Origin of the sequence: Actinokineospora iranica (assembly GCF_900101685.1) — a bacterium.
Taxonomy (GTDB): domain Bacteria; phylum Actinomycetota; class Actinomycetes; order Mycobacteriales; family Pseudonocardiaceae; genus Actinokineospora; species Actinokineospora iranica.
In genome coordinates this window covers 56,328-112,326 of sequence record NZ_FMZZ01000018.1, presented here as the reverse complement: position 1 = coordinate 112,326, position 55,999 = coordinate 56,328, and the positions used below count along the sequence as shown (strand labels likewise).

42 protein-coding genes, 4 tRNA genes and 4 pseudogenes (1 of these 50 running past the window's edge) are annotated in these 55,999 nt (G+C 71.8%); 24 read left to right on the top strand and 26 right to left on the bottom strand.

Annotated elements, in window-relative coordinates; all coding sequences use genetic code 11:
* On the bottom strand, positions 1–256 hold a 256-nt coding region (locus tag BLS56_RS27090), incomplete at its 3' end, for a helix-turn-helix domain-containing protein (protein WP_228771977.1).
* Between the two features lie 41 nt (positions 257–297).
* On the bottom strand, positions 298–966 hold the full coding sequence (locus BLS56_RS27085; protein ID WP_091456506.1) for a DNA polymerase subunit beta: 669 nt from the start codon (positions 964–966) through the stop codon (positions 298–300).
* A gap of 76 nt (positions 967–1,042) precedes the next feature.
* On the opposite strand from BLS56_RS27085, the gene BLS56_RS27080 reads away from it, so the two are divergent.
* The 5 genes and pseudogenes from BLS56_RS27080 (at position 1,043) to BLS56_RS27065 (ending at position 4,656) form a co-directional block, all read left to right on the top strand.
* A complete protein-coding gene (locus BLS56_RS27080; protein WP_091456503.1) occupies positions 1,043–1,354 on the top strand; it encodes a hypothetical protein in 312 nt (103 codons plus the stop codon).
* 12 nt (positions 1,355–1,366) lie between these two features.
* Positions 1,367–2,146 (top strand): annotated as a pseudogene (locus BLS56_RS33135) (DNA-methyltransferase); the annotation flags it as partial.
* Positions 2,125–2,772 carry a DNA methyltransferase gene (locus BLS56_RS33130; protein WP_139191020.1) on the top strand — a complete coding sequence of 216 codons (648 nt, stop codon included), beginning with the start codon at positions 2,125–2,127 and terminating at the stop codon, positions 2,770–2,772. The pseudogene BLS56_RS33135 and the gene BLS56_RS33130, both read left to right, overlap by 22 nt.
* Before the next feature lie 209 nt (positions 2,773–2,981).
* Positions 2,982–3,308: a helix-turn-helix domain-containing protein gene (locus BLS56_RS27070; RefSeq protein WP_228771973.1), complete on the top strand. Its 327-nt coding sequence runs from the start codon at positions 2,982–2,984 to the stop codon at positions 3,306–3,308.
* Positions 3,309–3,360: 52 nt separating this feature from the next.
* Positions 3,361–4,656 (top strand): tyrosine-type recombinase/integrase, encoded by a 1,296-nt coding sequence (locus BLS56_RS27065; protein WP_139191019.1) that lies wholly within the window; start codon positions 3,361–3,363, stop codon positions 4,654–4,656.
* Between the two features lie 99 nt (positions 4,657–4,755).
* On the opposite strand, the gene BLS56_RS27060 is transcribed toward BLS56_RS27065, so the two are convergent.
* The 4 genes from BLS56_RS27060 to BLS56_RS27045 form a co-directional block, all read right to left on the bottom strand.
* A tRNA-Val gene (locus tag BLS56_RS27060) sits at positions 4,756–4,830 on the bottom strand.
* A gap of 1 nt (position 4,831) precedes the next feature.
* Positions 4,832–4,903, bottom strand: a tRNA-Cys gene (locus BLS56_RS27055).
* A 54-nt stretch (positions 4,904–4,957) separates the two neighbouring features.
* Positions 4,958–5,030: transfer RNA gene (locus tag BLS56_RS27050), tRNA-Gly, on the bottom strand.
* A gap of 111 nt (positions 5,031–5,141) precedes the next feature.
* Positions 5,142–5,567 carry an SsgA family sporulation/cell division regulator gene (locus BLS56_RS27045; RefSeq protein WP_018687187.1) on the bottom strand — a complete coding sequence of 142 codons (426 nt, stop codon included), beginning with the start codon at positions 5,565–5,567 and terminating at the stop codon, positions 5,142–5,144.
* A 396-nt stretch (positions 5,568–5,963) separates the two neighbouring features.
* Between BLS56_RS27045 and BLS56_RS27040 the strand changes: the two genes are divergently transcribed.
* Together BLS56_RS27040 and BLS56_RS27035 are read left to right on the top strand one after the other, a co-directional pair.
* Positions 5,964–6,383, top strand: coding sequence for a TIGR02611 family protein (locus BLS56_RS27040; protein WP_175483069.1), 420 nt, complete (start codon positions 5,964–5,966; stop codon positions 6,381–6,383).
* Positions 6,384–6,423: 40 nt separating this feature from the next.
* Positions 6,424–6,495, top strand: a tRNA-Val gene (locus BLS56_RS27035).
* Between the two features lie 76 nt (positions 6,496–6,571).
* Here BLS56_RS27035 and BLS56_RS32610 read toward each other — a convergent pair.
* The 5 genes and pseudogenes from BLS56_RS32610 to BLS56_RS27015 form a co-directional block, all read right to left on the bottom strand.
* On the bottom strand, positions 6,572–7,015 hold the full coding sequence (locus BLS56_RS32610) for a tyrosine-type recombinase/integrase (RefSeq protein WP_228771972.1): 444 nt from the start codon (positions 7,013–7,015) through the stop codon (positions 6,572–6,574).
* A gap of 283 nt (positions 7,016–7,298) precedes the next feature.
* Positions 7,299–7,604, bottom strand: coding sequence for a tyrosine-type recombinase/integrase (locus tag BLS56_RS32605; protein WP_228771971.1), 306 nt, complete (start codon positions 7,602–7,604; stop codon positions 7,299–7,301).
* A 272-nt stretch (positions 7,605–7,876) separates the two neighbouring features.
* Positions 7,877–8,973, bottom strand: a pseudogene (locus tag BLS56_RS27025) (IS256 family transposase); the annotation flags it as partial.
* 86 nt (positions 8,974–9,059) lie between these two features.
* A complete protein-coding gene (locus BLS56_RS27020; RefSeq protein ID WP_091456498.1) occupies positions 9,060–9,482 on the bottom strand; it encodes a hypothetical protein in 423 nt (140 codons plus the stop codon).
* The gene (locus tag BLS56_RS27015) at positions 9,479–9,781 is read right to left on the bottom strand and encodes a dihydrofolate reductase family protein (RefSeq protein ID WP_228771970.1); all 303 of its coding nucleotides are present in this window, start codon (positions 9,779–9,781) and stop codon (positions 9,479–9,481) included. Before BLS56_RS27015 ends, BLS56_RS27020 begins: the two co-directional genes overlap by 4 nt.
* Between BLS56_RS27015 and BLS56_RS31820 the strand changes: the two genes are divergently transcribed.
* Positions 9,762–9,923, top strand: a complete 162-nt coding sequence (locus tag BLS56_RS31820; protein WP_175483061.1) for a hypothetical protein — start codon at positions 9,762–9,764, stop codon at positions 9,921–9,923. The genes BLS56_RS27015 and BLS56_RS31820 overlap by 20 nt on opposite strands.
* 70 nt (positions 9,924–9,993) lie before the next feature.
* A complete protein-coding gene (locus tag BLS56_RS27010; protein WP_091456493.1) occupies positions 9,994–10,278 on the top strand; it encodes a DUF4342 domain-containing protein in 285 nt (94 codons plus the stop codon).
* A 964-nt stretch (positions 10,279–11,242) separates the two neighbouring features.
* Here the strand turns inward: BLS56_RS27010 and BLS56_RS27005 are convergent.
* Positions 11,243–11,758, bottom strand: a complete 516-nt coding sequence (locus BLS56_RS27005; RefSeq protein WP_139191018.1) for a hypothetical protein — start codon at positions 11,756–11,758, stop codon at positions 11,243–11,245.
* Between the two features lie 334 nt (positions 11,759–12,092).
* On the opposite strand from BLS56_RS27005, the gene BLS56_RS27000 reads away from it, so the two are divergent.
* Positions 12,093–12,539: a hypothetical protein gene (locus tag BLS56_RS27000; protein ID WP_091456488.1), complete on the top strand. Its 447-nt coding sequence runs from the start codon at positions 12,093–12,095 to the stop codon at positions 12,537–12,539.
* A gap of 69 nt (positions 12,540–12,608) precedes the next feature.
* On the opposite strand, the gene BLS56_RS26995 is transcribed toward BLS56_RS27000, so the two are convergent.
* Positions 12,609–14,327, bottom strand: coding sequence for a serine/threonine-protein kinase (locus BLS56_RS26995; RefSeq protein ID WP_175483068.1), 1,719 nt, complete (start codon positions 14,325–14,327; stop codon positions 12,609–12,611).
* 88 nt (positions 14,328–14,415) lie between these two features.
* On the bottom strand, positions 14,416–15,210 hold the full coding sequence (locus tag BLS56_RS26990) for a polysaccharide lyase family 7 protein (RefSeq protein ID WP_091456484.1): 795 nt from the start codon (positions 15,208–15,210) through the stop codon (positions 14,416–14,418).
* A 226-nt stretch (positions 15,211–15,436) separates the two neighbouring features.
* Here BLS56_RS26990 and BLS56_RS26985 point away from each other — a divergent pair, with 226 nt between their 5' ends.
* The 4 genes and pseudogenes from BLS56_RS26985 to BLS56_RS26970 form a co-directional block, all read left to right on the top strand.
* Positions 15,437–16,192 (top strand): FHA domain-containing protein, encoded by a 756-nt coding sequence (locus tag BLS56_RS26985; RefSeq protein WP_091456481.1) that lies wholly within the window; start codon positions 15,437–15,439, stop codon positions 16,190–16,192.
* A 357-nt stretch (positions 16,193–16,549) separates the two neighbouring features.
* Positions 16,550–16,924, top strand: coding sequence for a hypothetical protein (locus BLS56_RS26980; protein ID WP_091456479.1), 375 nt, complete (start codon positions 16,550–16,552; stop codon positions 16,922–16,924).
* Positions 16,925–17,087: 163 nt separating this feature from the next.
* The gene (locus tag BLS56_RS26975; protein ID WP_091456477.1) at positions 17,088–18,329 is read left to right on the top strand and encodes a hypothetical protein; all 1,242 of its coding nucleotides are present in this window, start codon (positions 17,088–17,090) and stop codon (positions 18,327–18,329) included.
* A 213-nt stretch (positions 18,330–18,542) separates the two neighbouring features.
* Positions 18,543–19,100, top strand: a pseudogene (locus tag BLS56_RS26970) (sensor histidine kinase); the annotation flags it as partial.
* A gap of 89 nt (positions 19,101–19,189) precedes the next feature.
* On the opposite strand, the gene BLS56_RS26965 reads toward BLS56_RS26970, so the two are convergent.
* A complete protein-coding gene (locus tag BLS56_RS26965) occupies positions 19,190–20,758 on the bottom strand; it encodes an aspartate aminotransferase family protein (RefSeq protein ID WP_228771969.1) in 1,569 nt (522 codons plus the stop codon).
* Between the two features lie 271 nt (positions 20,759–21,029).
* Here BLS56_RS26965 and BLS56_RS26960 point away from each other — a divergent pair, with 271 nt between their 5' ends.
* Entirely contained in the window at positions 21,030–34,454 is a 13,425-nt protein-coding gene (locus BLS56_RS26960; protein WP_091456475.1) for a type I polyketide synthase, read from the top strand.
* 203 nt (positions 34,455–34,657) lie between these two features.
* Here the strand turns inward: BLS56_RS26960 and BLS56_RS26955 are convergent, their stop codons facing one another.
* Positions 34,658–35,674, bottom strand: coding sequence for a GlxA family transcriptional regulator (locus BLS56_RS26955; RefSeq protein ID WP_091456532.1), 1,017 nt, complete (start codon positions 35,672–35,674; stop codon positions 34,658–34,660).
* 141 nt (positions 35,675–35,815) lie between these two features.
* Here BLS56_RS26955 and BLS56_RS26950 point away from each other — a divergent pair, with 141 nt between their 5' ends.
* The gene (locus BLS56_RS26950; protein ID WP_091456529.1) at positions 35,816–36,712 is read left to right on the top strand and encodes an NAD(P)-dependent oxidoreductase; all 897 of its coding nucleotides are present in this window, start codon (positions 35,816–35,818) and stop codon (positions 36,710–36,712) included.
* Positions 36,713–36,947: 235 nt separating this feature from the next.
* Here BLS56_RS26950 and BLS56_RS26945 read toward each other — a convergent pair whose 3' ends face one another.
* Entirely contained in the window at positions 36,948–37,400 is a 453-nt protein-coding gene (locus BLS56_RS26945) for a VOC family protein (RefSeq protein ID WP_091456473.1), read from the bottom strand.
* A gap of 912 nt (positions 37,401–38,312) precedes the next feature.
* On the opposite strand from BLS56_RS26945, the gene BLS56_RS26940 reads away from it, so the two are divergent.
* Positions 38,313–39,053 (top strand): DJ-1/PfpI family protein, encoded by a 741-nt coding sequence (locus BLS56_RS26940; RefSeq protein ID WP_091456470.1) that lies wholly within the window; start codon positions 38,313–38,315, stop codon positions 39,051–39,053.
* A 30-nt stretch (positions 39,054–39,083) separates the two neighbouring features.
* Here BLS56_RS26940 and BLS56_RS26935 read toward each other — a convergent pair whose 3' ends face one another.
* From BLS56_RS26935 to BLS56_RS26910, 6 genes and pseudogenes are all read right to left on the bottom strand, one after another.
* The gene (locus tag BLS56_RS26935) at positions 39,084–39,719 is read right to left on the bottom strand and encodes a class I SAM-dependent methyltransferase (RefSeq protein WP_228771968.1); all 636 of its coding nucleotides are present in this window, start codon (positions 39,717–39,719) and stop codon (positions 39,084–39,086) included.
* Positions 39,720–39,793: 74 nt separating this feature from the next.
* A complete protein-coding gene (locus BLS56_RS26930) occupies positions 39,794–42,175 on the bottom strand; it encodes an ATP-binding cassette domain-containing protein (RefSeq protein ID WP_091456468.1) in 2,382 nt (793 codons plus the stop codon).
* A gap of 100 nt (positions 42,176–42,275) precedes the next feature.
* Positions 42,276–42,686, bottom strand: a complete 411-nt coding sequence (locus BLS56_RS26925) for a VOC family protein (RefSeq protein ID WP_091456466.1) — start codon at positions 42,684–42,686, stop codon at positions 42,276–42,278.
* A gap of 10 nt (positions 42,687–42,696) precedes the next feature.
* Positions 42,697–43,170 (bottom strand): helix-turn-helix transcriptional regulator, encoded by a 474-nt coding sequence (locus tag BLS56_RS26920; protein WP_407640555.1) that lies wholly within the window; start codon positions 43,168–43,170, stop codon positions 42,697–42,699.
* Between the two features lie 686 nt (positions 43,171–43,856).
* Positions 43,857–43,997, bottom strand: a pseudogene (locus tag BLS56_RS32600) (TrpB-like pyridoxal phosphate-dependent enzyme); the annotation flags it as partial.
* Between the two features lie 143 nt (positions 43,998–44,140).
* Complete coding sequence (locus BLS56_RS26910) at positions 44,141–45,106, bottom strand: hypothetical protein (protein ID WP_091456462.1); 966 nt, start codon at positions 45,104–45,106, stop codon at positions 44,141–44,143.
* Positions 45,107–45,269: 163 nt separating this feature from the next.
* Here BLS56_RS26910 and BLS56_RS26905 point away from each other — a divergent pair, with 163 nt between their 5' ends.
* Positions 45,270–46,682, top strand: a complete 1,413-nt coding sequence (locus tag BLS56_RS26905) for a protein kinase domain-containing protein (protein WP_175483067.1) — start codon at positions 45,270–45,272, stop codon at positions 46,680–46,682.
* A 7-nt stretch (positions 46,683–46,689) separates the two neighbouring features.
* On the opposite strand, the gene BLS56_RS26900 is transcribed toward BLS56_RS26905, so the two are convergent.
* The 3 genes from BLS56_RS26900 to BLS56_RS26890 all read right to left on the bottom strand — a co-directional run bounded on the left by BLS56_RS26900 (position 46,690) and on the right by BLS56_RS26890 (position 49,023).
* Positions 46,690–47,346, bottom strand: coding sequence for a response regulator transcription factor (locus BLS56_RS26900; protein ID WP_091456458.1), 657 nt, complete (start codon positions 47,344–47,346; stop codon positions 46,690–46,692).
* Positions 47,347–47,501: 155 nt separating this feature from the next.
* A complete protein-coding gene (locus tag BLS56_RS26895) occupies positions 47,502–48,257 on the bottom strand; it encodes a helix-turn-helix transcriptional regulator (RefSeq protein ID WP_228771967.1) in 756 nt (251 codons plus the stop codon).
* Complete coding sequence (locus BLS56_RS26890; protein WP_175483066.1) at positions 48,244–49,023, bottom strand: AfsR/SARP family transcriptional regulator; 780 nt, start codon at positions 49,021–49,023, stop codon at positions 48,244–48,246. The genes BLS56_RS26895 and BLS56_RS26890 overlap by 14 nt, the downstream gene beginning before the upstream one ends.
* A gap of 142 nt (positions 49,024–49,165) precedes the next feature.
* Here BLS56_RS26890 and BLS56_RS26885 point away from each other — a divergent pair, with 142 nt between their 5' ends.
* From BLS56_RS26885 to BLS56_RS26860, 6 genes are all read left to right on the top strand, one after another.
* Positions 49,166–49,849 (top strand): response regulator transcription factor, encoded by a 684-nt coding sequence (locus BLS56_RS26885; protein ID WP_175483065.1) that lies wholly within the window; start codon positions 49,166–49,168, stop codon positions 49,847–49,849.
* Positions 49,846–51,108, top strand: a complete 1,263-nt coding sequence (locus BLS56_RS26880) for a sensor histidine kinase (RefSeq protein ID WP_228771966.1) — start codon at positions 49,846–49,848, stop codon at positions 51,106–51,108. Before BLS56_RS26885 ends, BLS56_RS26880 begins: the two co-directional genes overlap by 4 nt.
* Before the next feature lie 56 nt (positions 51,109–51,164).
* Positions 51,165–53,075: a fibronectin type III domain-containing protein gene (locus tag BLS56_RS26875; protein WP_139191017.1), complete on the top strand. Its 1,911-nt coding sequence runs from the start codon at positions 51,165–51,167 to the stop codon at positions 53,073–53,075.
* A complete protein-coding gene (locus BLS56_RS26870) occupies positions 53,075–54,028 on the top strand; it encodes an AAA family ATPase (RefSeq protein ID WP_091456451.1) in 954 nt (317 codons plus the stop codon). Before BLS56_RS26875 ends, BLS56_RS26870 begins: the two co-directional genes overlap by 1 nt.
* Positions 54,028–55,155, top strand: a complete 1,128-nt coding sequence (locus BLS56_RS26865; RefSeq protein WP_091456448.1) for a DUF58 domain-containing protein — start codon at positions 54,028–54,030, stop codon at positions 55,153–55,155. The genes BLS56_RS26870 and BLS56_RS26865 overlap by 1 nt, the downstream gene beginning before the upstream one ends.
* A gap of 71 nt (positions 55,156–55,226) precedes the next feature.
* Positions 55,227–55,999 carry the 5' portion of a transglutaminase family protein gene (locus tag BLS56_RS26860; RefSeq protein WP_091456446.1) on the top strand. Its footprint extends 1,321 nt past the window's final position, so 773 of the gene's 2,094 nt are visible here — the first part of the coding sequence; its start codon is at positions 55,227–55,229; its stop codon lies off the right edge, out of view.

The window sequence follows — 55,999 nt, the reverse complement described above, 5'->3', positions numbered from 1 at the left end:
ACCCCAAACGCAACAACCCCAGCACGAGCGACCGCAAACCCGGCGACCGGTCCACCGCCATCACCCTCGGCCGCGACCGCGCCGCCGCCGCGACCCGCTCGGCCACCACCGCCCGATACCCCCGCCGCCCCCCATGACGGGCAACCTCACGCGAGACGATCGAGGGATCACGCCCGATCAGGACAGCGATCTCCTTGTACTCCAACGACTCCGCCAGACCACGGGAGATCTCCTCCCGATCAGCCAACGTCAACATCCTGCGCACGACAGGGAATCCTTCCCCACCGAACACCAAGATCACATGCTACGACCGTCTGAGGCTGCCCAGGCGACCTGATGCAACACCTTCGCATCGCCCTCGCCGACCAGTTGTCGGTAGCCGAGAATGAGGTCTTCACAGGTCTGGCGATCGGCGTCGCGGAGGCGACGCAACAGCCACTTGCCGTGCGATTGCCAGCATCGCTGCATGGCGAGGATCAGTTCGCCAACCGCGGTCAGCAACCGATTGGCGATGAAGATCGACTCCTCGTGGTCGGACGATCCGACAAGGTCGTCGAGCAGGTCAGTGATCAGGTAGCGGCGGTCCTCCAACTCGTTCGTGGACAGCGGAGGTGGCCCTGCCTGCAGCCGTGCAGACGCTTCCTCCTGGGTTCGTCGTCCAAGGCCGTCCCGGTCGAGCAGCAGCACGCCCTCACCGCACATGTGCAGCAACGGGGAGCGGCGGGCCTCGGTCTCACGCTCGACGAAGGCCGCATACGACTCGACGGTGCGGCAGAACAGTTCGACCACCCATCCATCGTGTTCGGTCGTTTCGCGAAACGGGGCGGGCGGCCCGCTGACGAATACCACGACGTCGAGATCCGACAACGGGGTTCGACGCTCGGTGCACGCGCTGCCACCCCAGGACAGCGGCCAGCGCGTCGGGAAACCGATCAACGACGAAATCGCGGGCAGTGCGGACAGCATCCATCCACACAGCTTCCTCCACGACGCCGTCAGTCGTTACCGAATATTCGCAATAACTTGCCCTTTCCACGGCCGCGTGGGCTGGAAATGGCTGCGCGACAACGACCCCGACGGCTGGGCCGACGCGGTCGCCTTTGACAAAGCCATCCGCCACGGCCACCCGCACGCCACCGCCCAGGGCCAACCCCTACGCGGGCAATACTTCCTGCACCGCTCCTGTGTCCCACTCGACCAAGCCGACCTCGACACACCCACCAAAACCACACGACATCTCCGATTGATCACCTCCCCGACAGTGACCAACGAGGACGGCGGCTCCGACGGCTGCTCACCCTGGTCCTGCCGCTCCGGCGAACCGGCCACCGCCTCAGAGGAACGTGCGGCATGAGCCCCGAGATTCATCGCGGGCCGATGCCGGTGCTTCTACGCGGACGCCCGATCCCTGCCCCTGGCCGACAACAGCGTCGATCTCGTTGTCACGAGCCCGCCGTACTACGGGCTCAGGTCCTGTACAGATGGTGGTCGGCCGTACGAAGCGCAGATCGGAGCCGAGTCGACCGTGGGCGAGTATCTCGACGCGCTGCTGGAGGTCACACGGGAGTGCGTACGGGTGCTCAAGCCGACGGGATCGATCTGGGTCAACCTGGGCGACAAGTACGCGACCAGCGCGCCGGGGCCGACCGGCGCCAGCGGCAGCAAGACCGCGTATACCCGCACCGGCTACCGCGACACCACCAAAGCCGGACGCCCCAAGTCGCTCCTGGGCATCCCCTGGCGCTACGCGATCCGGTGCACCGACGAACTCGGGCTCATTCTCCGCGCGGAAGTGGTGTGGTCCAAGCCGAACGGGTTGCCCGAGTCGGTGACCGACCGGGTGCGACGCAGCCACGAGACGTGGTTCCACTTCACCGTCTCACCGCGCTACTACTCCGCCGTCGACGAGATCCGCCAACCGCACGCGCCCTCGCCACCGGCCAGATCCAGGCGCGCGTACAAGGCGGGCGACGGCTTTTCCCCGGGCGCACCGCAGCCCCTGAACCCCGCGCAGTTCGCGCACCCGGTGGGAAAGTTGCCCGGCTCGGTGTGGAAGATCCCCACTCAACCACTGCGAGTTCCCCCTGAACTCGGCCTGGACCACTACGCAGCCTTTCCCATGGAATGGCCCCGCCGAGTGATCCTCGGCTGGTCACCCCGCGAGGTCTGCACTGCCTGCGGCCAAGGCCGTCACCCGGTCGTGGAGACCCGGCGAACCGTCGACAACCAGCCTGCCTCCGGCGGGTGGAAACGAGGCGGCATCCAAGGCGAGACGACCGGTGTCGGAAACTGGCGGTACGACACGGTCCGACACATCACGGCCACGGCTGCCGCCGCCCGGACACCACCGCGCCCACCCCTGGGGTCGTGCTCGATCCCTTCGGGGGCACCGGAACCACCGCCCTGGTCGCCGTCATGCACGGCCGCACCGGCATCAGCGCCGATGCCTCCGCCGACTACTGCCACCTGGCCCACTGGCGCGCCAACGACCCCCGACAGCGGGCCAAGGCTGCCACGCCCCTGTCCACCCGCGGCCAGTCCCCACTCATCGTCACCCCCGCCACGACACGACAACGGAGCGTGCAGCATGAAACTCGGGGGATCGCGGTCCGGGCTTGCCTGTGTCGCCGCTGTGGCAACCGCGGGGGTGTGCCCTGTCGCCCGCCCCGCTGGGTGTGTGGCCGCCGAACCTGGTGGGGATGGGGAAACAAGCGGGTCGGGGTGTCAGGCGCGGTGTCGTGTGACGGCGAGGCTTCGGTCCGTCGGGCTTGACCGTCTGGGGTCCTCCGAGCGTGGATACAGCGGTGCGGATCGATCCGGACGGCGCGCGAACCCAAGTCCTGAAACAAGAACCGGATGCGGACGGCGTGATGTTCCGGAGTTCGCCGATCCGCGCCCGGTGTCAAACGGCACGAGAGCCGGTGCCGAGACGACCGCCGCGCGAGCGGGCGTCTGACCGAGTCAAGGGAGGTGACGACGCGATGACCGACCGAACGCCCGGCCAGCCCGCCGCCGACGGGACCGTTCTCGCGGCCTTGCTCGACCACGCGGTGATGATCAGCTCGATTCTTCGGGAGATCTCCCGCCTGCTGCCTGCCGATCCCGACGCGTTGCTGACCGCTGAGCAGTTGGCGGAGTTGTTCCAGTTGTCGGCCAGGACGTTGAAGGACCAGGCGGGAGCGGGAGTGATTCCACATCACCGCTTCGGCAAGCACTACCGGTTCACCCGGGACGACGTCAGAGAAATCCTGCGCCTGTCCCGACACGAGCCACCCACACGGCGATCACGTCCACGCCTGGTGGCGTGACCGCGCGACACCGGGACCCAATCCACAAGACAGCAGATAGAAAGGACGGAAGATGGCCTACGCGCAGAAAGACCACGACGGCGAGGACCCATGGCGGGCCAGGTTCAAACGACCTGACGGGACCTATGGAAGCCGCTCCGGGTTCTCCTCGGAGACAGCAGCCGAGAACTGGGGCAACGAACAGGAGGCCCTGATCCGCCGGAACATGTGGATCGACCCACGCGACGCCGAGACACCCTTCGGTGACTTCGCCGAGGAGTGGATGTCCGCGGTCACACCACGGCACTCCCCCGGGACAACGGTGAAGTACCGCTCGCATCTGGACACTCACCTGCTGCCGCAGTGGCGGGACTGGCCGGTGATCGGGATCTTCAACAGCTATGTCGAGATCGAGAAGTGGGTCTCGGAACTGCACGAGGACCTGGCCGACTCGACGGTGGCGTCGGTGTTCGCCACGTTCTCCACGATCATGAACGCCGTGGTGCGGGCCCGCATGATCCCGGCCAACCCGTGTTACGGCATCCGGGTGACCGGCGGCGCGTATGAGGTCGAGCACCTCATCGCGACTCCGGTGCAGGGGTTGCGCGCGGCGATGCGCCTGCACGAGTCACTGGGCCTGGGCGGGTTCGTGCTCTGCTTGGCGGACCTGTTCACCGGCGCCCGCTGGAGCGAGTTGGCCGGACAACAACGACACGAGTACGACCGCGATCGGCGGGCGATCGGCATCCGCGCACCGCTGCAGGAGGTCAACGGCGCGCTCCTCAAAGCGGGCAGAAGCATCGACCACGTGCAGGCCCAAGAATCCCCGACCGCGGAACGGGCAGGCCGGGCCCGGGGGCGGCAGCGCGGGCGGACGAAGACCCCGGCGGGCACCCGGATGGTCGACCTGCCGCCGACTCTCGCGACGTTCTACGAAATGCTGCTCGACAGCCACTCCGATGTGTTCGTGTTCACCACACCCGAGGGCAAACCGTGGCGACGCTCGAACTTCCGACAGCGCTTCTGGCGCCCGGCCTGGGATGGAGTCGCCCCCGAACGCCCCTGGGCGGAAAACCACCGACCGGCGATCCTGCCCTGGTTCACCTTCCATGAGGGGCGTCACACCCACTCCACCTGGCTCGCCGAGGACGGCATCCCCGAAGTCGCCCGCCGAGCGCGACTGGGCCAGAAGATGAAAGGCATCGCCCGTGTCTACGATCACGTCACCCCGGAGATGCGCACGAAGATCACCACCGTGCTCGAACGCCGCTGGCAGGACGCCCTGCACGGGTTGACCGCTGCGGAACAAGAGCGCCTACGGACCTGGTTCCCCCACATCGAGGTGGCCGGCCACTCACCCAGTGGGTGAACCAGACCCCATCGCCATTTCACCGCCGCCTGATCATGGTCCAACAGAAAAACCCGCCGGTGAAGATCACCGACGGGTCGTCTGACCAGCCTATATAACTGGTGGGCGATACTGGGATTGAACCAGTGACCCCTACCGTGTCAAGGTAGTGCTCTCCCACTGAGCTAATCGCCCGAGGCGGAGGCGGGAATCGAACCCGCGTACAGGGCTTTGCAGGCCCTTGCCTAAGCCACTCGGCCACTCCGCCGGATCCCGAAGGGTTGGCCCCCGGGGGGCCGGCGCAGAGGCCGAACCGCTTCCGAGCGGACGACGGGATTCGAACCCGCGACCCTCACCTTGGCAAGGTGATGCGCTACCAGCTGCGCTACGTCCGCAAGCCACCGGTTTGGGGGCTTGCGGGGCGGTTTCCCGTCCGGCCCTTCCTCCGTGGTGCGAGCAGAACTCTATCGGACGCCGGTTCGCCGCTCCAAATCGGGGGGTGGTGATCAGGTGAGGTCGGTGGAGATCAGGTGCGTGAGCGCCTCGTCGACGTCGACCCACAGGTGCTCGTTACCAGGGACGACGACGTCGTAGGTGCGGTCGAGGAAGTCGGCGAGTTCCTGGGCCGACGCCTCGAACACGGCGTGGCCCGACGGCGAGCTGAGTTCGATCACGACGACCTCCGGGTCGTCCACCGCGGGGCGGATCCGGACGTCGCCGTCGCCCGCTTCTGCGATGAGGCCGTCGGCGAGGAGGTCGCGGGCGAACACCCACTCGACCCAGCCTGCGCGGCCGGTGCGGAACGCCGCAACCACCGCGTACGGATCACGCGTGTCGTACCGCAGTTCGACCTTCACCGGGACCGCTGGGGTCCTCGGCGCCAAGAGGTCGAACACCGCGGTCGACCGCAGCGTGACGTGATCGTTTCGCATCGTCGCTACCCTTCTTCTCCCCTCCCAGCCAAAACGACTGAGCCCCTACTATGTGACGCTCCAGCGCCCCGATCTGAACGCCGAACGAGCCGACATCACCCATCCGGGCCACTGCCGCGCACCCGAGGCAGCCGTGCCGCTTCGCAAAGTGACAAACCCGCTCCGAGGCGCTTCCCATACTGGCTGGTTTTTCTCCCGGTTGGTAGCGCCTCAGGCACGAATATTCGCAGGCGTTTATGTGCCTGGCGCACCAATCTCGCGCTGACCTGGGCCGCCGGGTCGCCGTTGTGGCCAGAGCCACCTTCCCGCAGGTCACAGCCAGGCCTGATCGTTCCCGCTGCCATCTGGGTACTCCAAGAGCACAATGGGCCAGATGGGTGGAAGGTGCGTGATCTAGTGGCAGGCGAGGCTCGCCAGAAAGGTCTGGCACGTCCGGACTGGGCGGACAAGAACCCGACGACCCGCGCCGTATGGCGCACGGGCATCGCCGTGGTCGGCGGCCTCGTTCTCGCGGGCGGAATCCTGATGATCCCCTACCCCGGCCCGGGGTGGCTCGTCGTCTTCGCGGGCCTGGCGATCCTCGCCGTCGAGTTCACTTGGGCCCACCGCGTCCTCACCTACGGCCGCGGCAAATACGACGCCTGGACCGACTGGCTCAAGCGCCAGAGCCTCGCCGTCCGCCTGCTCGTGCTGGCCCTCACCGGCGTCATCGTGGTCGCCACCATCTGGCTGCTGAACGGATTCGCCCTGGTCGGCGGCTGGTTCGGCATCGAGTGGCCCTGGTTGGGGTCCCCACTTTTCACCTCAGCCGGGTGATCCTGTACTCTCTTCCACGTCGACGCGGCCTAGCCGAGCCGGGCGATTAGCTCAGCGGGAGAGCACTTCGTTCACACCGAAGGGGTCACTGGTTCGATCCCAGTATCGCCCACGCAGGTCAGAGGCCCACTCTCAACCATGAGGGTGGGCCTCTGGCGTTGGGTACAGCAGTGAAGTACAGCAGCGGGTCAGTCCAGGTCGTCGCCGAGCTTCCTCAGGGCCTCCCGTACCTGCTCGTCGGAGACCTCGGTGTAGATCTCCACCGTGACCTTCATGTTCGTGTGCCGCAGGATGCGCATCATGACGCTCGGGGGGACTTCCAAATCGGCGAGCATTGTGACGCAGGACCGCGGTCCGTCATGGACTGTGATTTTCGGCACTCTCGCTTTGGCGCATCGCGCGTCCCACGAGCGGTTGAAGTTCCGGGGCTCGATCGGCCTGCCATATCGCGTGGTCATCAGCAGGCCGCTCTCCTGCCAGGCCGCTCCGGCACGGCTCTCGTCCTCGGCCCGCTTCGTCAGCCGGTCGAGGATCGCCGCCGTCACCACCGGGAGCAACGGGAGCGTGCCGTCGGACGCCTCGGTCTTAGTCTCCCTGTGCAGCAGCCGCCCCCGACCCGCTGGAGCTGCCACCCCACGTCCAACACGTTGTCGGTGGCGTCGACAGGGACTCCCAGCGCCTCCCCCTTGCGCATGGCCAGGAGAATGACCAGGAGGTAGGCGACGTACATTGGGTCCCCGTCGTCGCGGGCAGAGGACAGGAAGCGTCGGGCCTGCTCATTCGACCAGCGGCGCGACTTCCGGGGCGGGCGGCGCTTCGGCTTGGGCACCTTGGTCAGACCGACCACGTTCCTGGTCAGCAACTCCTCCATCATCGCGTGATTGACCAGGTTCCGCAGAGTCGTTCGGATATCGGTCAACGAGCGCTTACCCAGGTAATCCCGCAGCATTCGCCGACCGCGCAGCACTTCCGGCGACCGACCTTGCGGCGAGCGTCCTTGCCCTGCGAGCAGCACTGGCACGTCGCCGCGACCTTGTTCGACCACGCCTGCGTGTTGGCCACGGTCAACTTCGTCAACGCCAAGTGCCCCAGACCCGGGACGATGTACAGCCGGACCAGGGTCTGCGTGGTCGAATACGTCATCGGGGCGCAGTTCGGCCTGACGACCCGCTCCAGCCAGGACAACGCATAAGCGCCCACTTTCGGCACCTTCGTCGCCACCGGCCCCACCTTTGCGGCCTGGTGTAGCTTGAGCCATTTCTCGTGCACGATCTCGCGCGTCTTGCCATAGACGTATTTCCGCTTCCGCTCACCGCTCGGTGTCTCCACCCACACGTAAGCGGCGAACCCATTTCGGTACGAGTAAATTGAGCCCTCGCCGTTGGCACGTGCCCGGCCCGACATCAGGACGCCGCCGCAACGCGGTCATTGATGTACTCGTCCACCCGCTCAGGGTCTGTCAAACGAGCGGTGTAACTTCGGGTTGAAGGGGTTTACTTGCGGCTGGCGGCGAGGCGGCCGTCGAAGGCGAGGTCGAAGGCGTTCAGCGCTGGTTTCCAGCGCATGGGCCAGCGGCGTCGTCCGGTGCGGGTCGGGTCCAGACTCGTCACCGCCAGGTAGACGCACTTGAGGGCTGCTTGGTCGTTGGGGAAGTGTCCGCGGGCCTTGACCGCTCGGCGGATGCGGGCGTTGACGGATTCGATGGCGTTGGTCGTGCAGATGGCCTTCCGGATCTCGATGTCGAAGGCCAGGAAGGGGACGAACTCGGCCCAGGCGGTGTCCCACAACCTGATGATGGCGGGATAGCGGGTGCCCCAGGTGGTGGTGAACTCGGTGAACCGTTCGCTGGCGGCTGCTTCGGTGGGGGCGGTGTAGACGGGTTTGAGGGCCTTCGCCACCTGGGCCCAGTCCTGGCGGGGGGCGTAGCGGAAACTGTTGAGCAGCAGGTGCACCACGCAGGTCTGCACCACGGTGCGCGGCCAGACCGTCGTCGCCGCGTCGGGCAGCCCGGTGAGCCCGTCGCAGACGAGCATCAACACATCCGCGACACCGCGGTTGCACAGCTCGGTGAGCACGTGCAGCCAGTACTTCGCGCCCTCACCACCGTCACCGACCCACAACCCGAGGATGTCGCGGTGGCCCTCGGTGATGACACCCAGCGCCACGCAGACCGGCCTGTTCGCGACCTGCCCATCGCGGATCTTGACGTGCACGGCGTCGATGAACACGACCGGGTAGACCGGGTCCAAGGGCCGGTTCTGCCATTCGACCATGCACTCGACCACCTTGTCGGTGATCGTCGAGATCGTCTGCCATGACACCTCGGTCCCGTAGACCTCGGCCAGGTGCGCGGAGATCTCACCGGTGGTCAATGCCTCGGCCGACAACGAGATCACCATCTCATCGACACCGGTCTACCGCTTCTACCGCTTGCCGACGATCCTCGGTGAGAACTCCGCGTTGCGGTCACGCGGGACATCGATCTCCACCGGGCCCACGTCGGTGAGCACGGTCTTCGACCGGGTCCCATTGCGGAAGTTCCCCGTCCCGTGGCCTGCCGGTCGTGCTAGTCATAACCCAGGTGATCGCTCGTTTTACAGTCCCCCTCGTAGCCCGGCCTGCTGCCAATCGCTGCGAGGGTCGCGGTATCTCGGGGGGTAGCCGGCCTCAGACTCATCATGAGGTCCGCGTGCTCCTGGCTGCTGTGCAGGAGGAGGCGAGCGGGGCGCCGAAGTCGGCCAACGAGGGATGGAAGTAGGTGAGGTCGGTGACGATGTCGGAGCAATAGGTGCTCATCGCCAATATGGCTCGTGGTGCGATGTGGAACGAGTTTACCGCGTAGGCATCCTGCGCAGTCTTCGACAGGGAGCGGAAGACGTCGAAGGCGTCGTAGGCGGCCAGAGATTCGTAGGTGAATAGCAGAGGGCGCCTGAGTGCAGCTACAAGTGCTCGGGGAGTGGATGATGCGACGATCGCGCGGGCTGGCATGACGTCCGCGTCGATCAAGGGGCGGACGGCGGGCAGGTGCGCGACGGAGGTGTCGATCATCATGTCGTCCGGCGGGGTGCGTAGCCGCTTGATGAGTCCGGCGTGGCTCACTGTCCGTCCTGTTCCCTCTTCGCGGCGAAAGTCAGGATGACGACTCCGCTCGGCAGCGTTGTCGACTCCACCAGCGTGAACGATCCCGACGAACCCGGGAGATAGAGCAGATCATCAGAAGTGCCGGCGCCCAGGAGGAACGGGTGCACCCACAGGCGCAGCTCGTCGAGGAGTCCTTCTGCCATCAGCGCACGGGACAGCGGCCCGACTCCATACCGCAGGATGTCGGCGCCCGGCTGCTCCTTGAGGCTGCTGATGGCACGGATGGGATCGCGGTCGATGACGGTGGTGTTGTTCACCGCCACGACTGCCCGCGACGTGCGCGTCGACGTCGCCACACCCACACAAGGCGCCGACACCTACGCGGGGATCTACGAGCTCGAATTCGGCATGTTGGTGGCTGCCGGGGCGAATCAGGGGGACACCCCGGGGAAACCCTGATGGCGCGCCGCTGCGGAACCGGCAGCATCAAGGTCGTCAGGGGATCCGTTCCACAGCACGAGGAGAGTTCATGAACGAGGCCAAGCCTGAGTCGACCCGCTCCGCCGCCGACTCCGTAGTCGACGCGGTGCGAGGGTTGTTCCACGAGGGCATCAACCGCCGCGTGGTCGTCCGTGACAGTAAGGACGACGTGGTACTGGACGTGCCGTTGGCCGTCGGCATGGTGGCCGCGCTGGCCGCGCCAGTGGCGACGACGATCGGAGCCGGGGTGGCGCTGGTCGGCAAGTGCGGCATCAAGGTCGAGAACCGGGAATCGCAGGCCGCGTCGCCCGCGACAGTCGCCGACGCCGAGTGATCCGCCGCAGGTGACGCCCGGGTGTCCTGCCCCGGAGCCGGACCGCGGATCATCGAGACGCACCTGCCCGGGCAGGTGAATCGTGTTGTGCAGCGGCGGATCGACGTGGAGACGTCTAGCGAAGAGGTGACAGTCTGCTGGGTCGCCGGATCTCTTGGCCAGCGGGTTCGGGTTTCAGAGGTCAAAAGCGAGACGTGAGTAGCCTCAGCTGATCATCAGCACCCCGGCCCACTGCTGATCCCTCGGTAGCACCAATTCAGCCTGCAATGACAGCTCCAGCCGTCGGCGGACGGAAAAAGCGACGGCCGTCCCCAGGGCCGCCGTGGTCTTGTGGAAGATTGTGGAGCGCCACTTGGCGCGGAAGCGTTTCTGCCGGGCTGATCAGCTAGAGACCGTTTGGCGAGCGGAGCGACCAGAACCGATCAAAGGGTCGTAACCGTCCAGAGAATGTCGGAGGTCACGAGTAGGGTTGGCACTGGTGGAGGCAGTCCGCCTTCATCGGAGGAATACCTCGGCCAGGAGCCAGGGGCGCACTTGCAACCTACCGCAGTCGCGTTGACCCGGCTCGGCCGGCTAGCGGCTGTTACGCCGTCGAGATGTTCTTTCTGAGTCCTGACGTCAGGAAGGATGAGAAACGTGGGTGTGCCGACGGTTCCTTCGCCGGGTGGCGGAGAGCAGGAGCGCGACAGGCGCAAGGATGGGGCCTGGCGTAAGAAGCGCAGCGACGCGGGTAAGAAGCGCAGGAAATAGGTAAGTCGGGGGGCCCGAGGCCCTGTTGCCCCGGGCCCCCCGCCCAAGTGGGGCACATAGGAGAACCAGGCCGCTGTGCAGCAACCAGGGTGACCAAACGCAGCCCGCGCCGACCGCTGACACCCGCGTCACATCCTGGGCAACCAGCGGTGATCCGCTTGCCTGGAGTTCACACCGAAGGGGTCACTGGTTCGATCCCAGTATCGCCAACTGATTATACATGCAGGTCAACGCCCTGCCAGCGGATCTTGCCGGCAGGGCGTTGATCGTTTTGGGAAGCAGCGTGATCTGACCAATCGCCATACCGGAGGGGTCGGGCCGCTTTCGTTGGCACTGCGTCGGTTTCGGGCCATGTCCAGCCTCCATCCTGCTCCCAGCGGGTTTGCAGCCTGATCAACATGCGTTCGACCATGGCATCCGTGACGTGGCTGTAGTCGTCGTCGACGTCTTTGCGGCGGTGGCCCAGTCGGGTCAGGCGCAGGACGCGGGGGGCGCTGTCTTCGATCAGCCGGGTCTGATGGATGTGATGTAGGTCATGGAAGTGCATGTCTTCCTGGAGGGGTGCCGAGCCCAGTTTCGGGTTGCCTGCCAGTGCGGGCAGCCAGATCCTGCGGCGGAAGTTGGACCACCGCCAGAGGGCGCCGTGGGCTCCGGTGGACACGAACCTGGCATCGGGGTTGCGGTCGCGGTGCTCGCGCAGCAGGTCGGCCAGCAACGGCGGCAGGTGCACCACGCGGGCGCTGGCCGGTGTCTTGGCGACCCTAGCTCCAGGCACCCGTTGGAGTTGACTGCGAAGTGGCGTTTGGGGTGGCCGCGCCCTCGGCGATGCCGCGCACGAGGTAGCGGTCGATCAGCTCGTAGTCCTGGGCCTCGGTCACCCGGCCTGGATGGTGACCGACCACACCGGCAGCAACAGCGCGAAGATCCGGATCGGGGTCACGTCGCGGGCGAACGCGGCGTCCTCCAGGACGCGCTGCTCCGGGTAGCCAAACAACCTGGTCGCACTGCCTCCAGCCGCGCGTCGATCTCAGCGTGCCCACCTCCTCGGATCACAGGAAAGGAATATGGCCACAGTCACCGGCGAAATGACCGTGCTGCTGGACGTGCTGGGGCGCGGACAGGGCGACAGCCGAATCCTCGAAGCGATCATCCTGGTAGGCCCCCGCATGGACGTCGAGGAATTCGACTTCGATGGCGAGAAGTCGACGTATTTCACCTTCAAGCCCGCCGGAACGGACCTGCTCTTCGAAAACGGCGTCTTGGTATCGGTCATGGTGCGGACCCAGCCAGACAGCCAGGATGAAACCTACGGCCGGTATCCGCGGCCTGCGGCGCTGATAGACGGCCTGTCCCCCACCGCTACCCGCGCCGAAGTCACGGCTCTCCTGGGCGATCCGGAACGTGTCGGGCCGAATTTCGACCGGTACGAGGTCTACGACCGTTATCTGCACTTCGAGTTCGATTCGCACAGCCGAGTCGCCAGAATCTCCGCACTGCTTGAGCCGGTCTGAATGAACCGCATGGGTAAATGAAGCCTGACGAGGAGACGACTCCCCCAAGGCCCCGGCCGGTGCTTTCGGTCACCGGTTCATGTTGTCCGCGGCCACTTTCGTCAACTGCTCGGCCGTGGCGCACCTCTGGTCCTCGGGCTGGTCGTTCTCGACGGTCACCAGCAGGACGTCCACCAGGGCGCGCTCAGGCCGGTTCGATGGCGGGTAGGGCACCCTGAAGGTGCACTCTCCGTCCTTCTTCTCAAGGTAGGCCGGACGGCCGCCGACCGGCTTCAGCGTCCCCGTGATCTCGGCTCTGGCGGCGTGCTGGTCGTAGCGCACGTGGACGCCGGTCTTGGTGATCGCCGTGTACCACTTGCACGACCAGCCACCGAACACGTTCACCCCGGCGGTCAATCCGGGCAGCGCGTCGTCCGGCAGGAGTTCACAGGTGTTGATGTGCGCCGCCGATCCCGGTGGGAATTCCTCGGTGCGCCGGGGAATCGGGCCTGCGCGGAGCACCTCCCGCACGGTCTCCACCGCGATGTCGGCGATCCGGCACAGGTCCTTCGGGGAGTCCTCCATCGTCGCGGTCACCCGGACCCCGTACGTGTCGTCGACCAGCACGATGCGGTTGCATTCGGAGTCGGGCAACGGAATGGCGAGCACCTCGAACGGCGGAGCCGAGATGGTGCGCCATGTCGCGTCCCGCCGCTGGGAAGCCAGAGTCGCCAACTGCACCTCGACATCGAGCTTCTCGTTCCGCCCCACGTCGATCAGCACGTCGCAGCGGTTGAAGTTGGCCCAGTCTGGCTTCAGCTCCGGTGGGCCGAACTCGCGGAAGTCGCTCGCGCGGAGCAGCGCGCACGGGTCGGCCGTGTGCTCATCGCCGATGAGGCCGTCCCCGGTTTCCGGCAGCGCCACGGCGAGCACCGCCGCCGTCAGGCCCGCGACGGCCAGGCCCGCGCCGGTCACCTGGACGAGCCCGCGCCGCCAGAGCGGTGTGCGGGCGGGTGGCAGCGAGGGCGGCTCCCAGTCGCCGACGATCTCCCGCAGCCGCAGCCGCACCTGCTCCGCGGTCGGCCGCCGCTTGGGCTTGCGGTCCAGCATCTCGGTCATCAGCGGCGCGAGCGGCCCGTCCGGCACCGTGATCTCGCTGTCGCGAGCGCGGGCCAGCACCTCGACCGCGTCGCCCGTGCCGAACGGCGGAGCGCCGACCAGTGCCGCGTACAGCGTCGCGCCGAGGGAGAACACGTCCGACGCCGCACCCGCGGCCAACCCGCCCGCGACCTCGGGCGCGGTGTAGCCAGGCGTGCCGCTGATCCGGCCGTCGTCGGTCCCGGTGACCTCGCGCCAGATTGAGATGCCGAAGTCGGTGAGCTTCGCGAGGTCGTTGTCGCCGACCAGGATGTTGCCCGGCTTCACATCGCGGTGCACGATCCGCTGGGCGTGCAGTGCCGCGAGCGCGCCCGCGATCTGCACCCCGATCCGCGCGACCCGGTCAGGCGGCAGCGGCCCGGTCGCGATGATCTTGTCGAGGCTGTCCGCGGCCATGTTCTCCATGACCAGCCAGCCGTCGTCCACGCAGTCGTGCACCGCGATCAGGTTCGGGTGGTGCACCTGGGCCGCGATCTCAGCTTCGCGCCGGAACTGCCTGCGTTCCGCCGAGTTCGCGACCCCGTGCGGGCGCTTGAGCGCGACCACGCGCTTGAGCTTCGTGTCGAACGCGGTCCAGACCGTGCCGCCCGAACCCGAGCCCCGCGCGTCTTCGAGCCGGTAACGCCCGTCGACGACATCCCCTGTACGCACTCTACGTAGTCTATCCACTCCGGGGAGTGCCCGCTATGGCCGGTCGCGCGCGGGGATCGGCGACCATTCACCTTCCACTATTCGGAAATCAGCTGTGCGTGACGGCGAGGCCGTAGATGGTGACCTGGCCGAAGTTGTCGCCGTCGCACGGTTTCGAGTTGCCGCAGTTGGCCTGGGTGTAGGCCCCGGCTTTGAAATAGCCGCCGGTGAAGTCCGCGTCGATCGTGTCGACCAGCCGCCCGTTGTAGAACGCGCGGACCTCGCCGCCGCTCACCTCGAACTTCGCCACGAACCGGGTGCCGAGCACGTAGTCGTCGGTGATCAGCCTGTGGTTGGTCGTGTCACCGTTGGTCAGCCACAGCTTCCGGCCTTCGAGCCGGAACACCGCGACGTCGTCGCTGGCGTCGTGGATCTGACCGGCCACCACGTGCGGGCGTCGCTTCGGCAGCTCGGTGATCGCCTGGTCGATCACCATGGTGTGCTTGCCGGACGTGGCGGACCAGCTCGCGAGCCTCGACCCCTTCATCTCCCGCAGCTCGGAACGGGGGTTCCTGCTGTTCCGCGTCGTCACACCGTTGACCGGGGCTCGAAACCGGACACCGTCGCAGTTCTCACCGGTGACGAACCACGGGTCGAGCGTGTAGTCGTCCAATTGGGGCTGGGTGATCTCCAGCGGCTGGACGTCCTCCTTGTCGGGGTTGTCGACCGGCAGCGTGACCTTCCAGTTCGCCAGGTCCAGCACCTGCGCGGGCGCCTCGCACCCCGCGGCGGGCACGGCGCCGTCGGCACCGCTCGCGGTCGCCTCGGGCGCGGACGGCTCGGCCGCCGCCGATCCGGCAGGCGACAGCGCGAGCGCCACAGCGATCGCCAGGGTCTTCCTCATCGTTCGGCCTCCCATCGGTTTCGGCGAACCCTAAGAAGGCGCAACCGGGAGGGGTCTCCCACACTTTCGGGTAAAGCATTCCGCGGGCGTGCTTTCGTGACTCTTCCTGGCGATAATCGGACGAGTTCCCGCATGGCCCCCATCGAGCGCGGACACGGACGGGCATGTTCCAGGGGACCGGTCCCCGACGGCGTTGACACACTGTCGGCGGACCTGAGGGAGCCTGATGAACCACGACAGCCTGGCCCGCGGCGTGCCGCACGCCACACCAGGGGCCATCGTCGCCCGTGCGCTGACCGGGCGCCTCCACGTCGACCCCGTCGAAGGGCGCACTGTCCGGTTCGGACGCAACCGCCCGAACGTCGACCTGTGCGTCGGCGAGACCGACCTGCGGGTCAGCCGCCAGCACGGCCTGCTCACCCGCCGCGACGGCCACTGGTGGGTCGCCAACACCGGGCAGTCACCGATCCGGCTGCCCGGAACCCGGTGGCTGTTCCGCGACGAGGAAGCGGTGCCGTTGGCCAACGGCTACACACCGCTGTTCGTGCGCGGCTCCCGCGACCGCGAGCACCTGCTGGAGCTGTACGTCGCCGACGGCACGGCCAAACAGCTGGTCCCCCAGCACGAGTCGGTCATCCAGCCCCCGACCCGATGGCGGCTCACCCCCGACGAACGCCTCCTGCTCGTCGCCCTGGGCCAGCGCTACCTGCTGCACGAGGCCAATCCCCAACCCGTGTCCCGCCAACAGGTCGCGGAAGTGATGGCGGAACTGCGGCCGGACGCCAACTGGAGCGTCAAGCGCGTCGAGCACATGGTCGCCGAGGTCCGCGCCCGGCTGTCCGCCGGTGGCGTGCCTGGCCTGCTCCGCGAGGAGGTCGGCGAACCCGTCGGCAACACGCTCAACGACAACCTGCTGCGCGAGCTGATGCTGTCCACCAGCCTCGTGCCACCGGACCTGGCCTTGCTCGACCCGTTGTCCTGAGCGGAACCGGTCCCGCCCAGCCCGCTCCTGTCACCGACGGTCGGGGCGCTCGGCGTCGACCACGCGACTCAGAAGGCGCGAACTCGAAAGTGCCACCTGGGTCGCGAGCGATTTCGCGCGGGAAACCAATCCGACGGGCATTTCAAGATCGGCACAGGTCGGCCGCCCAAACCGGCAACCGGGCGCACACGGCGCGATAGTCGCTCGCAATATCAATTCGGGAGCGGTCCCCACGAGCGCGACTAAAGTCACATCTGGATGTTCGAACAGTCGGCGGACGCCACGCCACTCGTGAAATCGCGATGGCGATTTCCGAGAAGTTCGCATCCGACCATGACAACCCGAAAGGAACCAATCATGAATCTGCGGAAGACAGCGGGAGTGCTGGTGTTGTCGGCGGCGGCGTTGACCGCGACGGTGGCGACCGCGTCCCCGTCCTGGGCGGCGGAGGCCGCCCCCCAGGCCTGTGGCCTTGGCGCCAACGTGCCCAACAGCAACCTGGACGGCACCGGCAGCCGTTCGGGCTGCGCCAACAACGTCACCCTGACGGTGCGGGTGTACAAGGAGGTCTCCCTGGCCTGGGACGAACTGGTGGGACAGACGTCGCGGACGAATTTCGGCAACGGCAGCCTCACCGCGGACGGCGGGTGCGCGGGCCGGGGCTCCTATTACACCTACGTCCTGAGTTCGACGGGCAACGACTACTCGTCGGGCCGCGTCACCCGATGCTGACCCGCTGACACACCGGCAGCCGCGCCCCGCCAAGGCGCGGCTGCCGGGCCGACGCGCGAAAAACGATTCCCCGCACATCGCCGTCAGGAACTTGTATTCCGGTTGTTTCCCTGGCCAGTGAGATGACACCCGAAGCTCCGGCCATTCCGGGGAGGGAGTGACCATGACCAGATACCGCGCGCCGCGCTGGCCCGCGACGCCGCTGGCGGTGGGCGTGCCCGCCGGGGTGGTGTTCGTGGTGACGCTGTTGTCGACGACCGACATGCTGCGCTGGCGCTTTCCGGAATGGGTGACCGTCTCCGCCCAGTTCCACCAGCTCACCGCGTTCACCGCGCCGGTCGCCGGGGCGGCCGCGACCTACTGGTCCGGGCGGCTGCCTGCCCCCGACCGCGGCGACACCACGGCGCACGCGGTGGTCCGGCGTCATCTGCTGTTGCTGACCGCGGGGTTCGTCACCGCCTACCTGCTCGGTCTGGCGCCGCTGACCGTGGTCGCCGCACTGCGCGCCGAAACCGGGCACGCCGAGCCGCTGGTGATGCTCAGCGGCGTGCTGGCCCTGGTGGCCGCCACCGTCGTCGGCTACCTGATCGGACTGCTCGGCAGGACCGCCTGGTTCGCTCCGGTGACGTTCCTGCTGTTGCTCGCGGTCGCGGTAGCGGGCTGGTCGGGTGACACCTTCGCGGGCCTGGCGCCGGTGCTGCACGTCGTCCCCGCGTTGGGGCAACGGGAGAGCACTCCGCTGGTGCTCTACCGGGTGACGTTCCTGGCGCTGGTGGCCGCGGTGGGAACGCTGCTGGCGGCCAGGGCGGCGCGCGAGCGCCGGGCACGGCGTTCGGCGCCCTCGGTCCAGGCCGTCGGCTTGTGCGCCCTGCTGCTCGCGGTGGCCTCGGTGTCCCTGCTCAACCAGCCCGCGTTGTTCGTCCTGGAGCGGCATCCGCCCGTCGCCTGCTCGGACGTGGCCCGAGTCCAGCTCTGCGTCCACACCGGCCACCGCGGCCGACTCGACGACCTGGCCGACTCCCTGGCGCCGGTGCTCACCGCCCACGGCGCGGCCGACCGGCGGCTGGGCCGCATCTACGATCGCGCGCTGCTGGGTCTGCGCCAAGACCTGCCCGACGACCAACGGACCTTGTGGTACGAGGTGCACCCCGCTGTCCCGCTGCGGGCCGACCTGCCCGCGGTCAGCGCCGCGCTGGCAGGCGTCCACGCCTGCACGGGCGGCGGCCCGGAGGATCAGCACAGGGAGTCCCACCTGCTCGCCCTGGCGTTGCAACAGTGGTTGGAGGGCGCCGCCGACGACCACAATCCGTTCGCACAGCTGCCGCGCGAGAGCGTGCAACACTTCATCGCTCGGCACGACAAGGCGATCGCCGACTGCTCCTTGCGCATCGAGTACCTGCCGTAAGCCGAAAACGGTTGGACGGGATGCTGCTCGGGCTTGTAGCTTGCGGTGGACCGCGACACCGCCCGGGGAGGTGCGACCCATGAACGTTTCAACGATGTGGGTGCTCCCCCTTCCCGTCACGGTCGGGCGATTGGCGTAGGTGTCGCCGGGAGTGCCTTGGCAACAGGGAACTCCCGAAAGGCAACACCATGGACCGGCGACGCGGTGGCCGCGGCCGGTGCGACGATCGACCGCGAGGCGACCCGGCTCGACCGGCTGGTCGCCCACCTGCTCGACCTGGCCCGGCTGGGAGCCGACGACTTCCGCCTGGACGTGCTGGCCGTCGACCTGACAGCGCTGGTCGCCGAGGCCGCGACGGTGTGGTCAGCCCGCTGCGCCGCGGCGGGTGTGCGTTTCTCGGTGGAGTCACCAAGTGAGCCGGTCGTCGCGCACGCCGATCCGCGGCGGCTGCGGCAAGTGCTCGACGGGTTGGCGGAGAACGCGTCGCGGGTCACCCCGGCGGGCAGGCCGATCGTCCTGGCGCTGTCCCGCTCCCCCTGAGCCGCCGTGCTGCGGGTGCGCGGCGGCGGCCCCGGGCTGGCGCCGGAGGAATACGCGATGGCCTTCGAGCGCGGGATGCTGAACGCGCGCTACAGCGGGAGTCGGCCGGTGGGCACCGGGATCGGATTGGCGCTGGCGCACGGGTTGGTGACCAGAATGGGCGCAACGATCGAGGCGGGTCCCGCGGCTGAGGGCGGCGCCGCCTTCACTGTCCGCATTCCGACCGGCTGACTCAGCAGGTCGAGCCACCGGGGCGGGCCGCGACCGGCGGACCGCCAGGATCGGCTTCGTCCTTCGCCGAGAACACACCTGGCCCGCGGTCAGCCGAGCAGGGTTTTGCCGTCCTCGGCGCGGACGACCTCGATGAGGGCGCGCAGCCCGGTGGCGGTGCGGGCGATCTCCTCGTCGGTGATGTGGATCGACGGCTCGAAGCGGAGGGTGTTGGTGGCGCTGGCGGTCGGGAACACGCGGAGGTTGTGTTCACGCAGGAGGTAACCGGAGAACAAGTAGCCGATGAGGCCGCCTGCGGCCTGTTCGCTGATGACCTCGGAGCCGGAGCCGGTCAGGTCGTGGAATTCCAGGCCCGCCATCAGGCCCTTGCCGCGGACCTCCTTGACCACGTCGCTGAACTCGTCGCGGAGGGAGCGCAGAGCCGCCAGGAGTTTTTCGCCCTGTCGGGTGGCGAGGCGGTAGGCCTCGCCGCCGTCGGCCTCCAGGAGTTCGACCACGCGGATGGCGATCTGGGTGGAGAAGCTGTCCTTGGCGTAGGTGGAGCTGTGCACCAGCTCGAAGTCGTCGCGGTAGCGGGAGGCGCGGATGAGCGTGATGGCCGCCTTGGCGATGCCGCCGCCCAGGCTCTTGGCCAGCGTGATGTAGTCGCCCCGCACACCGAGGTGGGAGCTGGCGAAAAACGCCCCGGAACGGCCCATGCCGCTCTGCACCTCGTCCACGATGACCGGGATGTCCTCGGCGTCGAGCAGGTCGCGCAGCCGGGCCACGGCGTCGCGGTCGAGGACGCGGATGCCCGCCTCGCCCTGGATGGGCTCCAGGATGAACGCGCTGACCGCCGGTATCGGGCGCTCGACAACGTGGACGACGCCGCCGTCGACGGCCAGGTCGAGCAGGGTCTTGCGCTCGGCTTCGATGGTCTTGGCGATGACGTCGGTCCGCTCAAGCGGGACGAACCGGGCCTGGGCGGCCATCGCGCTGAACGGGGTGCGGTAGCCGGGGTTGTGCGTCAACTGGACGCTGGCCGCGAGCTTGCCGTGGAAGGAGCCCTCCGGCGCGAGGTAGACCGGCGGGGTGGCTGCGCGTTCGGCGTTGGCGGCGCGGACGGCGGCGACCAGCTCATCGATGCCCCCTGCTGCGGCGGGCAGCGGGGCGGTTGCCCCGATCGCCGCGCCGGTCGCGGCGACGGCGTCGAGGTTCGCCTCGACGGCGGCCAGCGCCGCGCCGATCTTGAGCACGCGGTCCATCTCGGCGTGCTTGATGGCGACCTCGTTGGCCTCGGCGCCGCTGTTGGCGAAGACCGCCGAGTAGTGCTCGGTGACGCCGAACTCGCGGTGCAGGATCGTGTTCAGCTTCCAGGCGAGGTCATTGGCGTACGGGTGTTTGGAGAACTGGGCGTGCACCGGGGTGCCGCCGTCGAGCAGCGATTTCGCGTAGTCGACGATATCGGGGTTGTTGTGCCCGAGAATGGTCGAACCGTATCCGCCGACCAGGTCGAGCACCTCGACCTCGGCCCCTTCCGCGTCGCGGTAGTAGAGCGAGTTCCCCGCCGACCGGGTGTATTCGACACCGAGCCCGAGGGAGGCCAGCCACCCGCCGATGTGCGGCTCGGCGAGCTCGGGTTTGTCCGCCACCGGGTTCATCATCGTCGGGTTCATCATCGTCCCCTATCCACTCCGGTCTCATCCGCCCTGACACTGCGAAAGCCCAGGTGAGCCTTCCCCCTGGCACTGGACCGACAATACCGGCGTCCGGCGGAAATCCACCTCTCCGTGGTATCGCTGCGGTAATCGAACACACTTGGCATGGGTGAGCCCGCCGCTTACCGGGCATTGACCGCAGCGGGGACGGCACGCTCGTTTTTCTGGTTAGTGTCGACTGGGCTTGACAAATCCCATCCGGTTTCCGGCGATCGAAGGGCAGCCGAGTTCCATGACGAGTGGCCAGCATTCCCCCGGCACCGACGCGCACGAGCCGATCGCGGTCATCGGCATGTCCTGCCTGCTCCCCGGGGCGCCGGACACCGCGGCGTTCTGGGACCTGCTGCGCTCGGGCCGCGACGCGCTGACCGACATGCCCGCGCACCGCTGGGAGCGGATCTCCGCCGACGCGGGCGACCCGGTGCGCCGCGGCGGGTTCATCGACGGCGTCGCCGACTTCGACGCCGCCTTCTTCGGCGTGTCCCCGCGCGAGGCCGCCGCGATGGACCCGCAGCAGCGGCTGCTGCTGGAACTGGCCTGGTCGGCGCTGGAGGACGCCGGGATTCCCGCCGCCGACCTCGCGGGCAGCCCGACCTCGGTGTACGTCGGCACGGCGCGGGAGGACTACGCGAGCCTGGTCTACCGGCAGGGCTCGGCCGCGATCACCCAGCACACCAACACGGGCGTGCACCGGGGCGTCATCGCCAACCGCGTCTCCTACGCGCTCGGCCTGCGCGGGGCGAGCCTGACGGTGGACACCAGCCAGTCCTCGTCGCTGGTCGCGGTGCACCTGGCGAGCGAGAGCCTGCGCTCCGGCGAGTCCGGGCTGGCGCTGGCCGCTGGCGTGAACCTGAACATCCTGGCCGAGACCGTGCTGGGCGCGGAGCGGTTCGGCGGCCTGTCCCCCGACGGCCGCTGCTTCACCTTCGACGCCAGGGCCAACGGCTACGCCCGCGGCGAGGGCGCCGCCGTCGTCGTGCTCAAGCCGCTGCGGCGGGCGCTCGCCGACGGCGACCGGGTGCACGGCGTGCTGCTGGGCAGCGCGGTGAACAACGACGGCGCGACCCCCGGGCTGACGGTGCCGAGCGCCGCCGCCCAAGAGCAGGTGGTGCGGCTGGCGCACCGCCGCGCGGGGGTGTCCCCGGACGAGGTGCAGTACGTCGAGTTGCACGGCACCGGCACCCCGGTCGGCGACCCGGTCGAGGCCGCGGCGCTGGGGGCGGCGGTCGGCGCGCTCAAGCGGCGGGGCGACCCGCTGGTGGTCGGCTCTGTGAAGACCAACGTCGGGCACTTGGAGGCCGCGGCGGGCATCACCGGCCTGGTCAAGACGGTGCTGGCGATCGGGAACCGGGCGCTTCCGGCGACCCTGAACCACCGGACTCCGAACCCGGACATCCCCTTCGACAAGCTGAACATCGCCGTCGTCACCGAGCTGTCCCCCTGGCCGCACCCGGACCGCAGGCTGGTCGCGGGCGTCAGCTCGTTCGGCATGGGCGGCACCAACTGCCATGTCGTCGTCGCCGAGGCCCCCGCCCACGAGCGGGCCGAGCCGGAGCGGACCCGGCCCGCCGGGGTGCTGCCGGTGGCCGTCTCCGGTCACGGCGCCGATGCCTTGCGCGCGCAGGCCGCGAGGCTGGCGGACTTCGTCGCGTCGACCGAGGCCGACCTCGCGTCGGTCGGCTGGTCGGCGCTGACCACCCGCACCCGTCTCACCCACCGCGCGGCCGTCGCGGCCGCCGACCGGGAGGAGCTTGTCGCGGGGCTGCGGGCGCTCGCCTCGGGAAGCCCCGCCGCCGGGGTGGTCACCGGCGCGGGGACACCGGGCAAGACCGCGGTGGTGTTCACTGGCCAAGGGGCCCAGCGCGTCGGCATGGGCTTGGAGCTGCACGCCGCGTTTCCCGTCTACGCCGCCGCTTTCGACGAGGTCTGCGCGCACATCGACCCGCACCTGGACCGCCCGCTGCGCGAGGTCATCGAAACCGGTGACGAACTCGACCAGACCCACTACACCCAGCCCGCCCTCTTCGCCGTCGAAGTCGCGCTGTTCCGCCTGTTCGCCTCCTGGGGCCTGCGCCCGGACTACGTCGCCGGGCACTCGATCGGCGAGGTGGCCGCGGCACACGCCGCCGGGGTGCTGTCGCTGGCCGACGCCGCCACGCTGGTCACCGCGCGCGGCGGGCTGATGGGGGCGCTGCCCGCCGGTGGCGCGATGGTCGCCGTTCAAGCGACCGAGGCGCAGGTCGCCGGGCACCTGTCCGACGGCGTGGCGATCGGGGCGGTCAACGGGCCGGAGTCGGTCGTGCTCTCCGGTGACGAGCAGGCCGTCCTCACCGCCGCCGCTCGGCTCAGGGACGCCGGGCACAAGACCAAGCGGCTCACCGTGAGCCACGCGTTCCACTCCCCGCGCATGGACGGGATGCTCTCCGCGTTCCGCGCTGTAGTGTCTACTTTGGACTTTCGAGCGCCGGAGATCCCGGTTGTGTCCACTGTGTCCGGTTCGGTCGCGCCGCCGGAACTGCTGGCGTCCGCGGACTACTGGGTCGAGCAGGTGCGGGAACCGGTCCGCTTCGCCGAGGCGGCGCGCGCCCTGGAAGCCGAGGGCGTCGGCACGATTGTCGAGCTGGGCCCGGACGGGGTGTGCTCGGCGATGATCGCCGACAGCGTCACCGACCGGTCCGCTGTGCGGGCCGAACCCGCGCTGCGCCAAGGCAAGCCGGAGGAACGCACTGTTGCCGCGGTGCTGTGCCGAGCGTTCGCGGCCGGGGTCGAGCTGGACTGGGACGCGGTGTTCGCCGGGACCGGGGCGCGCCGGGTCGACCTGCCCACCTACGCCTTCCAGCGCGAGCGCCACTGGATCACCGAAGGCCCGGCCGACGACGCCGTGTCGACCGCAACGGCGCCGGGCACCGCCCCGCGCCCGGCGCGCGAGTCCGCCGCGCGTGCGTCGGCGGGCGCGGCCGAGCTGGTGGCCGCGCACGTCGCCGCTGTCCTGGGGCTGGCCCCGGGCAAGGCGGTCGAGGTCGACCTGCCCTTCCGGGACCTGGGTTTCAGCTCGCTGATGACCGTCGAGCTGCGCGAGGCCCTGGCGGCGGCGACCGGGCTGGCGCTGCCGTCCGGGCTGCTGTTCGACCACCCGACCCCGGCCGCGCTCGCCGCGCACCTGGACACCCTGCTCAGCGGGGGCGACGACGACGTCGTCCCCGAGACTGTCACCGCCGCCGTGGACGACGAGCCGATCGCGATCGTGGGCATGGCCTGCCGCTACCCCGGTGGGATCGCCTCGCCGGAGGACCTGTGGCGGCTGGTCGCCGAGGGCGGTGACGCGATCTCCGGCTTCCCCGCCGACCGGGGCTGGGCCGAGGACCTGTTCGACGCCGACCGCGGCGCCTCCGGCAAGAGCTACGTGCGCGAGGGCGGCTTCCTGCACGACGCGGGCCGCTTCGACGCCGGGTTCTTCGGCATCTCCCCGCGCGAGGCGCAGGCGATGGACCCGCAGCAGCGGCTGCTGCTGGAGACGGCCTGGGAGGCGGTGGAGCGGGCCGGTCTGCTCCCCCGCGACCTGCGCGGCTCCCGCACGGGCGTGTTCGTCGGCGCCACCGCGGGCGACTACGGGCCGCGGATGCACGACGCCCCCGCGAGCGTGGAAGGGCACCTGCTGACCGGCAGCACGGCCAGCGTCATCTCCGGCCGGATCGCCTACCAGCTCGGCCTGGTCGGGCCCGCGGTCACCGTCGACACCGCGTGCTCGTCGTCGCTGGTGGCGCTGCACCTGGCGGTGCAGTCGCTGCGCCGGGGCGAGACGTCGCTGGCGCTCGCGGGCGGGGTGTCGGTGATGGCGACACCGGGCATGTTCCTGGAGTTCTCCCGCCAGCACGGCCTGGCCCCCGACGCCCGGTGCAAGTCGTTCGCCGCGGCGGCGGACGGGACCGCGTGGGCCGAGGGCGTCGGCCTGCTGGTGGTCGAGCGGCTGTCGGACGCGCGCCGCAACGGGCACACCGTGCTCGCCGTGGTGCGCGGCAGCGCGGTCAACTCCGACGGCGCGTCCAACGGCCTGACCGCGCCGAGCGGCCTGTCCCAGCGGCGGGTGATCCGCCAGGCCCTCGCCGACGCACGCCTCACCGGCGCGGACATCGACCTGGTCGAGGCGCACGGCACCGGCACCACCCTGGGCGACCCGATCGAGGCCGAGGCGGTGCTGGCCACCTACGGCGCGGGCCGGGGCGACCGGGAGCCGGTGCTGCTCGGCTCGCTGAAGTCCAACATCGGCCACGCCCAGGCCGCGGCCGGGGTGGGCGGGGTGATCAAGGTCGTGCAGGCGATGCGCCACGGCGTCGTCCCGGCCACCCTGCACGTCGATGAGCCGACGCCGCACGTGGACTGGTCCTCGGGGGCGGTGGCGCTGGCCCGCGAGCGGCGGGACTGGCCGGAGACCGGGGCCCCGCGCCGGGCGGCCGTGTCGTCCTTCGGCATCAGCGGCACCAACGCGCACGCCATCATCGAGTCGGTCCCCGCGACCGAGCCTGCCGCGGGCGCGGGCGCGCCGACCGGGCCGGTGCCGTGGGCCCTGTCCGCGCCGACCGAGGACGGGCTGCGCGCCCAGGCCGCGCGGCTGCGGGAGTTCGCGCTCGCCAACCCGGACGCGCGCCCAGCCGATGTCGGCCTCGCGCTGGCCACCACCCGGACGTCCTTCGCCGAGCGCGCGGTCGTGCTGGGTTCCACCGCCGACGAGCGGCTGGCCGCGCTGGCCGCCGCCGCGCGCGGAGAGGCCGCGCCGAACCTGGTGCGCGGCACCGCGTCGGCGGGCAAGACCGCGCTGCTGTTCACCGGCCAGGGCGCCCAGCGCGTCGGCATGGGCCTCGAACTGCACGCCGCGTTTCCCGTCTACGCCGCCGCTTTCGACGAGGTCTGCGCGCACATCGACCCGCACCTGGACCGCCCGCTGCGCGAGGTCATCGAAACCGGTGACGAACTCGACCAGACCCGCTACACCCAGCCCGCCCTCTTCGCCGTCGAGGTCGCGCTGTTCCGCCTGGCGGCCCACCATGGGGTGGTCCCCGACCTGCTGGCCGGGCACTCCGTCGGCGAGCTGGTCGCGGCGCACGTCGCCGGGGTGCTGTCGCTGGCCGACGCCGCCACGCTGGTCGCCGCGCGCGGCAGGCTGATGGGCGCCGCCCGCGCCGATGGGGCCATGGTCGCGATCGAGGCCGAGCCGGAGGCGGTGGCGGCGTCGATCGCCGGATACGCCGGGCTGGTCGACATCGCCGCGGTCAACGGGCCGGGGGCGGTCGTGGTCGCGGGCGACGATGAGGTCGCCGTCCGCGTCGCGCGGGAGTGGAAGGACCGGGGGCACCGGGCAAGGAGGCTGCGCGTCAGCCACGCGTTCCACTCCCCGCACATGGCGGGCGTCCTCGACGAGTTCCGCGCGGTCGCCGCCACGCTGGAGTTCCACGCGCCTGCCATCCCGATCGTCTCGACGGTCACCGGCGAGCTGGCCGACCCCGACCGGTTGCGCACCCCGGGCTACTGGGCGGACCAGATCCGCTCGACCGTGCGGTTCCACGACGCCGTGCTGACCGCGGTCGGCCTGGGCGCGACGGTGCTCGCCGAGATCGGCCCGGACGCCGTGCTGACCGCGATGGCGCGGGACTCCGCGCCCGAGGCCGCTGTCGTGCCGCTGCTGCGCGCGGGCAAGCCGGAGGCCGACACCCTCACCGCGGGGCTGGCCCACCTGCACGCCGTTGGGCCGGAGCTGGACCTGACCCCGTTCTTCCCTGGCGCCGCACCGGTTTCCCTGCCGACGTACGCGTTCCAGCGCGAGCACTACTGGCTGCCCGCGACCGCCCGGCCGGACGCGCGCGTCCTGGGGGTCGACCCGGCCGGGCACCCGCTGCTCGGCGCCTCCGTCGAGGTGGCCGGTGACGGCGGCGTCGTGCTGACCGGCGCGCTGTCGCCGCGGACGCACCCGTGGCTGGCCGACCACGTCATCGAGGGCGTGACGCTGCTGCCCGCGACCGCGTTCCTGGAACTGGCCTTCGCCGCCGCCGAGCGGGTGGGCGCGGACCAGGTGGCCGAGTTGACCCTGGAAGCGCCGCTGCCGCTGCCCGAGCGGGAGCCGGTGCGGGTCCAGGTGCGGGTCGCCGCGGCCGACGACACCGGGGCCCGGCCCTTCACTGTCCACTCCCGACAGTCCGATGAGGACCCGTCGATCCCGTGGACCCGGCACGTGACCGGCCTGCTGGCCCTCGCCGACAAGGAAACCGCCGACCGACCCGGCCCGTGGCCGCCCGCCGGGGCGACCAGCGAGCCGGTCGAGGACGCCTACACCGTGCTCGCCGGTCTCGGCTACGACTACGGCCCGGTGTTCCAGGGGCTGCGGGCGCGCTGGCGGGTGGGCGCGGACCCGCTCGACCTCGCCGCCGAGGTGGTGCTGCCGGAATCCGCGCAGGACACCGGGTTCGGCCTGCACCCGGCGCTGTTCGACGCCGCGCTGCACCCGCTGCTGCCCGCGGCGGCCGGTGGCGCCGACGAGATCCGGCTGCCGTTCGCCTGGGCGGGGGTGACGCTGCACGCCACCGGGGCCACCGCCCTGCGGGTGCGAGTGTCGCCGGTCGGACCCGACGCGGTGCGGTTGGCGCTGACCGACGCGTCCGGCGCGCCCGTCGCCACGGTCGAGTCGCTGACGCTGCGCCCGGTCTCCCGCGCGGCGATCGGCAAGGCGGCGAAGGCGAGCACGCTGTTCACCGTCGACTGGCCCGCCGTGGCCACCCCGGACGCCCCGGCACTGAGCCGGTCCGACCTGGTCGGCGACCTGGCCGCGACCGAGCCTGCCGACCTCGTCGTCGCCACCCTGACCGGCGGCGGCCCATCCCCCGCCGACGCGCACACGGCCACCACCCGAGCGCTGGCGCTGGCGCAGGAGTGGCTGGCGGACGAGCGGTTCGCCGCGGCCAAGCTGGTGCTGGTGACCAACGGCGCGATCGCCGCCGTCCCCGGCGACACCGTCCCGGACTTGGCGCACGCCCCGGTGTGGGGCCTGGTCCGGACGGCGCAGGCCGAGCACCCGGACCGGATCGTGCTGGTCGACACCGACGGCTCCGGGGACACCGACGCGCTGGTGACGGCCGCCGCCGCGACCGGGGAGCCGCAGGTGGCCGTCCGCGCCGGGCGGCTGCACGCGCCCCGGCTGGCCCGCGCCGCCGCGACCCCGACCGGCCCGACCGGCCCGGCACGCAGCGCGGGCAGCGCGGGCGAGGGTACGGTCCTCGTCACCGGCGGCACCGGCGGCTTGGGCGCGCTGGTCGCCCGGCGCCTGGCCGCCGCGCACGGTGTGCGGCGGCTGCTGCTGGTCAGCAGGCGCGGCGCGGACAGCCCCGGGTCGGCCGCGCTGGCCGCCGAACTGTCGGCGCTGGGCGCCCAGGTCCGGATCGCCGCGGCCGACGCCGCCGACCGCGACTCGCTGGCCGCCGCGCTGGCTCTGGTGCCCGCCGAGCACCCGCTGACGGCCGTCGTCCACACCGCGGGCGTCCTCGCCGACGCGACCATCGCGGCGCTGACCCCCGAGCAGGTCAGCGCCGTGCTGCGGCCCAAGGTCGACGGCGCGTGGAACCTGCACGAGCTGACCCGCGAGTCGGACCTGGCGGCGTTCGTGCTGTTCTCCTCGGTCTCCGGCGTCAACGGGACTCCGGGGCAGGGCAACTACGCCGCCGCGAACACCTACCTCGACGCGCTCGCCGCGCACCGGGCCGCCGCCGGACTGCCTGCGACCTCCCTGGCCTGGGGCCTGTGGGGCGCGGGCATGGGCGCCACGCTGGCCGAGTCGGACGTGGCCCGGTGGACGCGGTCCGGGGTCAACCCGCTGACGGCCGAGCAGGGCCTGGCCATGTTCGACGAGGCACTGGGCCGGTCGGAGGCCCTGCTCGTTCCCGCCGCGCTGAACCTGGCCGGGGGCGGCGAGCGCACCCGCCTGTGGCGCGGGTTGGTCCGCCCGAGGCGCGCCGAGCGCTCGGCGGGCGGCGACTGGAAGGCCACGACGGCGGCCCTTCCGCAGGCCGAACGGCACGCGGCCGTGCTGGACCTGGTGCGCGCCGCCGCCGCGCTGGCGCTCGGGCACGCGGCCGGGTCGGCGATCGACGCGGCGCGGGCGTTCAAGGAGCAGGGCTTCGACTCGCTGACCGCGGTGGAACTGCGCAACCGGCTCGGCGCGGCGACGGGCGTCCGGCTCCCGGCCACCGTGGTCTTCGACTATCCGAGCCCGCAGGCCCTGGCGACCTACCTGCTCGGCCAGGTCGAGGGAGCGGGCGCGACCACCGTGGCCACCGGGGCAAAGGCGACCGTCGCCGCGGACGACCCGATCGCGGTCATCGGCATGGCCTGCCATTACCCGGGCGGGGTGCGCTCGCCGGAGGACCTGTGGCGGCTGGTCGCCACCGGAGCCGACGCGATCTCCGGCTTCCCCACCAACCGCGGCTGGGACCTGGAGCGGCTCTACGACCCCGATCCCGAGGCCACCGGCAGCTCCTACATCCGCGAGGGCGGCTTCCTGCACGAGGCCGACCTGTTCGACCGGGAGTTCTTCGGCGTCTCCCCGCGCGAGGCGACCGCGACCGACCCGCAGCAGCGGCTGCTGCTGGAGACGGCCTGGGACGCGTTCGAGAGCGCCGCGATCGACCCGGCCACCCTGCGCGGCAGCAACACCGGCGTGTTCGTCGGCTCGATGTACGACGACTACGCCGCGCGCCTGTCGTCGGTGCCGCCGGAGTTCGAGGGTTTCCTGCTGGTCGGCAACACCTCCAGCGTGGTCTCCGGGCGCCTGGCCTACACCTACGGCCTGGAAGGGCCTGCGGTCACCGTCGACACGGCGTGCTCGTCGTCGCTGGTGGCGCTGCACCTGGCGGGGCAGGCGCTGCGCTCGGGCGAGTCGGACCTGGTGCTGGCGGGCGGTGTCACGGTGATGGCCGGGCCGGGCTCGTTCATCGAGTTCAGCAGGCAGCGCGGGCTGTCGCCGTCGGGGCGGTGCAAGTCGTTCTCCGCCGACGCCGACGGCACGGTGTGGAGCGAGGGCGTCGGGCTGCTGCTGCTGGAACGCCTGTCCGACGCCGAGCGCAACGGGCACCGGGTGCTGGCCGTGCTGCGCGGCTCGGCGGTCAACTCCGACGGCGCGTCCAACGGCCTGACCGCCCCGAACGGGCCGGCGCAGGAGCGGGTGATCCGGCAGGCGCTGGCGAACGCGGGCCTGCGTGCGTCCGATGTGGACGCTGTCGAGGCGCACGGCACCGGGACGCCGCTGGGCGACCCGATCGAGGCGCGGGCCCTGCTCGCCACCTACGGGCAGGAGCGGGACACGCCGCTGTGGCTGGGCTCGCTGAAGTCCAACATCGGCCACGCGCAGGCCGCCGCTGGCGTCGGCGGCGTGATCAAGATGATCGAGGCGATGCGGCACGCGACGCTGCCGCGCACCCTGCACGCCGAGTCGCCGTCCCCGCACGTCGACTGGGCCGCTGGCGCGCTGGCGCTGCTCACCGAGGCGCGGGAGTGGCCGCGTGGCGACCGCCCGCGCCGGGCCGCGGTGTCGTCGTTCGGGATCAGCGGCACCAACGCGCACGTGATCATCGAGGAGCCCAGCGCGGTCCGAGCTGACGAGACCGACGCCGACCCGGCGACCCCGTGGCTGCTCTCAGCCAGGACCGAGGGCGGGCTGGCCAGGCAGGCCGATGCGCTGCGCCGGTTCGCGCTGGACCACCCCGAGCTGACCGCCGCCGAGCTGGGCCTGTCCCTGGCGACTGGCCGCGCCCGGCACGACCACCGGGCCGCCGTCGTCGGCCGCGACCGCGCGGCGCTGCTGGCCGGTCTGGCCGCGCTGGCCGCGGGCGAGACCCCACCCGGGGTGGTGCGGTCGGAGCCGGTCACCCGGGGCAATACCGCGTTCCTGTTCACCGGGCAGGGCAGCCAGCGCCTCGGGATGGGCCAAGAGCTGTACGCGGCATCGCCGGTGTTCGCCGCCGCGTTCGACCAGGTGTGCGCGCACCTGGATCCGGCGATTCCGGAGATCATCCGGACCGACGCCGCGGCGGTGGACCGGACCGGCAACGCCCAGCCCGCGCTGTTCGCCGTCGAGGTGGCGCTGTTCCGGCTCGTGGAGTCATGGGGGCTGCGCCCGGACTTCGTCGCTGGGCACTCGATCGGCGAGATCGCCGCCGCGCACGTCGCCGGGGTGCTGTCGCTGGCCGACGCCGCCGCGCTGGTCACCGCCCGCGGCGCGCTGATGCAGGCGCTGCCCGAGGGCGGGGCGATGCTCGCGGTGCAGGCCGAGGAAGGCGAGCTGGACCTGCCCGACGGGGTCAGCCTGGCGGCGGTCAACGGGCCGCGCTCGGTCGTGGTGTCCGGTGACGAGGACGCGATCGCCGCTGTCGAGGCGCGCTGGCGCGGCGCGGGCCGCAAGGCCAAGCGGCTCACCGTGTCGCACGCGTTCCACTCCCACCGGATGGACCCGATGCTGGCCGAGTTCGGCGCGGTCGCGCGGGGGCTGGCCTTCCACGCCCCGACGATCCCGCTGGTGTCGACCGTGACCGGTGAGCCTGCCGACCCCGGCCTGGTCAGCACGCCGGATTACTGGGTGCGGCAGGTGCGCGAGACCGTGCGCTTCGCCGACGCCGTCCGCGCCCTGGCGGCCGAGGGGGTCACCGAGTACCTGGAACTGGGCCCGGACGGCGTGCTGTCGGCCCTGGTCGAGAGCTGCGTCGAAGAACCGCCCGGCTCCGTCGCGCCGCTGCTGCGCTCCGGCAGGCCGGAGGCGCTGACCGCGGCCGGGGCGCTGGCCCTGCTCGCGGTGCGCGGCGCCCCGGTCGACTGGGCCGCGGTGTTCCCCGGCGCGGGCCGCGCGCCGCTGCCGCCGTACCCGTTCGAGCGGGAGCGGCACTGGCTGACCGCGGGGACGACGGCGGCCGACGCGGACGGGCTCGGCCTCGACGCCGCGGACCACCCGCTGCTCGGTGGGGCCGTCGAGGTGGCGGGCGGCGAGGTCGTCGTGCTGACCGGCCGCGTCTCGCCGAGGACCCACCCGTGGCTGGCCGACCACGTGGTCCGCGGCGCGGCGCTGCTGCCGGGGGCGGCGTTCGTCGACTTCGCGCTGAGCGCGGCCCGGCAGGTGGGGGCACCCGCGGTGGACGAGCTGACCCTGGTGGCGCCGCTGGTGCTCGACGGCGACACCCGACTCCAGGTGACCGTGGGCGCGCCGGACGAGGCGGGCCGCAGGCCGCTGGCGGTGCACTCCCGCCCGGCGGGCGACGGCCGCACGTGGACCCGGCACGCCGAGGGCATCGTCGGCGCGAGCGCCCCCGCCCCGCTGGACGAGGAAGTCCGCTGGCCCGCCGACGCCCGCGACATCGACCTGACCGACCTCTACGCGACCCTCGCGGACGGCGGCTACCAGTACGGCCCGGCGTTCCAGAACCTGCGCAGGCTCGCCCGCCACGGCGACGAGGTGTTCGCCGAGGTGGCCCTCGCCGACGCGGCGCGGGCGGAGGCGGCGCGGTTCGCGCTGCACCCGGCGCTGCTCGACGCCGCGCTGCACGCCCTGCTGCCCGGGGCGGCGGGCGTGGCGCCGACGGCGATGATCCCGTTCTCCTGGGCTGGGATCAGCGTCCCGGCGGCCGGGGTCGGGTCAGCGCGGGTCCGGTTCACCGTCACCCGCTCCGACGACGCGTCGGTGTCGGTGTCGATCGTGGTCGCCGACGACGCGGGCCTGCCGCTGGCGCGGGTCGCGGAGCTGGGCCTGCGCCCGCTCGGCGACGGCGATCTGGCGGGCGCCCGCCCGCGCGAGGGGGTGTTCGGCGTCCGCTGGGCCCCGCTGCCGGTCGAGACCGGCCCGGACGCGGACGAGAAGTGGACGGTCCTGCGCGACGCGCAAGACCTGGCCGCGCTGGCCGCGGAGACCGACGCGGGCGCGCCGGTTCCGGACACCGTGGTGCTGGCGGCGGCCGGGACCGGTGGCGGCGACGTCGCCGAACGGGCGCGGGCGTCGCTCAACCGGGTCCTCGGCGTCGTTCAGGGCTGGCTCGCCGACGACCGGTGGGAACGGTCGAGGCTGGTCGTGCGGACCCAGGGCGCCATCGCACCGGACGGGGAGGACGTCACCGACCTCGCCGACGCCGGGGTCTGGGGCCTGCTGCGCTCGGCCCAGGCGGAGAACCGCGACCGGTTCGTCCTCGTCGACACCGACGGCGACCCGCGCAGCGAGGACGCCCTCACGGCCGCGGTGCGCGGCGGCGAGCCGCAGCTGCTCATCCGGGAGGGCGCGGTGTCCGTGCCGCGCCTGGCCGCCCCCGGGGCCGACGCGCCCGCCGCGGCCGACCCCGGCTGGCGGCGCGGCACGGTCCTGATCACCGGCGGCACCGGCGCGCTCGGCGCGGTCCTGGCCAGGCACCTGGTGACCGCGCACGGCGCGCGCGACCTGCTGCTGCTGAGCAGGCGCGGGCGCGCCGCCCCCGGGGCCGACGAGCTGCTGGCCGAGCTGACCGGGCTCGGCGCCCGGGTCGAGATCGCCGCTGCCGACGCGGCCGACCGGGCGGCGCTGGCCGCCGTGCTCGCCGCCATCCCGGCCGACCGGCCGCTGACCGCGGTCGTGCACACCGCGGGCAGCACCGACGACGGCACGGTGGGGTCGCTGACCGCCGACCGGCTCGACGCGGTGCTGCGGCCCAAGGTGGACGGCGCGTGGAACCTGCACGAGCTGACCCGGGGCGCGGACCTGTCCGCGTTCGTCCTGTACTCGTCGGTGGCGGGCGTCCTCGGCACGCCGGGGCAGGCGAACTACGCCGCGGCGAACACCTTCCTCGACGCGCTGGCGCAGCACCGCAGGGCGGCCGGGCTGCCCGCGCACTCGCTGGCGTGGGGGCTGTGGTCGCAGGCGAGCGCGCTGAGCACCGGCCTGACCGACACCGACCGCACCCGGCTGTCCCGGCTCGGGCTCAGCCCGCTGACCAACGCCGACGCGACCGCCCTGTTCGACGCGGCGCTCAACGTGGGCGCGGCGGTGCAGGCGCTGACCGGGATCGACAAGGCCGCGCTGCGGGCGGCCACCGACCTGCCCGCCCCCCTGCGCGGGCTGGCCCCAGCGCCAAGCAGGCCCACCGCGCCCGAGGTCCCGCTGCCCCAGCGGCTCGCCCGGCTGAGCCACGACGAGCAGCGGCACCTGCTGACCACCCTGGTCCGGGCCAAGGCGGCCGCCGTGCTCGGCCACGCCGACCACTCGACGGTCTCGGCCACCAAGGCGTTCACCGAGCTGGGTTTCGACTCGCTCACCGCGATCGAGCTGCGCAACCAGCTCGGCGCGGCGACCGGCCTGCGGCTGCCGACCACGCTGGTGTTCGACCACCCCACGCCCACCGCCTTGGCCGCCTACCTGCGCGACGAGCTGGCGGTCAAGCAGGAGCCGGTCTCCCCTGCCGATCCGGTGCTCGCCGACCTGGCCAGGGTGCGGCTGGCGCTGCCCTCGGCGCTGGCGGACAGCGGCGCCCAGCAGCGGGTGGCGACCCTGCTTCGGGACATGCTGGCCCTGGTCGACGCCCCGAGCGCCGTCGCTGCGGCGGAGGACGACGCGGACGACCTCGACGCGGCGAGCGACGAGGAGCTGTTCGCCCTCGTCGCCGACCTGGACTGACCCACGGCGGCGGCCATCGTGGCGGCGTCCGAGCAGGCTGGACTCGGTGCGCGGAACCGAGTCCAGCCTGTCCGTGGGCGGACGCGCGGCCAAGGCTGTCATCACCCGAGTCGGGCTACCTGTGCGCGAACGGCATCGCCTTGGCGCCCGGCTCCGTGACTACGGCGTCAGCGGCTCCGGGCGGCCCGAGAAGTCCTGCCGCGTCACCGGGTCCGTGCCCCCGCCGTCCGCGCGGGGCCGCGCTTGCCGCCGCCGAGCGAGTGCCGGTAGTCGGTCGGCGTGACCCCGACGTGCGTGGTGAAGTGCCTGCGCAGGTTGGCCGCGGTGCCCAGGCCGCTGGCCGCGCTGATCCGCTCGATCGGCAGGGCGGTGGTCTCCAGCAGGCTCTGCGCGCGCGAGATGCGCTGGTTGAGCAGCCACTTCAGCGGCGTGAGCCCGGTGGACGCCCGCAGCCTGCGGAAGAACGTGCGGGTGCTCATCCCGGCCCGCTTGGCGAGCTCGTCGACCGTGAGCGGCCGGTCGAGGTTCCGCGCGGCCCAGTCCATGGCCATCGCCAGGGTGTCGTCGTCGCTGTCGGGCGCCGTCAGGTCCACGAACTGCGCCTGCCCGCCGGGGCGGTGCCCGGCCACCACCATCCGCCGCGCGAGCTGGCCTGCCACGTGCGCGCCGAGGTCGCGGCGGACCAGGTGCAGGCACAGGTCAAGGCCCGCCGACATGCCCGCGCTGGTCAGGACGTCGCCGTCGTCGACGTAGAGCACCGAGTCCTCGACGTGGATTCCCGGATAGCGCTTGGCCAGGTCGGCGGTGTGCATCCAGTGCGCGGTGGCGCGCCTGCCGTCGAGCAGGCCCGCCTCGGCGAGGGCGAAGGCCCCGGTGCACAGCGACACCATCCGCGCGCCCGCCCTGGCCGCCGCGCGCAGCGCCTCGATGAACTCCGGCGGCAGAGTCCCGCCGCGCAGCACGGAGTCCGGCACGGACGGCACGATCACGGTGTCCGCGGTGACCAGGTCGTCCAGGCCGTGCTGGGTGCGGATGGAGAACCCGCTGGCCGTCGGCCGCGGCTCCCGGGTGACCGCGCACAGCCTCAGCTCGTACCAGGAGTCGGCCAGGTCTGGCTGCGGATCGCCGAAAACCGCGTTCGCGATGGCCGTCTCGTAGACCTCGCAGGCCTGCATGTCGGTGCCGTTGACCACCGCGAGCGCGACGGGCCCAGGGATCATGATCACGAGTGTACGGCAGGAATCGTTCGGAAATGGTCAGTTCTGCCACTGTCGGCTGTCCGCCATCGGTGAAATCGTTGCCGCGCAAGGGGTCGTCCACACCGCGTGTTCACCCGCGCGGACCGAACGGGAGTGAAACCGATGCCCAACCCCAATGCCGCCCAGGCGCCCGTCACCGTCATCGGCCTCGGCCTGATGGGCCAGGCATTGGCTGCCGCGTTCCTCAAGAACGGGCACCCGACCACGGTCTGGAACCGTTCCGCGGACAAGGCCGATGAGCTCGTCGCCACCGGCGCGGCCCTGGCCGCCTCGGTCAAGGACGCCGTCGAGGCCAGTCCGCTGGTCGTCGTCTGCGTCTCCGACTACGCCGCCGCGCACGAACTGCTCGACCCGCTGGCGGGCTCGCTGGCGGGCCGCACCCTGGTGAACCTCGGCAGCGCGAGCTCGTCGCAGGCCCGCGACACCGCGAAGTGGGCCAAGGACCACGAGGCCGCGGGCTATCTCGACGGCGCGATCATGGCCTTCCCGGCCGGGATCGGCACCGATGCGGCGGTGCTGCTGCACAGCGGCCCGAAGTCCGCCTACGACGAGCACGAGGCGACCCTCAAGGCCCTCGCCCCCGCCGCGACCCTCTACCTCGGCGAGGACCCCGGCCTGGCCAGCCTCCACGACGTCGCGCTGCTCGGCGTCATGTGGGGCATCCAGAACAGCTTCCTGCACGGCGCGGCGCTGCTGGGCGCCGCGGGCGTCAAGGCCACCGACTTCGCGACGCTGGCCACCCCGCTCATCGCCGTGGTCGCCCAGACTGTCGACGCCTACGCCGCACAGGTCGACGCGGGCGAGTACCCCGGCGACGACGCCTCCGTCGCCACCCACGTCGGCTCGATGGCGCACCTGCTCGACGAGAGCAAGGAGCTTGGCGTCAACACCGAACTGCCCGCGCTGTTCAAGGCGTTCGGCGACCGCGCGATGGCCGCGGGCCACGCGAGCAGCGGCTACGCCGCGCTGATCGAGCAGTTCCGCAAGCCCTCCGCCTGAGACCGGCGCCGTTCCCACCACAGCGGCCTGCCGGTCCGAGCGCCCAGCGAGGACTGGCAGGCCGCACCGGACAACGTCGATCACAACCGGGAAAGCGGCGCCGAAGAGCCGGTAGCGCTACTCCCTGACCGCCCGCAGACCGGTTCGAGACCGGCGGGAGAACGGCCGCTGTGCTGTTCGGAGGCGGTCACAGACCCCACAGAGAGCGGCGGGCCCGCGCCGACGCACGGCCGGGTCAGGTCGCGCAGAACTCGTTGTCCTCCGGGTCGCGCATCACCCACCAGTGGCCCGCTGGGCCCTTGTCCACCTCGCGGACGCGGGTGGCGCCCAGTGACTCCAGTCGTTCGACCAGGGCGGCCAGGCCGCCTGGGTCGCTGTGGATGTCGATGTGCAGGCGGTTCTTGGTCGTCTTGGGCTCTGGGACGTCCTGGAACAGGAGTCTGCGGCCCCGGCCGATGCCGGTGGTCGGGTCGAAGGGGTCGTCCGGGTGGCGGATGCCCGCGTAGCCGCGGAAGATCCGGCGACCGCGGTGTTCGGTGACGGCGGCCTGGTCGAGGTGTCCCGCGGCGAGGAGGTTGGCGATCAGCGCGCTGGGGTCTTCCACCTCGTAGCCGAGGGCGGCGGCCCAGAAGTCGGCGAGGGTGGGCGCGTCCACGGTGTCGATCACGAGTTTCCAGTGCAGTGTCATGCGCCGGTTATACGCGAGGGCACCGACGGTTTTCGCGCGAGCCACGGCGGGGGCGGGCGTCAGCGGTCCGGAAGCGTCTGGTGGGGGAAGACCGGTGGAGCGTTCGGTTGGGACGGTCAACCGAGGACGGACGGGATGCTGTGGCCAGGGCGCCGAGTTCGGCCGTCTCCGCGTCCGTGGGGACCAGGACGCCCGAGGCGTCGATGACCGAGTGGCGCACCAGGTCCCGCGCCGACCGGCCCGCGCAGCCGGGCGGACGGGCGTCGCCCGCTGCCCGCGGCTGTGCCAGGCCGGAGCGCAGGGACTTGCCTTCATACTCGGCACCGCGGTCAGCCAGGTCACGATATTGTTGTTCAACAGCTCGACGGCGTCTTTCTCGTACTTCTTGTCGCGCTCTTCGGTCTCCTTTCGGTCCTCCGAGGGTGCCCACCAGCCGTATCTTGGGTTCGCTGTGGTTCGCGTCGGGCTTCACTGCGGTGGTCGATGTTGTTTTTCTGCAAGAGGTAGGAATACAGCGGGTTGTCCACGGTGTCACCGGCGCAGGAGAAGGCGCGCGTCTTGTCCGTGAGCACTTTCGAGACACCGTGTTCGCGGGAGCGCTTGCTGCTCTCGTCCCACTAGGAAAGCGCCACGCCGCCGCAGCCGTCGACCGAGCGCAGCGCGTCCTCCGGTTTCAGCAGGCACCCGGTGCCACAGTGCGAAACTCGCTGCGTCCTCATTTCCCGCCTGGATCGCCCCCGGCACCCGCACCAGAACTCCGGTTCAACCTCCTCCCATCGCGTGAACCAACTATCACCGCATCGGGGCATGGACGGTCCTCGGCTGATCGTGGTGTCGTTGTCTCGTCCCAGCGTTCAGTTCTGCCCGCGGCCGAAAAGCCGCGGCGTGCCGCGAGGCCAGGGAAGGACTCACATGCGTATCGTGATCCCGCTTTATCCCGGTTTCACCGCGCTCGACGCCGTCGGCCCCTACGAGGTGCTGCGCCTCATGCCCGACGCCGAGGTGGTTTTCGCCTCGGCGCACCCGGGGCCGGTGCGCGCCGACAGCCAGGTTCTGGAGATCACCGCGGACGCGGCGCTGGACGACATCGACTCCTGCGACATCCTCGTCGTGCCCGGCGGCCCGGAGGCGCGCACCCCACCCGAGCACCTGGTGCGCTGGCTCGCCGCGGTCCACCCCACGACCCTCTGGACGACCTCGGTCTGCACGGGCGCCCTGATCCTCTGCGCGGCGGACATCCTGTACGAGGGCCTCGACGCCACCACCCACTGGGTCGCGGCCCAGCAGTTGCGGAAATACGGCGTCCGCTACCTCCCCGACCGGGTGGTGTTCCAGGAAAGACACCGCATCATCACCTCGGCGGGCGTCTCGGCGGGCATCGACATGGCCCTGGCCCTGGTCGCCCGCGTCACCGACCAGGTCACCGCGGAAGCGATCCAGCTCATCGTCCAGTACGACCCGCAGCCGCCCTTCCACGCGGGATCGCCCACCACCGCCTCCGACGCGGCCAGGGAACGCGCCCGCGAGATCCTGGACACGCTGCCGCCTGTCCCCAGCGACATTCCCCCGCCCCGGCACGAGGAACCCCTGACGGTTCGCACCCGGCAGGGGCGCAGGCTCAGGGAGTTCCTGCGCCGCGAGCAGCGCACCTGACTGTCCACAAGCGACAGCACCGGAATCGGCCTAGCAGCGGCGGAACGCGGCCCAGGTGAAGGGCTGCACGGCGCCGAACGGGGTGCGGTGCCGCTCGCGGCCGTCGGCGACGGGCAGCCAGTGCGCGTCGAGCACCGCCGCCAACCCGGCCGCGCTGTATCGGGCGACGGGTAGGCCGGAGCAGCGTTCCGGGCCGTCCGGCGCGAACGTGGCGAACACCGCGACGGAGCCGGGGGCGGTCGCGGCGCGCAGAACCCGCAGGTACTGGCCGCGCGCCTCGTCGGTGGTGAGGAAGTGGAACACCGCGCGGTCGTGCCACACCCGGTAGGTCCGCTCCGGCCGCCACGCGAGCAGGTCCCGCACGAGCCAGTTGACCCGGTCAGCGGCCGGGCCGAGCCGCCGCCGCGCGGTGTCCAGTCCGGCCGCGGAGATGTCGAGCACCGTCACGTCGCTGTGCCCTCGGGCGAGCAGCGCGTCGACCAGGGTGGACGCCCCGGCGCCGACGTCCACGACGCTGTCCGCGGGCACGACCGCGCAGCGCTCGAACATCCGCAGCGACCCGTCCGCCTCGGTCTGATACCAACTGCGCGTCGCATCGCCATGGCCGTACGCGTCGTCCCAGTGCGCGGCCAATTCAGATGAGCTTTCCACCACGCCGTCGTCCACATTGGGCAGGTTAGCCTGTCATCGTGTAAGGCTTGCCGAGACCTCGATGTCGGTCATGGCGTGGTTCGGCAGGGTCAGGCGCCGACGTACGCGGCGAGGTGTTCGCCGGTGAGGGTGGCGCGGGCGGCGACGAGGTCGGCGGGGACGCCCTCGAAGACGACGCTGCCGCCGTCGTGGCCCGCGCCGGGGCCGAGGTCGATGATCCAGTCGGCGTGCGCCATCACCGCCTGGTGGTGCTCGATGACGATGACCGATTTGCCGGAGTCGACCAGGCGGTCGAGCAGGCCGAGCAACTGCTCGACGTCGGCGAGGTGCAGGCCGGTGGTGGGCTCGTCGAGGATGTAGACGCCGCCCTTCTCGGCCATGCGGGTGGCCAGTTTGAGCCGCTGCCGCTCGCCGCCGGACAGGGTGGTGAGGGGCTGGCCAAGGCGCAGGTAGCCGAGGCCGACGTCGGCGAGGCGGTCGAGGATGGCGTGCGCCGCGGGCGTGCGCGCCTCGCCCGCCCCGAAGAACTTTTCGGCTTCGGCGACCGACATGGCCAGCACCTCGCTGATGTCTTTGGAATTGTCCGCGTCGCCGAGGCGGTATTCCAAGACCGAAGCCTGGAACCGCTTGCCCTCGCACTCCTCGCAGACGGTCGCCACGCCCGCCATCATCGCCAGGTCGGTGTAGATGACGCCCGCGCCGTTGCAGGTGGGGCAGGCGCCAGCGGAGTTGGCGCTGAACAGCGCGGGCTTCACGCCGTTGGCCTTGGCGAAGGCCTTGCGGATCGGTTCGAGCAGGCCGGTGTAGGTCGCCGGGTTGCTCCGGCGGGAGCCGCGGATCTGGGTCTGGTCGACCGACACCACGCCGTCGCGCCCGGCGACCGAGCCGTGGATCAGCGAACTCTTGCCCGACCCGGCCACGCCGGTCACCACCACCAGCACGCCGAGCGGGATGTCCACATCGACCTCGCGCAGGTTGTTGGTGCCGGCGCCGCGGATTTCCAGGGCTCCAGTGGGTTCGCGCACTGTCTCTTTGAGAGCGGCGCGGTCGTCCAGGTGGCGGCCAGTGATGGTGCCGCTGGCCCGCAACCCCTCGACGGTGCCCTCGAAGCACACCGCGCCGCCCGCCGTGCCCGCGCCGGGGCCGAGGTCGACCACGTGGTCGGCGATCGCGATGGCCTCCGGCTTGTGCTCGACCATCAGCACCGTGTTCCCCTTGTCCCGCAACGCCAGCAGCAGGTCGTTCATCCGCGCGATGTCGTGCGGGTGCAGGCCGATGGTGGGCTCGTCGAAGACGTAGGTGACGTCGGTGAGCGACGAGCCGAGGTGGCGGATCATCTTGGTGCGCTGCGCCTCGCCGCCGGACAGGGTGCCCGACGGGCGGTCGAGCGAGAGGTAGCCCAACCCGATCTCCACGAACGAGTCGAGGCTGTGCCCGAGCGCGGCGAGCAGCGGCGCCACCGACGGCTCGTCGAGGCCGCGCACCCAGTCGGCCAGGTCGCTGATCTGCATCGCGCACGCCTCGGCGATGTTGATGCCCGCGATCTTGGACGAGCGGGCCTCGGCGCTGAGCCGGGTGCCCGCGCACTCGGGGCAGACGGTGAAGGTGACGGCCCGCTCCACGAACGCCCGGATGTGCGGCTGCAGCGCGTCGACGTCCTTGGCCAGGAACGACTTCTGGATCTTCGGGATCAGCCCCTCGTAGGTCAGGTTGATCCCGTCGACCTTGATCTTCGTCGGGTCCTTGTGCAGCAGGTCGTGCAGTTCCCGCTTGGTGTACTTGCGGATCGGCTTGTCCGGGTCGAAGAAGCCGCAGCCGCGGAAGATGCGGCCGTACCAGCCGTCCATGCTGTAGCCGGGGACGGTGAGCGCGCCCTCGTTGAGCGACTTGCCGTCGTCGTAGAGCTGGGACAGGTCGAAGTCGGTCACGTTGCCCATGCCCTCGCAGCGCGGGCACATGCCGCCGAGGCGGGTGAAGGTCGCCTTCTCGGTCTTGGTCTTGCCCGCGCCGCGCTCGACGGTGATCGCGCCGCTCGCCTTGACCGAGGGGACGTTGAACGAGTACGCGTTGGGCGGGCCGATGTGCGGCTTCCCGAGCCTGCTGAACAGGATGCGCAGCATCGCGTTGGCGTCGGTGACCGTGCCGACGGTGGAGCGGGCGTTGGCGCCGATCCGCTCCTGGTCCACGATGATCGCGGTCGTCAGGCCGTCGAGCACGTCGACCTCCGGCCGCGCCAGCGTCGGCATGAACCCCTGCACGAACGCGCTGTAGGTCTCGTTGATCATCCGCTGCGACTCGGCGGCGATCGTGCCGAACACCAGCGAGCTCTTGCCGGAGCCGGAGACGCCGGTGAACACCGTCAGCCTGCGCTTGGGGATCTCGACGCTGACGTCTTTGAGGTTGTTCTCGCGGGCGCCCCGCACGCGGATCAGGTCGTGGCTGTCGGCCGCGTGCCTTGTGGCCTTGCTCATCAGGCCACCTCACAAGGCCGGTGGCCTCGCGTGCCTACGCACTGTGTCGATTGTTCGCTCGCAAGCTCGCTCACTAGGGTGTCCCTCTCTCAGACCGGGCTCAGCGCCGTTCCTGGACGCGGATCAGGTTGCCCGCGGGGTCGCGGACGGCGCAGTCGCGCACGCCGTAGGGCTGCTCGGTGGGCTCTTGGACGATCTCGGCGGCGCTCGCCTGCAGCCGCGCGAAGGTGTCGTCCAGGTCGGGGGTGGCCAGCAGGATGCCCGCGTAGGTGCCCTTGGCCATCATCTCGGTGATGGTGCGGCGCTCGTCGTCGGTGACGCCGGGGTCCGCGGCGGGCGGGTGCAGCACGATGGACGTGCCGGGCTGGCCGACCGGGCCGACGGTGAGCCAGCGCATCCCGGCGTAGCCGACGTCGTTGCGGACCTCGAAGCCGAGCGTGTCGCGGTAGAAGGCGAGGGCTGCGTCCGGGTCGTCGTGCGGGAGGAAACTCGCGTGAATGGTGATGTCCATGGCGGCCAGGCTATGTGCGGCTCGCAGCGGGCGCTTCTCGATTCCTGACCGGTCTGGTGACCTGTTTGGCCACACAGGACGGCATCCCCTCGGTCGCGCCCACCGCCGCCCGCCGGTACACGCTGGGCGGCATCCCGACCAGTTCGGTGAACCGCGTGCTGAAGGTGCCCAGCGACGAGCAGCCGACCTCGAAGCAGACCTCGGTGACGCTGCGGTCGCCGCGCCGCAGCAGCGCCATGGCCCGCTCGATGCGCCGGGTCATCAGATACCCGTACGGTGACTCTCCGTAGGCGATCCGGAACTGCCGGCTGAGGTGCCCGGCGGACATGTTCACGCCCCGGGCGAGCGCCTCGACGTCCAGCGGCCGCGCGTACTCCCGGTCGATCCGGTCGCGGACGCGGCGCAGCCGCGCGAGGTCACTCAGGCGCTGGGCGGCCGCGGGTCTGCTGCTCACCCTTCGGATGGTGCCACAGCCGACCGACATCGCCCCTACGCTGGGTCACCACCGGCTTTCCTCGGTGGCCCTCGGGGTCAGCGGCGCAGGACGCGCTGGGCGAGCCAAGCCGAGGAAACCGCCGAGGACGGTTACGGCTGGAGTGTCCAGTTCGGGCCGCTGGGGCTGTCGAGCCACACCCGGTGTTCTTCATCGCTGACGGTGAGCCCTAGTCGGCTCCATCGGGGCTGTCCGTGTGTCATCCAGAGGTCGCGTGCTCGCTCGACGGCGGACCACAAGCCCGCAGGCCCGTCCTCCCACACGCTGCGCGGTGCGTCTGCTGGGCCGGTCGACACCTCGGCCCATGAGCCGTCCGGACAGCTGAGGAAAACAGCTTCGGGGGTTGCGGTGTCCTGGTTGATCGTGTAGCCGAATCGGACGCCCGCGGGCATGGACACGCACGCCAAGAACCACCACACGGGGAACTCCCACGGGCGTTCTTCGGTCACGTTTGTCGCCCGGCGGCGCGCGTGGGCACGCTCCCGAGTGGGATGGTCGGTATTCCCGCGCAGTGCCATGAAGTCGGCGGGCCGTCGACAAACCGGCCCTCGGCGCCGTCGCGGGTCCGGGGGAGAGTGACCAGGTTGCCCGCACTTGTGCCGATCTTGAGGTCGGCCAGAATGAGGCCGCCCTCGCGGGTCTGATCCAGCCTGGCACGCGGCGCTCTGTCGACGGCGCGCCAGATCGTCTGGCCCGGCCGGCTCTTTCGTGCCCGGGTGCGGCGGCGGCGGTGGCGGCGCGGGCAGATCGGGGACGATGTTGTACCACTGGGTCGGCAGTTCCGACTCGTCCAGCAGGAACTTCGTGCGACCGGCCATGCCCGCCTCCCGTGACTCGCGACTGAGGACACGCTGGGGCCAGGCGGCCCGGATGACCACGCGAACGATCGGGTGTTTCAGTGGCGAAAGCAACGCGATTCACCCAGCGGGGTTGCCGACGAACGGGAAAGCCAGGCCGACAGTCAGCGGGACAGGTGCCCGATCGGCAAAGTCGCGGCGAGTCCGGCCACGTGGGCGCCGTCGAGGCGGACGAGGCGGAGCGGGGCGACCAGGCAGGCGAGGGTGTGCGCGGCGCTGTCGACCGCGCTGTCGGTGGTGGCCGCCAGCCGCACGACGATGCCCTGCCCGCGCGGGTGGGCGTTCCAGGCCACCGTGACCGCGACGCCCGGGGCACGGGTGAGCAGGGTGGCGACGAGGTGCGGGTGGGGCGTGCCCTCGACCCGGAAGCACGCCTGCGTGACCGCGCCCGCCCGCCAGAACCGCCAGGTCTCACGGGTCTCCAGGTAGCCGCCGGTGACGTGGGCCAGCGCGGTGAGCGTGGCCGGATCGGTCTCGGCCGTCGTTTCCGCGCCGTCAAGGCGTGCCCGCGCCTGGTTCAGGGTGTGGTGGTGGACCCGCTCTGGGTCGTCCGAACCAGACAGTCCCGAGTGGACGGTCAGCCAGGCGCGCGGGGGCTGCCCCGGAAAACAGTGGAACAGCGCCTGTGCCGCCACGTTCGGGCCGCAGGAAAGCAGCTCGACCGGGTTGGGCAGCCGGTCCGCGCTCACCCGCTTCGACCGCAGGACCGCGGTCACGCCCGCCGGGTGCCGGACGACCAGGCCCGCGGTGGTGGGAACCAGGACCGCGCCCGGCCGCACCCGGGTCAGCAGCGCCTGCGCCTTGCGGATGTCCCCGGGCAGGGCGTGCCGCCGCCCGCGGAACGGGAACGCCGCGATCCGCCGCGTCCGTTCGCCCAGTCCCGGCCCGCGCACCAGGCCCGTGCGCGGCACGCGCGGGAGTTCGGCCAGGGCCAAGACCGCCGACGCGGGAAGCGGCACCGTGCCGTTCTCCGACAGGGGCGCAGTGAGCGATGGCCGCCACGCCCGCGCCGATGTGGCCACCGTCGGCTCGTCCGGCTGGACCGATGTCGTGCGCGCTGCGCTGTCCACTGTGCACCTCCGAGAACGCGTTGTGGCCCCCAGCATCGCGCCGGAGACATGAGGATTCGATGACAGCGGACGCCGCCCGCCGACCGGTGAACGCGGCTGTACCGCCGCTATACCGGCGTCCTTACCGTGATCCTCACGAACAGCGCGAGGGGAGGTGGGGCCGGTGTCCGGCGACGCGCTTTACGAACTCACCACGGGGCCGGTCGCCACCATCTGCTCCGGGCTCCACGCGGGCAAACCGGTCGTGTACAAGGTTTTCCCCCGCGGCTTCGACAAGCGCACCGCCGCGGCGTTCGCCCGCGAGCGGGCCGCCCTGCCCGCGCTGCCGTCCATCCTGCCGGTCGAGTCGGTCGACCGGCTCGCCGACGGCAGGCAGGCGCTGCGGATGCCATTGTGCGCGGAGTCCCTTGCCGCGCTGGTCAGCCGGATCGGAGCCCTGCCGGTCGAGGACGCCGTCGTGCTCGGCCACGAGATCGCGACCGCGTTGGCGGCCGCCCACGCCGCGGGCGTCGTGCACGGCGGCGTGACCCCGTTCAACGTGCTCTTCGGCCCCTTGGGCGAGCCGGTGCTGGCCGATTTCGGCGTCGCCCTGCGGCACGCGTTCCCCCGGGACCCGCTGCACGCGGTCGAATACCGCCCCCCGGAGACACTGCGCACCGGCGAGTTCACCGAACGGGCCGACCTCTACGGCCTCGGCGCCGTCCTGCACCTCGCCCTCACCGGCGAGTCCCCGCATCCGGTCCGGCTGGGCGAGACGCCCGGCGACCGGGTCCTGCGCGTGCTCGGCGAGCCGGTTCCGGCCATCGACGGCAAACACGTCCCCGCCGCGCTGTCCGCCGTCATCACGAGCCTGCTGGCCCCCGACGCCGCCCGCCGCCCCATCGACGCCGCGACCGCGGCGGCCCGCCTGGCCGCCCTGCGCGCGCCCGGCGCGCGGGCGATCACCGGCACCGCGCTCGGCCTGCCGCCGCGCACCGAGCCCGCGGTCCCGTTCGACGTCGGCTTCGCTGTCGACGCCGGGGATGGGGGCGGCTTCGGGGTCGGCTTCGGGGTCGGCGCCGGAGCCGGGGCCGATGTCGGGGGCGACGAACCGGTCCCGGTCCCGGGACCGCCCAAGCCGATCGCGCCGGTTTCCCCGGCTGCCGCCGCGCCGCGCCGACCGCTGGTGGCCGCGGGGGTGGCGGTGCTCGCCGCCGTCGCGCTTGTCGTCGCCCTCCGCGACGAGTCCGGCCCTCGGCACAGCGCAGACGGCGCGCGGCCGACGCCGACGTCACCACCCTCCGCCACCACAGCGCCCGCCAGCTCAGCGCCCGCGGTCGATCTGGTCCTCGCCGCGCCCAAGGACGTGGCCGACAAGGTGGAGTTGACCTGGCACAGCGGCAAGCGCCTGCACTACGCCGTGGTGATCGACGCCGAAGGCGACCAGGCCCGCGTCGAGTACGTCGGCACCAGCACCAGTGTCACCCTCCCGGTCGACCCGGGCCGCAAGTACTGCTTCGCCGTCCGGGGCAGCGACGTCCACCAGGTCTACGAGAGCGAGCCCGCGCCCATCCGCAGCGCCGTCTGCCGCGCCTGAGCACTCATCAGGGATCGATGCGGTAGCCCACCCGGTGCACGGTGTGGATCATCGGGGGGTGGTGCAGCTTGCGGCGCAGCTGCCTGATCACCACGTCCAGGATATTGCTTGTGGGGTCGGCCATCTCGTCCCAGGCGCCCGCGATCAGGGCATCGCGGCGGACCGGGGTGCCCGGGGTGGCCATGAGCAGTTCCAGGACCGCGAACTCGCGGGGCGTCAGGGTGAGCAGGATGCCGCCGCGGCGGACCTGGCGGCTGGCCGGGTCCAGTTCGAGGTCGCCGCAGCGCAGCACCGGGGGGCGGCCGATGGCCGAGCGCCTGCACAGGCTGCGGACGCGGGCGACCAGCTCGGCCATGTCGAACGGCTTGACCAGGTAGTCGTCGCCGTCGGCGAGGCCAGCGATGCGGTCGTCCACCGAGTCGAGGGCGGTGAGGAACAGGACCGGCGTGGCCAGTCCCGCGGCGCGTTTGGCGCGGACGAAGCGCAGCGAGTCGCCGGAGGGCAGCTTGCGGTCGAAGACCGCGCAGTCGTATCGGTTGACCCACAGGGCCTCGTCGGCGGCCGCGAGGTCGGCGACCTGGTCGACCGCGAACCCCGCGCCACGCAGCGATCCGCCGACGGCCAGCCGCATGTTCTCGTCGTCCTCCAGGACCAGCACACGCACAGCCGCCGACGGTAGCAGCCAGTCACCGCCGCTCTGGGGCGAATCCAGCAGCGGGACGCCGGGAGCGGCGGTGGAACCGCGGTGGGCGAGTCGACCAACGGGTGGACGGGACAGCGGGTGTGTCACCGGGATGGTGATCCAGTGCGGGCTGGTCGTCAGCCCGCCTCGGTCAGCAGCCAGCCGCGGTCGGCGGCCCTGGCCCCGGCCTGGAACCGGCTGCGGGCGCCGAGCCGGTGCATGATGTCGGCGACCATGCGGCGGATCGTGCGCACCGACACGCCCAGGCTGGCCGCGGCCGACTCGTCGGTGGCGCCGAAGGTGAGCAGGGTCAGCAACTCGCGCTGCCGCACGGTGAGCTCGGCCGCGGGCAAGTCGATCGCGGGCAAGTCGAGCGCGGGCGGGTCGATCGTGCTCAGCGGGACCGCGGTGCGCCACACCCGCTCGAACAGCTCGACCGCGGTGGTGACCACGCCGGGGAGCCGGAACGCGGCGACCTCGCCCGGCGCGCTGGGCAGGACGACCACCCGGCCGTCGACGACGATCGCGTCCGTCGGCACGTGCCGGACCGTCCGCGTGTCCGCCCCCGCCAGGGGATGCGCGCCGCGCAGGCGGGCCAGGCCCGACGCGGCGCGGGCGGCGTCGGGCACCAGCAGCCGGTAGCGCACGCCGCGCCGCGGGGTCCGGCGGTCGACGCCGCGGATCACCTCGATCGGGCCGCCCGCGGCGGTGGCGCGGGTGCTCATCACCAGCACCTCGTGGGCAGCGTCGGCGAGCAGCGCGGCCACGCCCCACTTCCCGGGGTCGGGCGCGGAACCCCCGCCGGGACACGACCGGCCGCCGATCAGTCCATTATGGACACTCGGGGTGCGGGTCGCGGATCGCGCGACGGGGCGGCGGTCACGGGCGGCCACAGCGCGCTCCCGCCCGCACCACGTCGTGTCGGCGGTCGGACCCGGTCCGGACCTCGACCCGGTTTCCCAGGGCGAGCCGGTGGGCCGCGGTCAGCTCGGCGCCCGGCCGCACGCCGAGTTCGGCGGCCAGCACCGCGCGGGCCCGGTGGCAGAGCGCCAGCGCCTCGCCGTGCCTGCCCGCCCTGGCCAGCGCGGCCACCCAGCGCGCCCAGGCGCTCTCGGACACCGGGTCCTCGTCCACCAGGCCGCGCAGGACCATGATCGCCTCGTTCACGCGCCCCTGCTCGAAGTGGATGTCGGCCAGCGCCGAGCGCAGGTCCCGGTGCAGCGCGTCGAGCCAGGCGCGGGTGCCGACCGCGGTGTCGAGGCACAGGCCGCCGAACGGCTTGCCCCGCCACAGGCCCAGGGCCTCGGCGAACAGGTCGGCCGCGGTCTCCAGGTCGCCGTCGGCGCGGGCGCGGCGGCCGAGCGCGGCGAGGCGCTCGGCCTCGTCGATGTCGAGTTCGCCTGCTTCGACCCGCAGCCGGTAGGCGCCCGGCCGCTGCTCGACGCGGCCCGCGGGCAGCGCCCGGCGCAGCTGCCACACATAGGTCTTGAGGTTGGCGTTCGCCGAGGCGGGCGCGGCCTGTTCCGGCCAAGTGACCGCGATCAGCGTGTCGGTGTCGACCCAGGCGTTAGCGTGTACCAGCAGCGTGGTCAGCACGGTGATCGGTTTCGGGGCCCTGAGCACGGCCGCGCTGCCGCGCACCTCGACCGGGCCGAGCACGGAGAACAACGTCGGAGATGGCTGCGAAGACAGATGCGAAGATGGCTCCGAGAAGTGCATTGCCCTTACTCCTGTCGATCGAGCGGATCGGCGCGCTCGCGCGCCGCGGGGACCAGAGTCGACCTGTGGACATGAGGATTCGATGACACGCGGCGGACGGGTGCTGGTGGTCGAGGACGACGAGGACCTGCGCGTCGCGGTGACCGCCGAGCTCACGGCGGCGGGCCTGCTGGTCACCGCGGCCGCCGACATCGCGGGCGCGGACGCCGCGCTCGGCAACGGCGAGTACCAGTGCGTGGTGTTCGACCGGATGCTGCCCGACGGCGACTCGATCTCGTACGTGCACCGGCTGCGCGAGCGCGGGTGGGCGACGCCGGTGCTGTTCCTCACCGCGCGCGACACCGTGGCCGACCGGCTCGCCGGGTTCGCCCACGGCGGCGACGACTACCTGGTCAAGCCGTTCTCCGTGGGCGAGATGGCCGCGCGGGTGTTCGCGCTGTGCAGGCGGGCGGGCACGGGCAGGCCGTCGGTGCTGCGGCACGCCGATCTCGTCGTCGACTGCGCGCGGCGGGAGGTGCGCCGCGGCGGGGTGCTGCTCACCTTGTCCGACAAGGAGTTCGCCGTGTTGGAGGTGCTGCTCGTCCGGGTCGGCCAGGCGGTCGGCCGCGACGAGCTGATGGAGCACTGCTGGGACGGCGCGGCAGACCCGGTCGCCAACGTGGTGGACGCGGTGGTCAAGCGGCTGCGGGCGAAGCTGCGCGCGCCCGCGCTGATCCACACCGTGCGCGGGGTCGGCTACCGGCTCGCCGAGGAGCCGAACCGGTGACCGGGGCGGCCGCGGACCGGCTCCGCAGGCTGCGGCTGGTGCTGACGGCGCTGTTCACCACGATGAACGCCCTCGGGCTGGTCGTCGTGTCCTGGCTGGTGATCGGCAACGACCAGGAGCAGCGGGACCAGCGGCTCGACGCCCGGCTGCAGGGGGTCACCGCCACGGTGAGCAGGCTGCTGCGGGCCGACGCCGATGGCACGGTCAGCACCGCGGGCATCGACCGCGACGAGCTGAACGACATGTGCCCGCAGTTCGCCGTGCTCCCCGCGGGCGGCGGGTCGTTCCCGGCGAAGTTCAGCAAAGTGGAGTGCGTTCCGGTCGACCGGGGCCTGCTGGCCGATGAGGCGCGGAAAGCGGTGGGCGATCAACGGCTTCGCTACGGCCGGATCTGGGCCACCGACGGCAGACCGGTGCGAATCCGCGTCGAGCCGATCCGCGGTCAGTCCGGGCGGTACGTCGGCGCGGTGATCGCGCTCGCCGACGCGACCGACGAGCAGCGCGCGCACGACACCGCGGTGTGGCGGATCGTCGGCGGGTGCCTGCTGCTGGTCGGCCTGCTCGGCGCCGCGGGCCACATCCTGGCCGGGCGGGCGATCCGGCCCGCGGCCTCGGCGCTGGAGCAGCAAGAGCAGTTGCTCGCCGAGACCGCGCACGACCTGCGGACACCGGTCGCGGCGCTGCGGGCGCTCGCCGAGACCGCGCTGCGCAACCCCGGTGAGCGCGCCGATTTGCTGCCGCGCACGGTCGAGCTCGCCGCGCGGATGGGCGGCGTCATCGACGGCCTGCTCGTGCGCGCCCGGCTCGCCGCGGGCGTGGACCGGCTGGCCGTGCAACCGGTGTGGCTCGACCAGCTCGTCGCCGACGTGGTGGAGTCGACCCCGGCCCAGGACGCGCAGGTGACGCTCACCGCGGCGGCGTCCGCGGTGCTGGCCGACCCGACCCTGGTGCAGCGCGCGATCGGCAACCTGCTCGACAACGCCTTGCGGTACGGGCGAAAGCCCGGCGAGCGCGCGATCGTGCACATCACGGTCGCCAACGGCAGAGTCACGGTCGCCGACCACGGTCCGGGGATCGACGCCGATGCCGCGGAGGAGATGTTCAACCGGTTCCGCACCGGCAGCGGGTCCTCGGGGCTGGGGCTGTCGATCGTGCGGTGGGTCGCCCAGGCGCACGGGGGCAGGCTGAACCTCTACAACGCCGACGAGGGCGGGGCCATCTTCGAGCTGGAATTGCCGGTGGCGCCCGACCGGCGTTGAACAGTAAAGCGACAGGAGTGGACCGGTCCTGTATTCGGTGACCTACCCTGGGTCGCGTGAATCTGGGGACACGATCTCGGCAGGCTCTCACCGGCTCGCTGCGCAGGCGGCTGCCCACGGCGCTGCTCGCGGTGGGGTGTCTCAGCGGCGTGGTCGTCGCGGTGTCCGGCGCGGCCACGCCCACCCCCGGCGCGGCGTTCCTCCCGCCGGGCCACTGGGTCTACAACGCGGCGCTGGGCGCGATCTTCCACATCGACGGCGGCACCGGCAACGTCGACGCCAAGGTCGACGGCGTCCAGGCCGCCCCGGGCAGCGAGGTGGTCCAGGGCGACACCAAGGGCTATGTCGTCAGCCCGACGGAGATCCCGATGGTGGACCTGCCCAGCCAGACCGTGGAGAAGACCCTCGACCCGGAAACCGAGGAACCCGGCATCCCGATCCGCGTCGAGGGCGGCCCCTATGTCCTCTACCCGAAGGCGGGCACGCTGTCCCGCTTGGGCGACCCGATGCTCGCGCTGAAGGTCGGCGGCCCGGTCGTGGACTTCGCGGCCACCCCCCAGGGCCGGGTGTGGCTGCGGCGCACGGACACCGGGCAGCTGTGCCGGGTCGCCCCCGGCGCGACGGACGTGCCGTGCCCGGTCGCCATCCCCGGCAACGACGCCGGGTCGCTCACCGTCGTCGGGGACACGCCGGTTTTCGTCGACAGCGCGACCAACACCGCCCACGCCGTCGCGGACACCGGTCTTGGCCCCGGCGTCCACCTCGGCATCGACATCCCCGACGCGGCGGCGGTCGCCGCGAGCGACGTCTCCGGCCGGGTCGCGATCTTCGACCCCGCGAAGAGCACGCTGCACCTGGTCGACCCCGGCCTCGATCCCGCCCGCCCGCAGGCCAAGCCCATCCCGGTGACCGTGCCCAAGGGCGAGTACACCGAGCCGGTGTCCTCCGGCGGTGTGGTCGCGCTGATCGACCGGAGCAGCCGGAAACTGCTGACCTACGACGCGGACGGACGCCCCCAGCACGCCCGGCCGATCCCCGCCGAGACCGGCGAGCCGAGGCTCACCAAGGGCGACGACCACAAGGTCTACGTCGAGGGCGACAAGGGCGGCCACGTCCTCGTCCTCGACCGGGACGGCCGGATCACCGACGTCCCGGTCGACGGCAAGGTCAACCCGACGCGCGGCCCCGTCGCGCCGCCGGTCGCGCCGCCGCCCCCGACCGACACCACCACGACCGGGGCGACCGCTCCGCCCGCGCGGCCAGCGGACACCGGGCCCCCGCCCGCGCGGCCAGTGGACACCCGGCCGCCAGTGGCGCCCCAGCGGACCAGGACGACGCCGCCCGCCAAGCCGACGGCTCCCCCGCCGACGATCGCGGCGAGCCCGCCGGGCGCCCCGGTCGGCGTCGCGGCTGCCCCCGGCCCCGGCTCGGCGACGGTGACCTGGTCGCCAGCATCGGCCAACGGGTCCGCGATCACCGGGTACACGGTGACCTGGTCCGGTGGCGGCAGGTCCGGGTCGCACCGCCTCGGCGGCGGCGCCACGGCGTTCACCGTGACCGGCCTGGCCAACCGCGTGTCGTACACCATCACCGTCCGCGCCGCGAACGCCGTCGGCTCCGGGCCCGCGGCATCGGCCACCCCGGTGACGCCGGTCCCGACGCCGCAGGTCGTCATCGCGCGCGGCGACCGGGAGTGCGACCCGGACGCGGACTACGCCTCAAAACCGGGCTGCGCGCCGATGCGGATCACCCTGACCGGTTTCCCGCCGAGGACCCGTGTGAAGGCGTTTCCGCATTCGACCGCGGCGGGCTACTCCAACCCGGGCTCGTCGCAGACCACCGACCGCAATGGCGAGATCACCTTCCACGCCTTCGACTACCACGGGATAGGCCACACCGTGTGGGTGACGGTGGAGACCTCGAACGGGACCTTCGAGTCCAATCGTCTGAAGTGGACGGAGAACTGATGACCGCCGCGAGCGAGGTCTACGACGCGATCTCGACCAACGTCGCGCGTGTGCTGCGGGGCAAGCCGGAACTCGTCCGGCTCGCCGTGGCCGCGCTGCTGGCCGAGGGGCACCTGCTGATCGAGGACGTGCCCGGCCTGGGCAAGACCACGCTGGCCCGGTGCCTGGCGCGCAGCATCGGCGGAAGCTGGAGCCGCATCCAGTTCACCCCGGACCTGCTGCCCGGCGACATCACCGGAGTGCAGGTCTACCACCAGAACGTCGAGCGGTTCGAGTTCCACCCCGGCGGGATCTTCGCGAACATCGTGCTCGCCGACGAGATCAACCGGGGCACCCCGAAGACCCAGTCGGCGCTGCTGGAGGTGATGGCCGAGCGCACCGTCACCGTCGACTCCGTGCGCCACGAGGTCCCGACGCCGTTCATGGTGGTCGCGACGCAGAACCCGATCGAGATGGCGGGCACCTACCGGCTGCCCGAGGCCCAGCTCGACCGGTTCCTGATGCGCCTGTCGATCGGCTACCCCGACCTCGGCACCGAGGTCCTGGTGATCATGAGCCACTGCGCGGGGGTCGAGCCGGACGAGCTGTCCCCGGTGGTGGACATCCCGACGCTGCGGGCGGCGATCACGCAGGTCCGCTCCGGGCACCTCGACCCGCACGTCGTCGAGTACGCGGCCCGGCTGGCGGCGGCCACCCGGGCGCACGTCGCGCTGCGGCACGGCGCGAGCCCGCGCGGCAGCATCGCGCTGGTCCGCGCGGCCCAGGCTGTCGCGGCCACCCGCGGCCGCGCCTTCGTGACCCCCGACGACGTCAAGGAGGTCGCCGGGCCGGTCCTCGAACACCGGCTGATCCTCACCGCCGACGCCGAACTCGACCAGCGGCGGACCAGCGACGTCCTCGCCGAGGTCCTGGCCGCCGTCCCGGCGCCCGCGACGAGCGCCACGGTGGCCTGATGGCCCGGCTGACCGGCCGGGGGGCCGTCGTCGCCGCTGTCGCCGCCGCCGCCTTCGCCGCGGGCTGGTTCGCCGGGTACCCGGTGGCGCTCACGCTGGGCGGCGCGGGCGGCGGGGCGGTGCTCGCGGCGGTGGCGGTCGTCGCCCGCAGGCCGAGCGTCACCGTGGTCCGCGAGGTCTACCCGGACCGGGTCACCCGGGGCAGGCCCGCGTTCGCCCGGATCCGCGTGCGCAACGAGGGCGGCCGCGGCCAACCCGGGTTCACCGCGAGCGACCGGATCGGCGCGGGCCACCGCGGGGTGAGCGTGCGGCCGCTCGCACCGGGCGGCGAGGTCGTCCAGCACTACGAGCTGCCCACCGCGGCGCGCGGCGCGCACCAGGTCGGGCCGCTCACCCTGGAGCGCCCTGACCCGCTGGGGCTCGCGGTCGGCCGGGTGCGGACCGGGGACACCACCACGCTGTGGGTGTATCCGCGCCGGTACCCGATGCGCGCGCCGGTCAGCGGGCTTCCACACCACCACCACGACGGCGCGACCACCGAGACCGCGCCGCGCGGGTCGCTGGACCTGCGGGAGATCCGGGAGTACGTCGTCGGGGACGAGGTGCGGCACCTGCACTGGAAAGCCAGCGCCCGCACCGGCACGCTCATGGTCCGCGACTACGCCGACCCGGAGCGGCCGCTGTTCACCGCGCTGCTCGACACCCGCCCCGGCCCGGCGTTCGAGGACGCGGTGGACATCGCCGCGTCCCTGCTCGCGGCCTCGGCGGCGGCTGGCCACCGCTGCAGGCTGCTCACCACCGCCGGGTTGGACGTGTCGGTGGACTCCGGCCCGTCCGCGGTGCGGCGCCTGCTGGACGAGCTGACCCTGCTGCGCCCGGACGACGGCGGCGCGATCGTGCCGAGGTCGTTGGGCAGGCCGGAGGGCCGAGGCGGCTGCCTCACCGTCGTCACCTCCGCCGCGCGGGCCGATCTCGGCGCGGTGGCGGCGCTGCGGCCGCACTTCTCGGCCCTGTTCGTCCTCGCCGTCGGCCCGCTCGACCTGCCGCGCGTGCCCGGTGTGACGGTGCTGCGCGCCGCGGACGCCGAGACCGCGGCCCGCCGCTGGAACAGCGTGATCGCCGGATGATCCAGGGGGTCGCAACCGGTGGCCGCGGTGCCGATCGCGGTGGTGATCGGGAAGCGCGCGGGCGGATCGCGGTGGCGGCGGTGCTGGCCGCGGCCGTCGTGCCGGGGCTGCTGTTCCAGCCGGTGTTCGGGTTCCGCGCACTGGTCGCGCCGATCGCCGTCGTGGTCGTGGCGTGCTTCGCGGTGACCGAGCTGTGCGCGCGGTTCCCCCGGTCGCAGCCGTGGCGGCCGGTGCTCGCCACCGCCGCCGGGCTGCTCGGGCTGGTGGAGCTTCTCCTGCGGGACACCACCGTCGCCGGTGTGCCCACCGGGGCGACCGTGCGCGCGATCGTGGCCGGGGTGTCGGAGTCCTGGCTGCTGACGCTGCGCTCGACCTGGCCCGCCCGGCCCGAGCCGGATCTGCTGCTGTTCGTCCCCTTGGCTGTGCTCGTCGCCGCGGTGGCGGGCGTCGAACTGCTCGGCACGGGACGGCGGCCGCTGCCCGCGCTGCTGCCCAGCCTCGCGGTGCTCGGGGTGAGCCAGCTGTTCGGCGCGGTCACCGGGGTCGCGGCGATCGTCGCGGGCGTGGCGTACGCGGGCGTCGCCGTGGTCTTGCTGCTGGCGACCGGGCGGGCGGGCGCGCCGGGGCCGGTGGTGGCCGCGATGCTGCCGGTCGCCCTGGTCGGCGCGGTGCTCGCGGGGACCGCGCAACCCGAGCGGACCCCGTACTCGCTGCGGGACCAGCAGCACGTGCCCCAGCCGACCAGGGTGGTCAACCCGCTCAGCGAGGTGGCGAGCAGGCTGCGCCACCCGGACGAGCCGGTGTTCACCTACACCACCTCCGGGCCGGTCGACCGGTGGCGGCT

Bases quoted from the DNA above. Each gene is read 5' to 3' on its own strand.
- BLS56_RS27085 (WP_091456506.1), bottom strand. From the start codon at position 966: ATGCTGTCCGCACTGCCCGCGATTTCGTCGTTGATCGGTTTCCCGACG.
- BLS56_RS33130 (WP_139191020.1), top strand. From the start codon at position 2,125: ATGGCCCCGCCGAGTGATCCTCGGCTGGTCACCCCGCGAGGTCTGCAC.
- BLS56_RS27070 (WP_228771973.1), top strand. From the start codon at position 2,982: ATGACCGACCGAACGCCCGGCCAGCCCGCCGCCGACGGGACCGTTCTC.
- BLS56_RS27065 (WP_139191019.1), top strand. From the start codon at position 3,361: ATGGCCTACGCGCAGAAAGACCACGACGGCGAGGACCCATGGCGGGCC.
- BLS56_RS27045 (WP_018687187.1), bottom strand. From the start codon at position 5,567: ATGCGAAACGATCACGTCACGCTGCGGTCGACCGCGGTGTTCGACCTC.
- BLS56_RS31820 (WP_175483061.1), top strand. From the start codon at position 9,762: ATGACGGTGGTGTTGTTCACCGCCACGACTGCCCGCGACGTGCGCGTC.
- BLS56_RS27010 (WP_091456493.1), top strand. From the start codon at position 9,994: ATGAACGAGGCCAAGCCTGAGTCGACCCGCTCCGCCGCCGACTCCGTA.
- BLS56_RS27000 (WP_091456488.1), top strand. From the start codon at position 12,093: ATGGCCACAGTCACCGGCGAAATGACCGTGCTGCTGGACGTGCTGGGG.
- BLS56_RS26990 (WP_091456484.1), bottom strand. From the start codon at position 15,210: ATGAGGAAGACCCTGGCGATCGCTGTGGCGCTCGCGCTGTCGCCTGCC.
- BLS56_RS26985 (WP_091456481.1), top strand. From the start codon at position 15,437: ATGAACCACGACAGCCTGGCCCGCGGCGTGCCGCACGCCACACCAGGG.
- BLS56_RS26980 (WP_091456479.1), top strand. From the start codon at position 16,550: ATGAATCTGCGGAAGACAGCGGGAGTGCTGGTGTTGTCGGCGGCGGCG.
- BLS56_RS26975 (WP_091456477.1), top strand. From the start codon at position 17,088: ATGACCAGATACCGCGCGCCGCGCTGGCCCGCGACGCCGCTGGCGGTG.
- BLS56_RS26965 (WP_228771969.1), bottom strand. From the start codon at position 20,758: ATGATGAACCCGACGATGATGAACCCGGTGGCGGACAAACCCGAGCTC.
- BLS56_RS26960 (WP_091456475.1), top strand. From the start codon at position 21,030: ATGACGAGTGGCCAGCATTCCCCCGGCACCGACGCGCACGAGCCGATC.
- BLS56_RS26955 (WP_091456532.1), bottom strand. From the start codon at position 35,674: ATGATCCCTGGGCCCGTCGCGCTCGCGGTGGTCAACGGCACCGACATG.
- BLS56_RS26950 (WP_091456529.1), top strand. From the start codon at position 35,816: ATGCCCAACCCCAATGCCGCCCAGGCGCCCGTCACCGTCATCGGCCTC.
- BLS56_RS26945 (WP_091456473.1), bottom strand. From the start codon at position 37,400: ATGACACTGCACTGGAAACTCGTGATCGACACCGTGGACGCGCCCACC.
- BLS56_RS26940 (WP_091456470.1), top strand. From the start codon at position 38,313: ATGCGTATCGTGATCCCGCTTTATCCCGGTTTCACCGCGCTCGACGCC.
- BLS56_RS26930 (WP_091456468.1), bottom strand. From the start codon at position 42,175: ATGAGCAAGGCCACAAGGCACGCGGCCGACAGCCACGACCTGATCCGC.
- BLS56_RS26925 (WP_091456466.1), bottom strand. From the start codon at position 42,686: ATGGACATCACCATTCACGCGAGTTTCCTCCCGCACGACGACCCGGAC.
- BLS56_RS26920 (WP_407640555.1), bottom strand. From the start codon at position 43,170: ATGTCGGTCGGCTGTGGCACCATCCGAAGGGTGAGCAGCAGACCCGCG.
- BLS56_RS26885 (WP_175483065.1), top strand. From the start codon at position 49,166: ATGACACGCGGCGGACGGGTGCTGGTGGTCGAGGACGACGAGGACCTG.
- BLS56_RS26870 (WP_091456451.1), top strand. From the start codon at position 53,075: ATGACCGCCGCGAGCGAGGTCTACGACGCGATCTCGACCAACGTCGCG.
- BLS56_RS26865 (WP_091456448.1), top strand. From the start codon at position 54,028: ATGGCCCGGCTGACCGGCCGGGGGGCCGTCGTCGCCGCTGTCGCCGCC.